A 54150-nucleotide genomic window follows, 5' to 3' on the forward strand; every position below is an offset into this window, starting at 1 on the left:
CATGCCCAAAATGGTGAACTTCGCGCGACCCCGGATTATGAAGGAGGCGCTGAATAATGCCAGTGAAAGATTATCAAAAAATTCTCGTGGGTGTGGATGACTCAGAAGATGCCTTGGCTGCTTTTCGCTATGCCATTCATCGGGCGCTTGCTGATGATGCGGCGTTGATCATCACCAGTATTTTAGAATCAGATGATTATTCTGTGTTTGAAGCCATGGATAAAGATTATGTGCATGGCGAAGCGGCGGCGTTAGAAGAACATATTCAAGATTATCGCCGCTTAGCGTTACGTGCAGGGATCAAATCAGTCACGGCGGTGATCGCAGAAGGCGACCCTGGTGAAACCATCGTCAAAACGCTGATCCCTAAGTATCAACCAGACTTATTGGTGGTCGGCGCTGAAGCCAAGCGCGGCCTCAAACGGCATTTCGGCTCGCAAGCAGCCTACATGGCCAAATATGCCCCGATTTCTGTGTTAGTGGTGCGGGAGTAACGTTTTACCACCGATAAAGGAAGTGAGCGGATGACCCAACACAATCATCAACGCCGCGAGCAGATCTTGACCACCGCCCAGGAATTGTTTGCAGCACAAGGTTTTGCCAATACCACTACACGTCAGTTGAATCAAACGGTGGGGATCGCTGACGGCTTATTGTATTATTATTTTCCTCAAGGTAAACAAGCCTTGCTTGATACGATCGTCACCCATGGCATCAGTGAGCACTTGTTGGCGCTACGGTTGCCTTTGCAAGACGTTGACACCTTGGCTGGGCTTGAGCAGGCGATGCGGCGATTTTTTGAAGCCGTTTGGGCAGTATTTTCTCAACCTCAAGGCAATCAAGTCTTTGTGATCACAGTACGCGAGCGGCATTTGTTATCTGAGCAAGCCAGTGCGTGGCTAGATCGTTCAGCCATGAAATTCGTCCAAACGCTCAGTGCCCAATTGGCCACGATGTCTTGGTTGACCTTGAGTGTGCCAGAAGCGACCCAGCTGGCGTCGATTTGTATCGATCTACTGCGCAACTCATTGGCAGTTGATCTCTTGTATGCCGATCGTCCCGCTGTCAGTGAAGCCACCAAGCAGCGAGTAGCGGCAGAACTCCATTATTTATTGCAACATTTAAATTGATCATCAAAAACCACCTTTTGCGTCATACGGGTGGTTTTTAGATTGCCCTAAACAAAGCTATCCATTGGATTTGATGCCTGAAAACTTGCATTCTACCCGTATTTAAGGTATACCTAAATTAGAGCGACAAGTTTTTTGAAAGGAGTCATGATTTTGAAATTAGACTTTGAAACGATTCGGTCCATGCCACAGCGCAATACGTTGATGAAGCTATATCGTGGGGCTTTGGCTTATTTTCGTGAAAATGGGGCGCCGATGCCGACGCATGCCACCATTGAAACAGATCTACACCGAGTGCCTGAAGGCGTTGATCCTAGTGCGCTACATTATCGCTTGATCTCAGACGGCAACAAGCCGGTGGCGGCTATGGCGTTGGTCGTTGGATATCCGCAAGCCAATACGCTTTATTTGCGGCGGTTGATCTTACCCGAAGCTTTGCGCGGTCAAGGCTATGAACAAGCGATCTTAAATGTGATCGTCGCCAAGTATCAAGGGCAAATGACGGATCTGCAAACCATGATCGTCAACGCGACGCCTGAGCGTTTGAAGTTCTGGCAAGATCTAGGCTTTCGTGTCATCAATGATGCGCAAGTCGCCTTGGCTTCTGGCGATATTCAACATCAAACCACCTTACAGTTTTCGCTTCCCAGTGCCGTGAAAACAGACGCTGATCATCGGCAACCGGCGCTGGTTTAAGCGCTTGGCCAAAAAGGTGACGTCGCCATGCAACAAAATCCCGGTTTATCGCATACAAATAGGCACTGATCCAACGCTTGGTTGAAAAAGTGCCTACTAACCCAATTTAGGTGCCTTCAAATTCGTTTGTGAAGTGTGACGGTGAGTGATTCAAAGTCACACGTTGTCATGCCCGTGGGCACTCGAACAGCCACAGTCCAAAATTCACTGTGGGTAAAACGGTGGCGCAGGTGGATCCCGGGTTTTGCACAATCCGACGCGTCGTGATGAGGTTGTTGCGACGAAAATCAGGGAGCCCTCGGACGAAACTGGGCGACAGTTGTCTCGATGTTCCACTTTGATCAGTCGCGAAACGCTCAAACACGGCGGGCCGCTTCTGTGACTCACTTTTGTCGAAGTGATAGCTGACAATTTTCTTCGGTACCCCAGCGACTTTTTGCCCACGGAATGCGCATCCCCACGCTTCGACGCCATGGGGATGTTTGCTGCCACAAAGCGCAGACGATGTACCTAACCGCGCGGCTTTGCTTAGTGCTGTTGCCAACAAAAGCAAGTCCCTGGAACTTACTTTTTGTTGGTGAATGAAGCATAACACCTTTGATCTGAGAATGCAAGCGCTTTTTTAAAACACGAAAAACAGCGGTCTATCGCCATTTGGCGATAAACCGCTGCTTGTTTCGTGGCGCTTATTTGCTGAGCTTGGAAGCTGCAGCTTTGTCGATCATGATGGTCACATCTGGGTGGTTTTGCAAAGCAGATGCTGGCACATCTTCAGTTGGTTGGCCTTCAACCATCTTTTTGACGGCGTCAGCTTTGTTTTCACCAAAGGCCAACAACAAGATCTTCTTGCTCTTCATGATGGAGCCGATGCCCATGGAGTAAGCGTAAGTTGGCACGTCTTCTTCTTTGTCGAAGAAGCGGGCGTTGGCGTCGATAGTGGATTGGGTCAAATGCACTTTTTGCGTGCCGCCGTTGAAGTCAGAACCTGGTTCGTTGAAGCCGATGTGGCCGTTTTGACCTAAGCCTAACAATTGGATATCGATCGGATGATCAGCGATCACTTTGTCATAGCGCTTGGTTTCAGCTTCGGCGTCTTGGTTCAAGCCGTCTGGGACAAAAGTTTCTTTGAAAGGTTTCAAGTTGAATAAATGTTCGTTCATAAAGTAACGGTAGCTTTGGTCGTTAGTTGGGGCTAAGCCAACATATTCGTCCAAGTTTACGGATGTGATATTGGAGAAGTCGAGATCACTGTCAGTCATGTGCTTGTACAAAGGAATTGGGGTGCTACCAGTTGCCAGCCCTAAGGTTTTGGCACCGTTAGCTAACCCTGCTTTGATAAATTCAAATGCTGCTTCACTTGCTTGGTCTTTGTTGTCGAATACTTTGACGTCCATGAAAAATTCCTCCCTCTCTTGGTCTAGTCCAATATAACATCGGTCTAGGCCACTGTCAACTACTTTTCCCCACACTCTATATATACGCAAAAAAACCGCAAAATATCTTTGCGGTCAAAAAATTTGTTCAGTTAGGACTCAGCCAACTGGGTAAAATACGGTGTGATAAAGTCGCGGATATGCGTGGCATAAGCTTCAGGGTCGACCCAATAGCTTTCTGCGTGGATCGCATCAGGCACCAGCCATAATGCTTTGGGACCGGCACTGGCTCTGTAGTTTTCTTCGCCCATCCATGTGGGCACGTAAACGTCTTTTTGGCCATGGATCACCAGCAGCGGCCGGGTGTTGCGGCGCAATGCCGCTTGCACGTCAACGCGAGAGATGGTGAAACCTAAGCGGCGATAGTTGATGAAGCTGGCTAAAGGCACCAGTGGCTTTTTGGGCATGTGAAAGAGTTTTTTCATGAGATACGTCAATTCATCATCTAATGAGGTGTAGCCACAGTCTTCAACAATGGCTTTGACTTGTTTGGGCAAGGTCGCTTCGCCAGCGACTAAGCTGACCGTGGCGCCACCCATCGAAGTGCCAAATAGCAACAATTCGCAGTCTTGGCCTAAATGTTTGATGATCTGTTGCAACCACTGCAAATAATCCAAGCGGTCCAGCCAACCAAAAGAGATATAAGTCCCATCTGATTGGCCGTGCCCGCGATCATCTGGCAACAACACAGAAAAGCCCATGTCGTAAAACATATGCGCATAATTGGCCATGGTGATGCCAGTGCCTTTGTAGCCGTGGCCGATGATCACCGCTTTATTGGAATTGGGATGCGCCAGCCACAACGCCGACAAGTGTTGATTATCTGGGGTATCCAAATGCCAAACGTCAGGGCGCTGATCGGCGACCCAATCGACATGATAATAGTAGTCATTGGCATATTTTTGCATGGCGTCAGACGCGTCAGGCACATAGTTGATCCGCTTGAAGGCGTAAGTATAAAGCTTTTCTGCAGCGGCAAAGGTGCCAGCCGTGAGCAACATTGGCAAAGTGCCAGCGACGAGGTAACGTTTTTTCATTGCGATCAGTCCTTTGGCTCTGGTGAGTCGGTTAAATAGAGTGTGCGCAAGTCGGCTAAGTCGCCAGCCGATAAGCGTAATTGTTCAGTGAGATAGTGGTCCCAGCCGCCATATTGGTTGGCGATCAAATCGCGGATCGCGTCGTAGTTACTGGTTTCAGCTTGATGGGCGTTCATTTGGTTGACGAATTGGTTAGCGCCATGACGCAGATCAGCGTGGGCCATTTCGTCTGGCGCTTCTAAGACCAAGTTGGTCAACAAGTAGTCTTCGCGGATGGTCGCTTCAGGAACACCCAGTGCGCCTTCGATCATCATCGCCGCCACGCCGGTGCGATCTTTGCCAGCGGTACAGTGAAATACGATCGACTCGTCAGGATGATCATTGGATAACAAAATGTCAAACAGTTGTTCATAAGCACCGTTGGCATGGCTATCGGTCAACATTTGGCAATAAGTGTTGGCCATTTGATCCATGATCGATTCACCGCGGAGCTTCTTTTTGAAACGCTTGAACAAGCCTTGTTTTTGTTGATCGACAAAAGGGTATACCGATAATTGTTGGTATGAAATACTGCGTGGGATCCGATCAGGGCGAGTTTGCACTTCGTTATCTGAGCGCAGATCGATATCAAAGATCACACCGTAGTCTTCAAGCATTTGGCCAGCACCGGTTTTTAAGTGACCTAAAGAGCCGGAACGCAATAATTTGTGCCACTTGAGATATTGGCCAGACTCAGTGGCATAACCGCCGAGTTCGCGCAGATTGATACTGCCTGGGATGGGTAAAATTCGGGTGGGTGACATTTTTCAGGCCTCCATTCAACTTAAGCTTAGTATACCCTATTTTCAGGCGGCGCAAAGTTGCGTATAATGAAGTTAACTATAGGCTTACGGAGGAAATCATGGCGGGACTGAAACTTTTCACACTGAACGGAAACAAACCACTCGCACAAAAAATTGCAACAGAGTTAGGACTGCCACTGTCACCGGCATCAGTAAAGCATTTCGCTGATGGGGAGATCCAAATCGACCTCGATGATTCTGTACGTGGCGCCGATGTGTATGTGATCCAACCGGTGTCTGATCCAGTCAACGAGAATTTCATGGAACTGATGATCATGGTCGATGCCTTGCGTCGGGCTTCGGCACATCACATCAACGTGGTCGTGCCATATTACGGCTATGCGCGCGCGGATCGTAAAGCCCGCTCACGCGAACCGATCACCGCGAAGTTAGTGGCGAACTTACTGCAAATGGATGGCATCAGCCGCATTGTGGCTGTCGACTTGCACGCTGATCAATTGCAAGGGTTCTTCGATGTCCCAGTGGATCATTTGAAGACCGTAGCGCTTTTTGGCCGCTACTTCCGAAACTTAGATCTCGGCGAAAATGCTGTCGTGGTGGCACCAGATCATTCCGGCACCAAACATGCGCGAGAACTGGCGGAACTGTTAGGGTTGCCGATCGCCATTGTGGACAAGCGTGAAGCCAAAGCTGGCGTGATCGGGGATGTTAAAGACAAGCATGCCATTGTGATCGACGATATGATCGATACAGGTACTCGCGTTGCCGATTCTGTCAGCGCCTTACAAGAAGCCGGGGCCTTAGATATTTATGCCGCCGCCACTCATGCGGTGTTATCTTCAGGCGCTGCGACGCGTATTGGCAAGTTGCCTTTGAAGCAGATCGTCTTGACTGACACCATTGAGTTGCCAGCAGAAAAACGGTTGCCAAACATGCAGATCTTATCCGTTGGCCCAATGATCGGCCAAGCCATCGAATTGATCGCCACCAATCAGTCGATCCATCCGCTATTCGACCTCGATTAATGAAGTCCAAAATCCGCCAGCTGGCGGATTTTTTTGTCGGGAAAGCTTGCGTGACGCGGTTTGAAGTGATATAGTATTTAAGTCGTGAAGCGATAGCACCGATATGGGTGGTTAGCTCAGCTGGCAGAGCAACGGACTCTTAATCCGTGGGTCCAGGGTTCGATCCCCTGACCACCCAGAAAGCACCAACTCGTACCTCATCAGTTTTAGCTGATGAGGTATTTTTTTATTCCAGTATAGAAATGGAGGTGTGGATAAGTGGCAAAGGAACATGATGTAATTGAGCCGAAAGACGTTGAGGTCAGCTTGTTTAATGCTGAGAATCAACAAATCTGGAAAGTATGAATGCGAAATCAATTAAAGAAAAAGTTTCAAAAGAAGAACGAGCGTTGATTGCTGTTCAATCAGTGATCAGCGTATTTTTCCAATCAGACATACTAAACAAGTGCTGGCCGTTTCTCAAATCAATGGGGAACGGTTATTTTTTTGTCGGCTCGCAGTGTATATTGGCTAAATCCCTGATATACAGGCTTTTTGCCGCTGATCAGCCGCATCTGCAGATACGCAAAAGCGCTTTGGACATCATGGTGCCTGCTTTATTCTAAAGACGTGTGAGTACTAAGAAATGATGTCAAAAGAAATTGATCGGAGGACATATTCATGAAGAACACACATATTTCAAAAGGCGCAGCCAATACTCTGGTAGGGACTGCAGCGGCGATCACGGCGATCGCTGGTGCCGGCTTGGTCGGTGCGAATCAAGTTCACGCTGCAAGTGCTGATCCTGCCACAATAACCGATACGCAAAAAGACACTACTGCGGCTAAGCAGACGCCAGTAACTACCGTGCAAAACAAAGTCAATGCCGCACAAAGTGACGTTGATGCCGCAAAAGCCGCCGAAAAGTCGCCTCAAAGTGATTACAACAAAGCGACTGCAACTCAAGCCGCTGCTCAAAAATCCGCTGATGCCGCGGCTAAAGCCACCGTTGACGCCCAAACAACAGTTGATAGCGATCAAAAAGCCGTTGATACGGCTCAAACTAATGTCACGACCGCTAAAAAGACTGCTGATGGTGCCACGGACGCCGCTAAAGCTGATGCCGCCAAGAATGTTGAAACGGCCACTAGTGACGTGAACGCGGCGCAAACCGGCGTTAATGACGCGCAGAAGACTGTTGACAACGACACCAAGGACGTTAACGCGAAGCAGTCGGACGTTGATGCCGCTCAAACCAAGGCGACTGATGCGCAAACCGACGTAAACGACGCGCAAAGTGCCGTTGATGCTACCAACACATCAATGGACACAGCTGGCGCTAAGGCTGCCGTTGACAAGGCCCAAACTGATGTGAATACCGCTCAGATTAACGTCAACAACGCCGCACAAGCTAAGTCCGATGCCGAAGCTGCCAAGACTAAGGCTGATGGTGACGTAAATAATGCCAAAGATGCACTCGACAAAGCAACCACGGCAAACACTGTCGCTACCACCAATTTGAGTAGTACAGCGGCTGACGTTGACACGGCTCAAACTAACTTGAACGACGCCCAGTCACAAGTTGACGCCGCTCAGTCTGCACTTGATAAGGTGAATGCTTCCAGTACTGTATCGACTGACCTGAAAGCCCAAGGCATCACCGTAACGGTTTCCGCAGCTGCTAAAGCCGCCGCCCAAGCAGCTGCAAAGCAACTGAAGACTGGCGACACCAGCAAGCTTTCAGCTGAATTAAATACAATTAATAGTGGCATTACCGTAAAATACACGCCAACCGCATCCGACTGGTCAAATATTATCAGCGGTGTTAAACCTGACATGAATGGCGTCATTGGCTCTCCGCAATTTGGTGATGCCGTTGCCGCAGCGTCGGCAAATCAAAAGACGGAAATCGAAAACACGTTAATTAGCGTCTATAACGGTGTTCGCACGCAGTTGGGATTACCGGGTGTTGTCAACTACAACAATGTAACTGATGCTGATGACAATACAACCCAAATGACTGAAGACACGATCGATCTAGCCGGTGGTAGTCTACTGTTCAGTGCTTACTTCCCAGCTATCAAGGAAAGTAACGGTACCGTAAAATGGAATTGGAAAGACTATACCAACACCAAAGGCGCAGAAACCAAGTGGAGCATGGCGTTACTCAAGGACTCGTTGCTCAACTATGGGAGTCTTTCATCTAGTGGCATGATTTTGTCGTTGCAAGACTTGTTAGGCTTCCGTTCAACAAACGCATCGTCTAAACCACTTGCATACGCTGTATCTATTGATAACCTTGGAAACACTTCTGTTAGAGTTTACAAGGTCACCGATTCAAGTGCCATTTCCACAGGTTCGTCTACTGACACTTCTGCATTGAAGACTGCTTTAGCTAATGCCAAGTCAGTATTGGCTAACGATCAGTCCAAGTTGGATACTGCCAACGCCAACCATGATCAAGCTCAAACAACCGCTAACCAAGCTGTATCTGCCTTGACCGCGGCTAAGACAACATACAACAATGCGCTCAAGGCCCAAACCGCAGCTGTTAACAATGTCACTACGGCAACAACTAAGTTAAGCGACGCCCAGACTAAGTTGGACTTAGCAAACGCCGCATTAACTGACGCGCAAAACGCACTCACGGCTAGTCAACAAGACACTGCCACCAAACTTGCAGCGCTGAATGCGGCCAAGTCAGCGTTGGCAGATGCTCAGCAAAATAAGCTTAACGCTGACACCGATTTAACTAACGCCAAGTCGGCCCTGGCAGCGGCGCAAGCCCAACTTACCACGGATCAAGCCAAATTGGATACCGCAACAAAGACGTTAGCTGGCGCCCAAACTAAGCTGACATCAGCGCAATCGGCACAACAAGCGCTCACTGATGCTCCAGCCAAACTTGAAGCGGCTAAGCAAGCTTTGACTGACGCACAAGCTAAACTTAAAGATGCTCAGGCGGATCTTGAAACTGCCAAAGCTGCTCAAACGCAAGCTGAAGCGGTTTTATCTGACACTAAGGCGGATACCGCCAAGGCCAAGACAGCACTTGATGCCGCTAAAGCAGTGACTACCGCGGCCCAAGCCAAATTGGATGCGGCGAAGGCCGAATTGAAGTCTGCCCAAGTTGCAGAATCGTTGGCCAAACAAGTTGCTCGCCAACAACAGCGGATCGAAAGTGAAGCCGTCGCCAAGCAAAATGGCTACCATATCGATGGCAGTTCCGTTAAGGACAGCCAAGGCAAGCTTGTTGACGGCTGGCACGTCGCAAATGGCAAAATGGTCGATGGATTCGGTAATCTTATTGCAGATACCACCACGCCTAAGCAAAGCGCAAAGGTGGCCGCTGTTGGTTCACGCGTGGCGCGCCACGCATCAGCAAATGCCATGCCTCAAGCTGGAGAGGCCCATGAATCAGGTCTGAGTGCATTGGGGTTGGCCATTGTCGCGTTACTAGGTGGACTCGGCTTGGCAGAACGTAAACGCCGCGCCTAATAAACGCCAACAAAGTAAGGGACTGCGCAAACTACTCTAGAATAGCTGACGAAGTCCTTTTTGCTTAGATCGGAGTTTTTTCAAAATACTAGCAGTGGCAGATGATTCAGCATACCATTAACTTGGATCGACAAATAAGGGGATCATGATGGCAGATAAAGCAGAACTGAAAAAATTAGGCCAATTCTTTCACGATATTCGCACCAGCCGCGGCGTCACGCTAAAAGAAGCGGCTGGCAACTGGTCGCTATCGAACTTATCGCGGTTTGAACATGGCGAACAAGACCTCAGTACCGATAAAGCCGTGGAGCTGATGGCGCGTTTGGGGATCGAAAGCGATGATTTTTATAACTATTATGAATCGTGTCGGAAGAACTTTCCTAACATTATCCTAAATTATGCGCTTTCTTATGACCGCAAATTTGTTGAAGAGTGGCGACAAAGCTATCAAGAGGCCCATCCAATCCGCACGAAGATCACCGATTATGCTGAAGTGATGTTTGACGTGGCCATCCATTGGCACGACGCCGACTATGTGCTTTCTGTCGAGCAAGAGCAGATCTTAGCCGACCGGTTGGCGGTACCGGAACGGTTCACACCACTTGAAATGGACATTTTGAAGCTGATCGTCGGCCCAGCCAGTCATGAACTGCGGATGTTGCTAAAACAACGTGTTGAGCGGATGGCTCCAGCTTGGGCTTTGCGTCGCGATACGCGTTTGTTGGTCATTTGGTTAGGCGCGTTGATGGCGCATGATATGGACTTGGCGGATGAGCTACAAGCCCACTTGGCGCCGCTTTTTGAGCACGAAGAAACCTCTCCGTTGGTCACGCAATATTATTCTAACTGGCAATTTGGCGTGTTGGCCACTAAATGGCTGATCGCGCCGACGTTAAAGCATGAACAGGCGATCACCACACTTATTGATGACTTGCTGGCGATGGGCAACGGTGACGACGGTTTTTGGTTTAAAAATATGTTTGCCCGCATGCAAACTGGCACCGTTTATCATAATTTCGGTATCGTCGATCATCCCCGTTCGTTGGTCGTCAGCCATAACGTTGCTGAGGTGATCAAACACCAGCGCGAATATTTAGGCGTAGGCATTGCCGATATTGCTGTTGGCCAAGATCAAACTGCGCTGAGACGCTTTGAAGCTGGCGAAACGCAACTGGGCTTCGGCGCTTTGGTGGAGTTGATGGGCGAGTTGGCCATGATGCCTTCGCAAGTGTTAGCCTTTATCAATCAGTCGCCTGACCGCCCTCATGAAGGCATCGGGGTGTGGCCGGTATTTGTTCAGATGCCGAAGTTAAGCGTTGCAGCGGCGCGACAAAAGTGTCAGGAGTTTGCCCGCCAGATCCCTAACAAGCCTGCCAAAGTGTGGCGCATGCAACGCTTCATTTTGAATTCAACGGTGGCTGGTTTAGCCGATGACGCGCAAATGAACGCTGACGCCCAATTCGTCGCCGACAAGTTGATGCGTGCCAATGCTTGGTATCGCCTGGAATTGCTGAGCTTTCAAGCGGTGATCGATTGGTTGCCAACTGCGCAACTGCAATTGTTGTTTCACCATGGCCGCCGCTTGTTTGAAAAGAATGCCGCGATCTATGGCGTCACCACGTATTTCTTTGAAGGCTTAAGCAAGGCGTTGGTCCATGTTGTCAGCACTGAATCGCATGAAACCAGCCAGCAATTTGTTCAAGAGCTCAAGTGGACAGTCGGCAAAAACACCGAAACCCCTGGGGCGTGGTTGGCTACTGGCTCATGGTTAGTGGCTGACGCGATCACAGCACCAGCAACTGACAAAGACGCAAAAGTTCAAGAATATTTACGTCGTTCTGTCAGAGTGGGGCATGTTGAAGCCGTTACTGCACTGAAAAAAGCCTGGCAAGGGTTAGTGCCGACGGATTATTTTGACCTCAAAGCACACTAGATCACCTGCGCAGATCAACGAGACCTCAGCTTTGGCTGGGGTTTTTGCTTGGGCAAAAAGCGCACATTGAAAACTGGACTTGGCCAAAATAATTTTGATATCGGCGCAATTTCTCGTTGCGAGAATCAGGCGAGTCATGATATACTAATTGAGTTGTCAAAGGGCAATGCAGTTATGGGTGGTTAGCTCAGCTGGCAGAGCAACGGACTCTTAATCCGTGGGTCCAGGGTTCGATCCCCTGACCACCCAGAATAGTAACCGTCACTTCTTTTGGAAGTGGCGGTTTTTGTTTGCCTACAAGCGTCAATTGTCCAGCAAGTTTCGACAAGGTATAATTGAACGCGAAAGAGGTGTGAAGATGCCGACGTTGACGACTAAACAGATCCTCGCCCAAACGCTGAAGACGATGATGCAAACCACCAGCCTTGATCACATCACCATCGATAAATTAGCGGAAGCGGCGCATATCAACCGCAACACGTTTTATTATCATTTTGACGATATTCATTCGCTGCTAGATTGGGTGTATCAACAAGATGTGATCGTGGCGCTACGGCGCGAAAGCTCTATCGACCATTGGCAAGAAGCTTATCAGCTGATGTTGACGTATATCGCCACCAACCGCCAGTTTTGCCAAAACACTTTCCGCTCGCTAAGTCGTTCGACGCTGGATGACGTGCTTTACTATTATGCTGGCGAAATGGTCACTGGCGTCGTTGACAGTATCGATCCTTTGACGCCGCCACGCTTGCGAGAAGCGATCAAGAATTTCTATGGTCACGCGATCGCCGCGCAAGTCACGCAATGGCTGGAAAATGACCTGCAAGAATCGCAAGCTTCAATGATCCACAAAGCGTCGGTGATGTTAGACGGCACTTTTGCCCATATTATTAAGCAAGGGGAAAAGGATCGCTTCTACGGGAGTCGATAAGCTTTGAGCAATACCAAAAGCCTTCACGATTTTTCGTCGTGAAGGCAAGGATTTAAGTGCCATCAACTAGCGGTTTTAGTAGGGTGATAAGCTGTTTTCAATTAATTTTCATTTTATCTAAGGCATAAGAAATCGATCTGACCTGACTGAAAATCGCGTTAACGCGTCTGATTTTCGAGTTTGCACCGCCTTGCGGATCAGAAAAATTTTTTTTGAAGGAGATTGTTTCATGGGAAACACTGAGGCTTCGTTTGGTCCATATTTCCATCAGTTTCGGCGTGAACGTCGCATTCCTTTGGCCGCAGCTTTACCTGGGGGGATTTCGGCGTTATCTCGATTTGAACAAGGTCATTCTCAGCTGGGAATCGAGCGCCAACATGAAGTGATGACGCGCATCGGGATGATGTATAGCGATTTAGACGAACATTTCGATATGATCTCTTCGCCATTTACCAAAGCGGCAGAGGCAATCGTGGCAGAGCGTTATGCACCTCGCGTTTCGCGGATCACGGCTATTATTCAAGATTATGTTGCGGCGGTTGGTGAGCCAAGTGGCAACCTGATGTCGTTGAATCAGGTTGTTTTTCAGGTGATTGGTGAAACAGTTGCGGCGCATCGCCAGATCCAATTGGCGCAAGCGACGCAACAAGAGATCCAGACTTTACTTGAACATAATCCGCATTGGCTCAACTATGATTATTTACTGCTACGTTTAGCCTTGGCCCACATGGATAGTTCACGAATCGTGACATGTGTGGCATTAGCTGAACAGCGTGTGAATGCAGGTCCGTCGCATTATCAAAGCGAATATGCGCAAGTCGTGCAACAAGCAGTTTTGGTGTTGCTGTGTCGCCAAGCATGGGATCAGGCACAAGGCTTGGCGGATCAACTCGCTCAAATCAAACCAAGCGTCTATTGGGTCCAAGACACGTTTATCAAGAATTTGTTGCGCGAAGTGTTGACTAATTTGGCTGATCCGTCAAAACTGCACCGGGCTGTGACTTCACTAGTTGACGCACTTGACGCGATGGGGTTAACAGATATGCAAGCTTACGCCAAGGACGTTTTACAACAAATGCAAGGGAAACCAGGGATCTTGGTATGAAAAATCAAATCGGACCGTTTTTTAAACAGATTCGCAAAGCGCGTGGGGTGACATTAGCAGAAGTTGCGCAAGGTCGATCCGTTGCGGTCATTTCACGTTATGAACATGGCGAACTTGATTTAACTGAAAGTCTGGTCGGGGTCAATTCGCTGGTACTAGGGCTGGAATATAACGATTTGATGCATTATCAGCTCGTTGCCGAAGTTGATCGTGAAGCATGGACATACCTGAATGCGGAAAGTTGGGATCAGCAAAAAGTCGAAGCGCTACTTGCCGTGATGCAAGATCGTGCCGAGTCCGGTCCAACTAACCGTTACTTGAATATGGTGATCACAGTATTAAATGAGCTGCTTTTTGTGCATGAACAACAGGCGCGACAATTCCGCTCAAAAGCCATTTCGACATTAACGCAATATCTCAAAGGGTTGTCTGAATTTAGTCGGATCGATGGCATCATTTTGCAAGCGTCCATGGAGTTTATTCCCGCTTCTGTATGTGCAGGGTGGCTTGATCAAGGCTATCATGCGGCCCTTAAGCAAACTGATGCCATGTCTATCGATCAGATCCAGCGCTTGATCGCCTTTATTGCCGATATCGCCAGTCGTGCTGGGGTGGATAATGACTTAGAACTGATGGGCCAAATGGTGGATCGAATTGCCCAATTGATCCAGTTGATCCCAGAAAATGGCGTCTCGTGGTACAACTTTCGCAGCGTTGAAGGCTTGTACCGATTGAAATTAAACGACACCTTGGAAAATCGCCAACATTTAGTGGCAGTGGTCAACGCAACGCAGGTCTTATTGCCTGCAGGTTATTATGAATTGCTCAAACAATATGCCCTTGATCAAAACTGGCTAAGGGTTGAAGATTTTGCGAATGCGGCAAGCAGATGAAAAAGGCGGCACCTCGATTGTGAGGCGCCGCTTTTTTGTGAATCGGAAGTGCTTTGGCCAAATTCAAGCGGTCAAGAAAAGACTCAACACAATGAGATTAGCGATTGCGGTCAGTAGCGGGCCGACCGTTTTGAACAGGCTGATTTTCAGTCCGATAATGCCGTCGAATAATTGAACGGCGCTCATGGTGATGGCTAATGCGACCAAGTAGCCTGGATCATGAATGACGATCAAGCCACAAGCGGCCACTGCCAGGGCTAAACTTCTGGAAAGCGCGTATTTGGCATTGATCAAAGCCGGCCCGTTGGTGTGGCGCGATTGCGCGTAAGCTTGAATCGCAAAACCAAGGCTAACTGCAGCGCTGATCGCAGTGATGATGGCACAAAGTATGTACATGATGATTCCTCCAGCTGATGTGACCTGGTTTCAGTGTAACATGTTGAAAGCCGATCTGACATTGAGGAGGCAATGACGTGTGCTCACGGTCAGCAGATGATCATTGAAGTCGGTGGGGACCTGAAGAGTAGTGCACTTTTTTGCAGATTCGCATTGTAAGCCTTGACATTATTAGCGCCTGCGCGCAAAATATGTGATAATCAGTATCTAATATTTCGATAAAAGAGATCGGCCGATCGCTTCGAGATGTTCACTCAAATCAGTTTTTGCACATGTGCAAAAGCCTGAGTGGCCCTCGAATTACCATGGATGTTGTGGTAACGGCCGGTCTTTTCGTTTGCCGTTTTTTTGAGGGAGTACTGAATGATATAAAGTAATGTTTGAAATCATGATAAAAATTTGGGGGATCAAGCGGGGCTTCTGTGCTCGTATTTGAGTGAGGAAGCATAATCTGTATTCAAATGTTCACTTTTAGGAGGAGATCTTTTTATGTCCAAGAATTTTACGGTTAAGAAGACGCTTTACACATCAATGACAGCCATTGCGCTGTTAGGCGCCGGCGCTGCCACGACTGGGGTAGCTTTGATGAGTCAAGGTGCTACACAAACTGTTCACGCTGACACTGCACCAGCTCAAGATCCTGATTCCCAAAATACCTTTGACGATGCTGAATTGGATGCAGCAAATAAGAATAATCACTTCGATCTTGAGCAATCATTGAAAGATGGCACAAGTGCACTTGCGCCTGACTTTGAAGAATCTGATTTAAAAAAGGACGGTGTTGATGACGCTGCGACAGATGAATCTGATCCAGACCTTGGCCCAGCGGTAGACCCAAGTGATCCCGGTACTGATGGTACAGTAATCATTGACGAAGATGGCAATGCAACGGCTGTGGATGATGATGCTGGCGCTTCTACCGACACGCCAGTTCAAGAAAACACAGACACTTCAACGCCAGCACAAGACACAACAGAAACGCCAGACAACCAAGGTAGTACGGATACCACTTCTGATAATACACCGCCAATAGTTGAAAACGACGCTGACGAGACTTTTGTCACTCCAGAAGGGTATCAATTCGCGATGAGTGCAGCTTCTAATCGACCAACCTTCATTACTGGCACTCATTCTCCTGAGTTGAATCCAGGTCAAACAGGGGACTTCTTTAATTTATATGATGCCATCATAAATGCCCATGACGCAGGGCCTTCAACGGGATGGACAAGTGCAATGGTGGCGGCGCTTCAGGAACCATATACGAATGCGGAACGAGTATTTGCCATGAGGGATGCGCCACAGACCCAAATCGATGCCGTAACAGATGCGCTGAATTCAGCGGTAGCTGCGCTTGATGCACCAGCTAAAGTCGATAAGACGGACTTGAATGATACGTTGTCCCGCGCGGCGAGTTATCAATCCAAGGAATATGTCGACGCAACTTTCCAAACCTTACAAAATGCGATCAAAGCCGCCCAAGCCATTAATTCAGACACTCATGCGACCCAAGCCCAAGTTGACGCCGCAAGCCAAGCCGTTCAAGATGCGATCAAAGGTTTAAAGTCTGTCCCCGATCAAGTCATTTCCGATCCTGGCGCAACCACTGACCCAGATGACAGCTCATCCACGACTGGAGAAGACGGCAAAGACAAAGGTGCCACTGCTAAAGATGATGGGACTTCGATTCCAAATTTTGAAGAAATTGACTTAAAGAAAGATCCAAATCAATTTGATCAAAATGGGGATGGTTCTGATTCGACCTCAACTGGAGACACCCCAGCTAAGCAAGATGATTCACAAAAGCCAACCAGTGCTGCCAAGGCCGCACCTAAGGCCAAGACATCGCCTAAAGCCAAAACTGACACCAAGCATAACGATCAGAACACTTTCCCAAAGACTGGTGAAGTGGCAACAAACTTTGATCTGTTTGGCACGGTCGTCATTGCGTTAAGTGCTTTATTGGGTATTACTTATAAGAAGCAACGCAACTAAGTTTATAGCGACATCAAAATCCCCGCCACGATCGCATTCGTGACGGGGATTTCTTGTGGTTTTTAGTTTTTACAACAGGTGTTCCAGTCCTACGACTAAGGTATCGAGTTGTTGGACTTTGCTGATGGCAACGGCGACACCAGACATAAAGGATTCGCGGTCGAAGGAATCTTGGCGAATCGTCAATGCTTCACCAGGCGCGCCGAACAAAACTTGTTCATGGGCCACATAACCTGGCAAGCGCACAGCATGAACTGGGACGCCATCGATTTTTTCGCCGTGAGCTGGGTCGTCAGTGGTTGGCCGCGGTTGAGCGGTGCGGGCTTTGGCAATCATTTCTGCGGTGGCTCGAGCGGTACCAGAAGGGGCGTCGAGTTTGTCTTCATGGTGCATTTCGATCACTTCAGCGTCTGGAAAATATTTGGCCGCTTGGGCGGCGAATTGCATCAATAAAACGGCTGAAATGCCAAAGTTTGGCGCGATCAAACCGCCGACATGAGCGGCTTTGGCTAAAGCGATGACGTGTTGTTGGTCAGCGGCGCTCATGCCGCTGGTGCCAACAACTGGATGGATCCCATGCGCGATGGCGGCTTCGATGTTTTGAGCGACTGCTTTTGGGGTAGTAAAGTCGACCCAAACATCGGCGACACCAGTTTCAATGTCATCATAGGCATGCCAAACTTTGACGTCAGGATCCAAGCCATATTTGGCTGGGTCAAGATCTAACACCACTGGATTGAAAATGGCAGTGAGTTTGAAATCGTCATGTTTTTTCAGCATATTGACGACTTTTTGACCCATGGCACCAGGAAAACCCGCAACTAAAACGTTGATCATGAATTAAACCTCCTGCAAAGTCTGCACGCCTAAGCGTTCAGCCAATTGTTGTGCTTGTGCATCCGATAATGGCAACAGTGGCAAGCGTGGCGCCCCAACAGCAAAGCCTGTCGCATTCAGCGCGGCTTTGGTTGGCGCTGGGGATGGCCAAGCGAACAAGGCGGCCATTTTTGGTAATAAGTCGCGTTGCAAGGTGGCTACGGTTGGCAAGTCGCCGGCTTGTAGTGCCGTTAACGCTTGGGCCATTTCGTCACAATATAAGTGGCTGGCCACTGAGATCACGCCTGCGCCGCCAAGGGTTTGGACGTCAATGAATTGGGCGTCTTCGCCAGTCCACACGTGAAAATCAGCTGGTGTGGCGTCAACGATCGCCGCAAAAGTGTTTAAATCACCGCATTGCTTGATGCCTTGAATGTTGGGATGTTGGGCGAGCTTGGCGACAGTGGCCACTTGCATATCCACGCCAGTGCGGCCAGGAATATTATAGATCACTACCGGCTTAGTTGCCGCATCAGCGATCGCGGTAAAGTGGGCGATCATGCCGTCTTGGTTTGGCTTGTTGTAATAAGGCACCACGACCAACAATCCGTCGACATTATTAATAGAAGAAACTTGTTGGGCCAACGCCACGGAAGCTTTCGTGTTGTTGGAGCCGACATTGGCGATGACTGCCGCGCGGTCGCCGACGATTTCGGCAAACCGGGTGAACAAGGTGATTTTTTCCTCAGCGGTCAACGTCGGCCCTTCACCAGTGGTGCCGCCGATCACAAAGCCGTCAGAGCCTTGCGCGATCAAGTGGTTGGTCAACTTTTCCAAAACAGTATAATCAATGTCGTCATTATCATTAAACGGTGTGACGATCGCCGTGATCAAATGTGCGTTTAACATAGGATTGCCTTCTTTCACTCACTCATGCGATGCGTCAAAAAACCGCAGATCGCTTGCACCCCTGGGGCCAACGCCGCTTCATCCGGACTTAACTCAGCTGAGTGAAGCTCATGGGTGTCATTGACGCCAAGCCAAAACATGGTGCCAGGAATTTTATTTAATAAGTAGCCAAAATCTTCGCCAGTCATCACGCCTGGCGTTTCAATAAAGTTCACGTCAGGCGCAGATTGCATGTAAGCCATGAAGTCGCGGGTCAATTCTGGGTTATTTTCTACCGGATAATAGCCGCCTTGATTCAATTCCAAGTTGACTTCACAATCAAAACTTTCCGCCACGCCTTTTGCAACTTGTTTGAGCCGGCCTTGCAAATAGCTGATCGCTTTTTGCGTGAAGCCACGCAAGGTGCCTTCGATGCGAGCATGATCCGCGATCACGTTGCGGATCGTGCCGGCTTGCAACTTGCCTAAAGTGATCACGGCTGAATCAGTTGGGGCGATATTGCGCGAGACGATGGTTTGCACTTGGGTGATGAAATAGGCAGCAGCCACCACCGCGTCGTTGGCATTTTGCGGAAACGCCGCATGCCCGCCGCGCCCGATAATATCGACATTGATTTCAGTGGTGCCGGCAAATAAGGTGCCAGGGTTGGTGCCGATCGCGCCTGCTGGCAAGTCTGGGCGATCATGCAAACCGTAGAATTCATCCACATGCCATTCATTTTCAAACACGCCGAGATCATAGGCGCGCTTGCCGCCGTATTCGGCTTCTTCAGCTGGTTGGAAGAAGAAGATCAAATCATCTTTAGGCTGCTTTTCGGCAAAATGCGCCAACACGCCAAGGGCCACGGTCATATGCATATCATGGCCACATGCATGGGCGACGCCAGGATGCTTGGAGCTAAACGCCAAGCCAGTATTTTCAGTGACTGGCAACGCGTCGATGTCAGCGCGATAGCCAATGGTGCGCTTGGGGTCAAAGCCGGCAACTTTGACTAACAAAGCCGTGGGCAGTTGTGGCACTTCGCGAATGGTCAGCCAAGTTTGCGGCAAGTTGTTGACGACTTTTAATAGGTAGGCGTGGGTTTGCGTTTCATGCAACGCCAGTTCTGGGATCTGATGTAAGTCGCGGCGAATTTGGATTAAATCGACCATGGCTTACAGCTTCCGCAAAGCGTCAACTAACGCCGTTTTGTCACGGGTCTGGTCGTTGGCGACTTTGATCACTTTGGCTGGGACCCCAGCTACAACGGCATTTTCCGGCACGTCTTCGATCACCACGGCACCAGCGGCGACCACTGCGCCTGCGCCGATTTGGATGCCTTCAAGGACGACGGCGTTGGCGCCGATCATGACGTTATCGCCGACGCGAACTGGTTCGGCACTGGCGGGTTCGATGACCCCAGCCAACACGGTACCGGCGCCGATATGGCAATGCTTGCCGACAAATGCGCGGCCACCTAATACGGCGCCCATATCGATCATGGAGCCTTCGCCGATTTCTGCGCCGATGTTGATAATGGCGCCCATCATGATCACCGCGTTATCGCCGATGGCCACTTGGTCGCGAATGATCGCGCCAGGTTCGATGCGGGCGTTAAAGTTGCGCACATCAAGCATTGGTACCCCAGTGTTGCGACCTTGCGCTTCCACCACTTGATCTGAGATCTTATCAGCATTGGCTTCTAAGACCGGTTGGATCTCAGCCCAGTCGCCGATCACCGTACCAGTGTGCTTGCAAGTGAAGTTATGCACGGATGCTGGGAAGGTCAAATCGGCGAGGTCGCCTTTGAGATAAACTTTGACTGGGGTCGTTTTCTTGGAATTGGCAATGGTGTTGATGACAGTTTGGGTATCTAAAGTTGGCATGGAAAAATTCCTTTCTTATTTAAACAGCTGAGTTGAGTTTAACGCGGCAAACTTAGTCGTAGCTTAAATCGTTTTGCGTCAGGTCAGCATAGCTTTGCCGGCGCACGACGAGTTTGGCTTGGCCATTTTCGGCAAAAACCACTGCCGGAATGGGATTGCGGTTATAATTTGACGCCATGGAGTAGCCGTAAGCCCCGCAGCTTTTAACGGCTAAGACGTCGCCTGCTTGTAATTGTGGCAAGTGGGCGTGGTCGATCAAAATGTCGCCAGATTCACAATACTTGCCGACTAAATGGACATCTTGTGTCGGTGTGGCGTTCGGGTCGTCGGCTTTGACCGCTTCATATTTGGCTTGGTATAGCGCTGGGCGTAAGTTGTCGCCCATGCCACCGTCAACGGCGATGTAAGGCCGCAAGCCTGGGACGGTTTTGCTGGAGCCTACGGTGTACAACTGGTAGCCGGCAGGGCCGACGATCGAGCGGCCCGGTTCGATCCAAACCGCTGGCAAAGCGAAAGGTAAGTTCTGCGCACGCAAGGTTTTGAGGATCGCTTCGACGAAATCTTCGGCTGGGATCGGGTCATCATCTTGGGTATAAGCGATGCCAAAGCCGCCGCCGACATTCAACACTGATGGGGTGTAGTTGAGTTGTTCGTGCCAGTCTTTCAAAATGCTGGCGAGCTTTTGGGTGGCGCCGATAAAGCCAGCGACATCAAAAATTTGGCTACCGATATGGGCGTGAATGCCTAATAAGTTGAATTGCGCGTTGGCTAAAGCTAACTTGGCCGCTTCAAGCGCTTGTCCAGAATCGACATCAAAGCCAAATTTGGAATCAGTTTGCCCAGTGGAGATATACGCGTGGGTGTGAGCGGAGATCCCAGGGGTCACCCGCAACAGGATGTCTTGGGTGCGCGTTGGCGTTTGGGCTAACAAGTCGCCTAGCAGGTCCAATTCATGGAAATTGTCGACGACGATAGTGCCAACGCCTAACGCTAAAGCTTCTGTAAGTTCTTTTTCAGATTTGTTATTGCCATGAAATGAAACATCTGCCATGGGAAAGCCAGCTTGTTGGGCGGTATACAATTCGCCGCCAGATACCACATCGACATGGCACGCTTCTTGCTTGGCGACTTGATACATGGCGATGGTAGCAAAAGCTTTTGACGCATAGCTGACGGCGTAGTTGAAGTGCTCAGCTTCAAAAACGCGTTTGAATGCACGGATCTGTTGGCGAATCGCGCTGACGTCATAAACATATAGCGGCGTTTGAAATTGCTTGGCAAGTTGTAAGCTGTCGACGCCACCGATCAACAAGTGGCCGGCATCATTTGTGGGATCTGACATAATGTTCTCCTTTGGCGAGATAAAAAAATAAGGCCCAGTTTTGGCATCTACCAAAACAAGGGTCTCATTCACTGGAGTCGATTGTTTGGATAGCGCCCCGTCGATTGTTCGACGACAGTGTAGCCGCTTTTCGCGTCTACCCCAACGACTAACGCATCCACTGCGCCAGCGTTTCGGCGACCGCCCCTTTTGCCTGAAGTCATTGCAGCGTGGACTGCTCGATCAGGTGACTCATGTAGGTCGCAACCTCTATCTCATTTATCATGAGTCTATAATAAATCCGGCGTGGCGTCAAATTTAATTTGTGAAAGTTTTTTGTACTAATAATGCCAGAAAATTGCGCATTTAATTCAAAATCTCGTGCTAGGCTTAGCTCAAAATATGTGTTAGACTTCATCACAAATCACCAAGTTCACATTGTTTTATCATGAAAGGGCGTTTAAACATGCGCGTAGTAAAATTTGGCGGCTCCAGTTTAGCCGATAGCAAACAATTCGAAAAAGTCGTGGCGATCATGCAAGCAGACCCGGCGCGTCAAGTCGTAGTCACCTCCGCACCTGGTAAACGCGAGCATGGCGACATCAAAGTCACGGACTTGTTGATCCGCTACTGTGAAGCGGTGCAAGCGCATGCTGATTTCGCCGACACTGTCGCTGAGATCGTCAGCCGCTATGCCGAAATCGCCACGCATTACCAATTAGCGCCAAGCGTGATGGCCCATATCCAAAGCGAACTTGAATCGTTGGCCACGGAACAATTTCCTGATGCTGATTATCAAATGGCAGCCTTTAAAGCGCATGGCGAAAAGCTCAACGGTTACTTGTTGACGGCGGTGTTGAATGCCAGTGGTAGCCAAGCCTTTTACGGCGAGCCAAAAACCATCGGCTTAGTGGTGTTAGACGAACCCAATGACGCTGAAGTCCAGGCGCAAACATACGCTAATTTGGCCAAGTTCGATCGCCAAGCCGGAATTTTGGTGGTACCAGGGTTTTACGGGTATACTGAAGCCGGTCGCATCGCCACCTTTTCTCGCGGCGGGTCAGACATCACCGGGGCGATTTTAAGTCGCGGGTTCAATGCGGATCTGTATGAGAACTTCACTGATGTCGACGGGGTATTTGCCGCGGATCCGCGCGTGGTGAAAAACCCAGCCCCGATCGCCAAAATGACTTATCGGGAAATGCGGGAACTGTCATACGGCGGCTTTGGGGTGTTTCATGATGAAGCGATCTTGCCAGCGATCGACGGGCAGATCCCGATCAACTTGAAAAACACCAACCACCCAACGCATGCCGGCACCATGATCGTCCCAGAAGCGGGATTCACCCCGCAGCATGCAGTGACTGGTATCGTGTCATCAGATCATTTCTCGGCGATCTACTTGCATCGTTACTTGTTAAACAAAGAAGTCGGCTTCACCTTGAAGCTCTTGCAGATCTTTTATGCCCATGGCATCAATTATGAACATATGCCCAGTGGGATCGATGATTTAACGATCATTTTCGATAATCGCCAATTGACGCCGCAACTGCGCACGACCTTATGCCAAGAGATCCAAGCCAAAATGCATCCCGATGTCTTGCAATGGATCGATGATTACGCCATCACCATGGTAGTCGGCGAAGGGATGGCCAAACGCATCGGGTTGATCCAACGGGTCTTGACGCCTTTGGTAATGGCCAATGTCCATGTCACCATGATCAACGAGGGGGCCAGTCAGATCTCTTTGATGTTAGGCACCTCTAAAACCCAAGCCAACACCGCAGTGCAAGCGATCTATAACGCCTTTTTCATTCCCGTCAATCAACAAATGGAGGAATAAGCATGGCTCAATTATTCAAAGTCCACGGCTCGATGAATCAATTCTTCTTGCTGGACCAAACCCAATTTGAAACGCCGCTGCCAGCCAACACGTTGGTCGAATTGACCAAAACCATCACTGCTAAAGACGGGTTGCTTAACGGCGCTGACGGCTTGTTGGTGGTATCTGCAGACGACCACGCCGCTGGGCGGATGACCGTGATCAATGCTGATGGGACTTACGCCAAAATGTGTGGCAACGGCTTGCGTACTGTTTCGCGGTATTTGGCTGAAAAAACCGGCCAAAGCGACTTTGTGGTCCAAACTGCCGAATCCGCTTTGCGCGTGCATCAAAGTGCCGACTTGGCCAAAGGCGTACCAGCTTTTGGCGTGGAGATCTCACCAGTTAGCTTTAAAGCGGCCGACTTGCCTTTTGCCCAGCTTGGCCATGATGAGATCATCGATCAAGTGTTACCTGAAATTCACCCTAGCTTTAAGTTCACTGCCATTGCCGTGCCGAACCCACATTTGATCGCATTTGTTTCTGAAGCAGAGTTGAATGGCATGGCGATCGGAGAGATCGGCAAGCGCTTGAATGCACCCAACCCTTATTTCCCAGAAGGTGTCAATGTCACCTTTGCTGCCATCATGGGACCGCAAACCATTTTTGCACGAACTTATGAACGTGGCGTAGGCTTCACCAACGCTTGTGGGACAGGGATGTCAGCGACGACTTTGGCGCTGGTGTTGACTCATCCAGACGTCGCCCAACTGGATCAATTGATCACCGTGTATAATCCTGGCGGTAAGGTCCAAACCAATGTCCATCGTGAAAATGGGCAATATTGGATCGAATTGATCGGCAATGCCACAGTGACACATGAGATCCAGATCCCAGACGCCAGTTTACAAGCAGGCAATTTTGCTAAGGCGACGACGCGTGAAACTGGCGAGCAAGCTGATTATGAACGCTTCGTTGCCGGGTTGCCGGTGCATGGCTTAGTGAAGACAATTTAAATTTTTGGAGGAACGAAATATTATGAGTGGCTATCATGTAGCAGTCGTTGGTGCAACCGGTGCCGTGGGGACACGGATGTTGAAGATGGTGGCGCAATCGCCACTACCGATCGCAAGTGTCAAAGCCTTGGCGTCCAAGCGTTCTGCTGGCAAAAAGTTGGCATACGGCGATGGCGAATTAACCGTTGAAGAATTGACTGATGATTCATTTGCCGGTATCGATATTGCGCTGTTTTCTGCTGGCGGGTCGGTGTCCAAGCGTTTTGCGCCGAGTGCCGTTAAAGCTGGCGCGATCGTGGTGGATAACACCAGCGCTTTTCGGATGGAACCAGACATTCCGCTGGTGGTACCAGAAGTTAACCCAGAAGCGTTGCGGACGCATCATGGCATCATTGCCAACCCGAACTGTTCCACGATCCAAATGGTGGTAGCGTTGGAGCCGATCCGCAAGGCATTTGGCCTCAAGCGCATCATGGTGTCGACTTATCAAGCGGTCGGTGGCGCTGGCCAGCGCGCGTTGAATGAATTGGCTGCAGAATCTCAAGCATATTTAGACGGGGATGTCACTAAAGTTACCCCAGAGATCTTGCCAACTGCAGGCGATAAGAAGCATTACCAAATGGCCTTTAACTTATTGCCGCAAATCGACGTGTTTGAAGACGATGCTTACACCCATGAAGAATGGAAAATGATCCATGAAACCAAAAAGATCATGCAAGGCGACATGGACGACCCTGACTTAAAAGTCACCGCCACTTGTGTCCGCGTGCCAGTACCGGTATCTCATGGTGAAGAAGTGTACTTTGAAGTTGAAGATCAAAATGTCACCGCAGATCAGATCCGTGAAGTCTTAACTGGCGCGCCTGGCGTGATCGTTCAAGATGACCCCGCTCATCAGATCTACCCACAACCAGCCATTGCTGAAGGCACCCGCGAAGTTTACGTCGGTCGCATTCGTGAAGATGCTGAAAATCCTGGCTTTTTCCACTTGTGGAATGTGTCTGACAACTTGTTGAAAGGCGCCGCTTGGAACTCCATGCAAATCGCCGAAACCATGGATGCCATGGGTTTGATCCAACCAAAATAAGCATTTTTCGATCAGCCATCTTTGCGGATGGCTTTTTGTATGGCAAGCGAGCTTGGTAAATTGGATGACAGGACAACTTTTGAAGCGCTACCAGGCTTTCACTTGGTGACTGTGGTAAAATGACTTAAGAATTGGTTAATCCAGATCACGTTTTCGAAAGGCAGTTTGTGCGCATGAAGAATTTTCTCGCTAAGGTCAAATTTCCAGCATTTCTGGAAGACATCCGCTTGCGCTATACCGCAGGGGTGATGGTGGTGTTGGCCGTTTTAGTGGTGATCGTTGCCAGCTTTATCAAGCCCGCTTTGGCGTTATTGATGTTACTGTTTTTGCTGGGTTTGGTGGCGTCAGTGTTTTATGGATTGGTGACGATCTCCAACAATACCAATAAATATATTTCCAACTTGGCTTATCGCATCAAGCGTGGGGAACAAGAAGCCTTGATCAAAATGCCAGTGGGGATCTTGTTGTATGACAAAGACCTCACTGTCGAATGGGCCAACCCTTACTTACAACAATATTTTGATGACAACGACTTATTAGGCCAAAAACTCGGCGATATTGACGCTGAATTAGGCAAATTAGTGGCTGATAACCTTGATACCAATGAGTTACAAACCATTCGCTGGGCCGATCATGATTTTGAAATGATCATTCAAAAGTCCATCGGCGTGGTTTATTTGATGGACATCACCCGCTATGCCAAAATCGAAGCCCGCGCGGAGAATGAACGCGTGGTGATCGGGCAGATCTTTTTGGATAACTATGATGAGATCACCCAAACTTTGGATGATCAAACAGTCACTAACTTGAATTCTTATGTCACCAACCAGTTGTCAGATTGGGCCAGTGACTACCACATGTTCGTCAAGCGCATTGCCAACGACCGCTTTTTGCTGGTGGCTTATGTCCAAGCATTGCAAGAAGTAGAAGCGGATAAGTTCAAGATCTTGGATACCATCCGTGTTGAAACTTCCAAGCAGAACTATCCACTGACGTTATCTGTCGGGATCGCGTATGGCGATTCGGACTTGGCGCGTTTGGCCATCACCTCACAATCCAACTTGGATCTGGCGTTAGGCCGCGGTGGCGACCAAGTGGTGGTCAGAGCCAAAGGCGAACAAGCCCGCTTTTATGGCGGCAAAACCAACCCGATGGCCAAGCGGACCCGCGTTCGGGCGCGGATGATCTCACAAGCTTTGCAAGAATTGTTCAAACAAACCGACAAGATCTTTGTGGTCGGCCATCAACAACCTGATATGGATGCCGTTGGCGCGGCTTTAGGCATTCGGCGCATTGCACAAATGAATGGCAAAGAGTGTTACGTGGTGATCAATCCAGAACAACTCCATTCTGATGTGGAGCGGTTGATGGGCCGCGTGGGCCAAGATCCTGAAATCGCCAATGCCATCGTGACCCCAGAAGCGGCGCTGGCGCAAGCCACCAGCCAAAGCTTATTGGTGATGGTGGATCACTCCAAGCCGTCGATCACGACTGCCCCGCAATTATATGATCGCTTAGCGGCACGCACTGTGATCATCGACCACCATCGTCGCGGTGAAGAATTCCCAGAAAATCCGATGCTGGTATATATCGAACCTTATGCCAGCTCGACTTGTGAGTTGATCACAGAAATGTTTGAGTATCAACCAACTAATACCAGCGGCGTGTCCAAGCTTGAAGCCACGGCGATGTTAGCTGGGATCACGGTTGACACCAAGTCGTTTTCACTGCGGACTGGGACGCGGACGTTTGATGCGGCATCATATCTGCGCTCAGTTGGCGCAGATGGGTTGTTGGCGCAGAACTTATTGAAAGAATCCGTCGACAGCTACATTCAAAAGAATCACTTGATCGATAGCGTTGAAATGATCAGTGACAATATGGCATTATGTACAGGTGAAGAAAGCACGCCTTATGACCCTGTGATCGCAGCGCAAGCAGCGGATACTTTGTTGTCGTTAAGTGGCATTGATGCCAGCTTCGTGATCACTAGACGCCCAGATTCACGCGTCGGCATTTCCGCGCGGAGTCTTGGCGATATCAACGTCCAAGTGATCATGGAACAACTTGGTGGTGGCGGTCATTTGTCTAATGCGGCCACGCAAATCGAAGGCGAATCTGTGGCCCAAACCAAAGCCAAGCTGATCGACACGATCAAAACTGTCGAAGCGCAAGAATAAGCGTGCTAAAAGGAGGAACCAATCATGAAAGTTATTTTTACTCAAGATGTTCGTGGTAAAGGCAACCGCGGCGAAGTCAAAGAAGTACCAGATGGCTATGCCCAGAACTTTTTGATCAAAAACGGCAAAGCCAAACCGGCCACCCCTCAAGCTATGAGCGCTTTACGCGGTCAACAACGCTTGGAAGAGAAAAAAGAAGCTGAACATAAAGCAGAAGCCGAAAGCATCAAAGCGCTGTTAGAAGACGATAAGCATATCGTTGAGATCCAATCCAAAGCCGGCGAAGATTCTCGCTTGTTTGGTTCGATCCCGTCCAAGCAGATCGCTCAAGCATTGGATAAGCAATACCAGATCAAAGTCGACAAGCGCAAAATGGACTTGCCAGAGCCGATCAAGACGCTCGGCTACCGTAATGTGAAGATCAGCTTGTATCCTGGTGTGGATGCCACCATCCGCGTACACATCACCCCACAAAACTAACAGGCTGCGTTGCAAAACGCGACTAAATAGGCTGCGTTACAACGCGGTTTTAGCCCAACTCACAAGCGCCTTTGTGCCATGTATTCGTTTGAATGCGCGGTGCAAAGGCGTTTTTATATCTGAACGTGACGTGACAATTCGTGACTGTACCTTGATCCTTGAGCCGAATATTGTTTTAACAAGGCGTCTTTTTGGCCGCTGACTTCGGCGAGTTGTCTGGTTGCGCCACAAGGTTTTCTAACGTAAACTGGATGGGATGAATCGATTCGTTTAATAAGGAGCGCGCGTATTGGATAATCAGCCACAGATCCGGCGGACACCGCCGTTTAACAAAGAAGCTGAAGAAGCCGTTTTAGGTGGGATCTTTTTAAATCCCAAAAAATATATCGATGCTGCCGATTACATCACGGCAGACGATTTTTATATGCGCGCCCATCGCTTGATTTTTGCGGCGATGACCGCATTGAATGATCGCGAATCAGTGATCGACTTGGTTACGGTGCAAGATTATTTAGACAGCCACAACCAGCTGGAAGACGCAGGCGGCATCGCGGCAGTGGTGGAATTAGCCGACGCTGTTCCAAGCGCGTCAAGCATCGTGTATTATGCCAAGATCGTCGCTGAAAAGGCGCAACTGCGCCGTTTGATCGATACGGCAGAAAGTATTGCCGAACGTGGCTATAATGACCAAGCTGACGTGCCAGCGCTTTTGGAAACCGCGTCTGATGAAATGCTGCAAGTCGCCGATACCACTAACCGTTCTGGTTTTCGGCCGATCAAAGACATTTTGAACCAAGCGATGACTGACATCGACAAACTCTACCAGAATGATTCTGATGTCACTGGTTTGCCGACTGGGTTCAAAGATCTGGATAAGATCACCACTGGGTTGCATGAAGGTGAATTGGTGATCATCGGTGCGCGGCCGGCAATGGGGAAAACCGCTTTTGTGTTGAACATCATGCAAAATGTCGGCACCAAAACCAACAAAACGGTTGCCATGTTTTCTTTGGAAATGGGCGCCGAACAGCTGATCAACCGGATGCTGTGTTCAGAAGGGTCCATCGATGCCAACCACTTGCGTACTGGGCAACTGAACGAAGAAGAATGGCAGAACTTAATGGTGGCCATGGGTAGTTTGAGCCAAGCCAGCATTTATATCGATGATACCCCAGGCGTGCGCATGGCGCAGATCCGCTCGCAATGCATGAAGCTGGCCCAAGAACAAGATCTAGGGTTGGTGATCGTCGATTATTTGCAGCTGATTGAAGGCTCTGGCCAAGAAAACCGCCAACAAGAAGTGTCTGCCGTGTCGCGGGGCTTGAAAAAGCTGGCCAAAGAACTGGGTTGCCCAGTGATCGCCTTGTCACAATTAGGGCGTGGCGTGGAACAGCGCCAAGATAAGCGCCCAGTGCTATCGGATATTCGTGAATCTGGTTCTATCGAACAAGATGCCGATATCGTCGCCTTTTTATATCGTGATGATTATTATCGCGATGGCGGCGAAGGTGATAGTGGCGATGACGATGACAACAGCGGCGAAGACACTGACAGCAATGTTGGCGAAGTTGAAGTGATCATTGAAAAGAACCGTTCTGGGGCGCGTGGTACCGTGAAGTTGTTATTTGTGAAATCTTATAACAAGTTCAGCACCATCGCTTATCAACCAGCACCGTAATTTCCCGGGAAATATATTGAAAGGTGGCGAGCCACATTTGGATGCCATATTAATGAGTTTGATGACTGCGCTGAACGAAGGGTTGATGATCAACGTTTATCAGCGCGATACCGATGATTTTTATACCGGTTATGTTCGAGCACTAGGCAATAATGCGGTGATTTTAGCCACATATAATGACGCTGGGATCGATGACGGGTCAGTGTGGCTGAATTTTGCAGCAATCGCGCAAGTCGAATTTGCCGGCGTCGATCTTGACGACATGCAATTTCGCATCAGCGTCGCCGAATCAGAACATTTTCTGTCGTTATCCGGTCAAGAAAAGCCGTTGAAATTCGACACCACCTCTGACTTGTTAGGCCAGTTGGTCACCCAAGTCAAAGCCAGCAAGCAAGTGGTGATGGTGATCTTAGCGGATGACGACGCGTATTTAGAAGGCCAAGTGCTCAGCGTGGCCGACGATCATTTCCAGTTCAACGTGTTTAACAAGTTCAACTTCACAGACAAGCGGGAAATGACGATCGATTATTCTGACGTGTTGGTGGTGGAATTTCAAGGTCTCGATTTGCGCCAAGAAACGGCTTTGGTCAGCCAGCGTGAGTCGCTACACCATGTGAAGTCAGCGCTGATCCCCAATGACGGCCAACTTGGCGAGATCTTCGCTGACGCGATGGGGACTGGCCAAATGCTGGCGGTAATGCCAAAAGGTGCCGAAGATCAGTTCTTTGTTGGCACGGTGAAAGCTTTGAACGCTGATACCGTGGTGTTGAGCTTAAAAGACATGGCGGCACAATTCGGCGGGTATGTGGCGATCCGGCTGCCGGCGATCCAAAGCATCACCACTGCCAGCGACTACTTACAAACGGTGAAATTTTATGAACAGTGGGACATTGATCACCACTTCACCCAACAGCCAGTATTGAATGCTGATCGTGAATTTGATTCTTCAGATGATCTGATCCCTGGCTTAGTCGCGTCTGCGGCGGCATTTTCGCGGGTGATCCGTATTCGCGTGGCGGATATGGACGAACATTTACTCGGCTATCCGGCGCAGTTGACGGCCACTGGTTTTATGATGAATTTGGTGAATGAAGAGGCCGGCCAACAAGTGCCGGTGCGGTTTGACGCGGTGTTGGAATTAGCTTTTGGCCATATTTATGCCTACTTGCAAGGAGCCTTGGACCACCGTGAGTGATTCGGTAATTTAATCGATAATAGCGACCCGGACAAATTTTGTTCGGGTTTTTACTTACAATTAAAAAAATGCTAATAGAATATTCGGGTTTTGGCTTGTATCCCGTGCGCAGACTTGGTAGAATAGCCAATGGCAGTTAGTCATACTCAAAGGAGCGAGCACACATGGGAACAGTAGTTGTTGTAGGCACACAATGGGGCGATGAAGGCAAAGGGAAGATCACCGATTTTCTCAGCCAAGGCGCCAAGATCATCAGCCGCTATCAAGGCGGTGACAATGCGGGGCACACGATTCACTCCAAAGGCCAAGTGTACAAATTACGCCTGATCCCTAGTGGCATTTTGTATCCGCATCAGTTGTCCGTCATTGGTAACGGCGTGGTGGTCAATCCTAAGAGCCTGGTCGAAGAATTGGCTTATTTGAAGGCCAAAGGCGTCGACGGCAAAAACTTGCGCATTTCCGATCGCGCGCATGTGATCTTGCCTTACCATATCGCCTTGGATACCTTACAAGAAGCCGCTAAAGGCGACAACAAAATCGGTACCACCAACCGTGGCATCGGCCCAGCTTATATGGACAAAGCCAGCCGGGTGGGCATTCGCATTGCCGATCTTTTAGACAAAGAGATCTTTGCGCAACGCCTGAAAGCAAACTTGGATGAAAAAAATCAGGAATTCACCAAGTTATACGGCGCCGAACCGATGAAATTCGATGATATTTTTGAAGAATATTACGGTTATGGCCAACAGATCAAACAATATGTCACCGATACGTCTGTGGTGTTGAACGATGCCATTGATGCGGGTGAAAATGTGTTGTTTGAAGGCGCGCAAGGCGTGATGTTGGATATCGACCAAGGCACTTATCCTTTTGTCACCAGCTCAAACCCTGCCGGTGGCGTGACCATCGGGGCCGGCGTTGGCGCTTCGAAGATCGATCGCGTGGTCGGTGTCGCCAAAGCTTACACCTCTCGTGTCGGCGATGGCCCATTCCCAACTGAACTAAATGACGAAGATGGCAACTTCATTCGCGAAGCTGGCCACGAATACGGCACCGTCACTGGCCGGCCGCGGCGTGTGGGTTGGTTTGACGCTGTGGTGGTCCGCCATTCTCGCCGCGTGGCTGGGGTCACGGATCTGTGCTTGAACTCCATTGACGTGTTGACAGGTTTGAAAACCGTGAAGATCTGCACGGCTTACGAACGCAACGGCGAAACGATCTATCACTATCCCGCCTCTTTGAAGCAATTGGCCGAATGCAAGCCGGTTTACGAAGAAATGCCTGGTTGGGATGAAGACATCACCGGTGCCAAAACGCTGGCAGATCTCCCAGAAGCGGCACGCAACTATGTCAAGCGCATCGCTGAGTTGATCAACGTGGACTTGTTGACGTTCTCAGTGGGCCCAGATCGTGACCAAACCAATATTTTGGAAAACATTTGGGACAAGTTCTAATGTAAAAATCGCCTCACCTTGTCGAAAATCTCGGCTAGGTGAGGCGATTTTGATTTTATTGGCAATGTTTTGGGGTTTTAGGTAAAACCAGTCCGAGTAAGCTGATCATCACCAAGATGCTGATGATCGCAAGCAACATATCCATACAGACCTCCTGTTTGTAGGTGACAGGGCTTTTAATTGTTCTGAAGGTACTTTTTTCTTGGCTGTGGTACACTAATGGTCTAAGGAGTGGTGACGATGCTGGAATATGATGCGATCAAAGCGCAATTTGAAGTGGGTCAAAAAATCAATTTTGATCTGATCTTGCAACAGGTGATCAAGACTTGGGATCATCGGCCTAAAATCATGTTGCACTCTTGTTGTGCGCCTTGTTCCACTTATACGTTGGAATATCTCACCCAACACGCTGATGTGACGGTGTATTACGATAATCCCAACATCCACCCGCGGATGGAATATGAACGCCGCAAGCTGGTCCAACAGCGCTTCATCTCTGATTTCAACGAAGCCACTGGCAATCATGTGCAGTTCATGGCGTCAGATTACAAACCTAGCGAATGGCTGGCAGTCACCAAGTCGCTGAAAGACGAGCCAGAAGGTGGCGCGCGCTGTCATGTGTGCTACCAATTCCGTTTGGATCGCGTCGCCAAGAAAGCCCAAGAGCTGGGATTTGACTACTTTGGCAGTGCCTTGACCATTTCGCCACACAAAGATGCACAAGTGATCAATGAAGAAGGCTTGGAGATCCAGCATTTTTACAATGTTTCCTATTTGCCTAGTGACTTTAAAAAACGCGGCGGTTATGCGCGCTCAGTGCAAATGTCTGAAGACTACAATGTGTATCGTCAGTGCTATTGCGGTTGCTTGTTTGCCGCCAAGCAACAAGGCGTCGACTTGGCGCAAGTCAATCGTGAAGCCACGGCATTTGTCAAAGCCCATCAACATGAAAACTTCGACCATATTCAATTTCACATTGAACAGCCTGCTAATGCCTGAATCAAAATCGGACCACGACATCATTGAATGTCACGAAATGAATCCGACAATTACCGAGATGTACGCGCCATAAAGCAACGCATTTGAGTAGAAGAGTCCTGCCAAGCAAATCCTAAATTCGGGATTTACTCGGCAGGACTCTTCCACTCTATGCTAAAAACGCTTTATGGCTCAGCCGCGATTTTTGCGTTACGCGGCAAATTGGTTTTGCACATATTCATGGTAAAGCGCGTGCGTTTTCAAGAGTTGGTCATGTGGGCCGTGACCGGAAACATGGCCGTTTTCGATAAAGTAGATCTCGTCGGCATCCACGATCGTTGATAAGCGATGCGCGATCACTAACGTCGTGCGGCCTTTCATCAGTTGGGCGAGGGCTTTTTGCACCATCATTTCTGATTCTGAATCCAAGCTGGCAGTGGCTTCATCTAGCATCAACAGCTTCGGATCGCGTAAAAAGGCGCGTGCGATCGCCAAACGTTGCCGCTGACCACCAGAGACTTTAATCCCGCGTTCGCCAACTTGGGTATCCAAGCCTTTGGACATTTGGTGCACGAATTCATCTGCGTAAGCCAACTTTAACACCGCCCATAATTGGTCGTCGCTGTAATGGTCACTTAAGCCATACGTTAAGTTATAGCGGATCGTGCCAGCCATGATCGCCGCGTCTTGAGACACCAAGCCGATTTGATCGCGCCAATGGGTCAAATTCACCGCTTGCGCATTTTGATGACCGATCAACACTTGACCAGCGTCTGGTTGATAATAGCGCTCCAGCAAGCTGAACACAGTTGATTTGCCGCCACCAGAAGGGCCGACGAACGCCACCACTGAGTTCGGTTTGGCTTCAAAACTGAGATCTTGCAATACCTTTTCCCCGGCCTCATAAGCAAAATCAACATGTTGCATGGCAATGGTTTGACCCTCTAACGGGATGTCCGCGCCAGTGCGTTGATCTTCAACCGGTTGTGCTAGCAGTTCTTGAATGCGTTCTGTGGCGCCGCTGGTTTTGGCCAAGGTGGTGAAGAATTGTCCTAGCGCCATCACTGGGCCAAGCATTTGAAACAAATACATCAAAAACCCCAACATGGTCCCGATCGTCATCGACCCAGCTAACACGCGATGCGCGCCATAAGCCAAGACGCCTAAGATCACGGCCATCATGGCGCCAGTCATCAACGGGCCGGCGATGGAATCATAGATTGCTTCTTTTAACCCGATACGATAGAGCTGATCGATTTGTTGGCTGCCGGCTTGGTTTTCTTGATTTTCGGCGTTAGATGATTTCACCAAGCGCACTTCACTTAAGATCTCGCCGGCTTCACCATTGAAGTCTGCCAAGGCGTCTTGGCGCGCACGGCCGATTTTGCGCGACTGCCTAGCGACAGGCATCATCACGATCATCACTAAAGGCACGGCGATGAACATGATCGCCGTCATCCGCCAATCCATGACCAGCATCAACACCAACGCCCCGATCAGCTGCAATAAGCTGGTCATTAAATTCGGCAAGGTGTTGGCTAATAACTGTTTGACTTGGCTGGAATCATTGACTAAGCGCGAGGACAACACGCCGGATTTTTTCGTGTCGAAATAGCTAACTGGTAAATGCAGCAGCTTATCCCATAACTGGCGCCGCAGCTTGGCCACGACATCTTCGCCAAAAAAGCCTAAAATCGTGCCAGATCCAGCTGAGATCAAGGCACTGATCAAAAACACCCCGACGACCGCGACCATCAGCCCCACATTGAGGTGTTGGCCCAGCTGGTTGATCAAATTTTTGGCAAATTGCGGCACGATCAAATTCCCAGCAGTGGCGATCATGCCTAAACCGATGCCAACGCCCAGCTGCCAATATTTGGGGTGAATGATTTTGATCAACGTCAAAAAGGCCCGCCGATCAAAAGCTTTTGCGTGTGGTTTCATTCATGCCTCCGATCAAACCATGCGCCACCAAAAGGCTGCCCGGAAAAGCGGTCAAATTGATGGTGCCAGCGGTGGGCTTGTTGCATCAAGTCGCGCCAGTCTTCACTAGATTCGTCTAAACCCGCTATCAGCTTTTGCAGCAGTTGCCGCAATTGTGCTTGTTCTAAATCAGATAAGGTGGCAAAGCAGGTTTGGGAGAAATCATTTTGTAATTGGCTGGCGCCTTTGAGAAAAGCGCGCCCGTCATCAGTCAAAAAGATCTTGCTGACGCGCTTGTCGTCAGCGTCAGCTAAGCGTTCGACAAATTTGGCGTCAAGGAGCTTCTTGACTAACGCCGACACGGAACTTGGCCGAATGTCGAGCTCCACGGCGATCTCAGTGTTCGTCAAGCCATCATGTTCGTTTAATAAACGTAACAGGCGCACTTGGCCACGGTGAGCTTGACCATGCGCATCACGGGCATAGCGCGTGCGTAAGGCAGCAGACACAAAGGTGCGATTTTCCAGTAAGCGGCCAAATAAAGCCAATAGTGCTTGGGTATCTTCAGTCATTTTAGACCTCCAAGTTAGTTAGGTTACCTTTTTTGAAACTAACGATCAACGTTGCTCAGTATAGTTAGTTAGGATTTGTTTGTCAACACTAACTAATTATCTTTGGGGACAAGTATCAAAATGAGGTCATTTCGCAAATATATATAGCGAGGGGGTGGTGCGGGCAATTTTGTTACTGGATCCAGTTAAGCAAGGAGGAACAAGGATGAAGAATCGTAATTGGTTTTTCGCATTGATTTTGGGAGTGTTAGCCAGCGGCGCGCCGGTGGCAGTAGGAGCAGAAGACTTTGCAGGCCCTGGGAATGCCGACAAGAATTTGACCACAGTCACCGATGGTTTTGAATTAGCAGATGATGGCAGTGTCGTGCAGGCAAATTCTACGGCAGAATTTGATTTGACACCTGGCACCTTGGCCTTGATCGCCGTGCCAAATATTTACTTTAAATCCGGTTCAGTTGCCAGCTTGATCACAGGCGCGCATACGCTCGACATGGATATGGACACGGCGACTGCTACTAATAATACCGATCATGATGGGAATAACGCACGAACCATCCAGGTGCTCGATTATCGTGGCAACAATGCTGGCTGGCGCTTATCTGGCAGCCTTGGGGACTTTACTTCTGGAAGCACAAAGGTTACCGCTACCAGCATTACCCTAGCTGGGACGACGAGCGGTGATAATACCACTGCTATTGCGCTATCTGGCGCTAACTTCGGTGGTGGACATGTGGCTTCTTTGTTGATAGCGCCTAAAGGTGAAGGTGCCGGGAACACAGAAGTTAAGGTGACTTCTGGGGCTTTGGCTTTGGCAAAAGATACCAAAGCCGTTGCTGGAACGTACCAAGCCACGGTCAACTGGCAGCTGATCGCCCAGCCAACACCAGCCGCTGATCCGATGGCAGCTGCGACAAGTGAATGAAGTCTTGGCAACGAGTGAGCATCTTGGCGCTTAGTGCGATGATGCCTAGCCAAGTCGTGCTTGCCGCTGACCCCTTGCCGGCAACCGTGGTCGATGGGGCGGCCACTGCTATCAGTACAGCGCAAGTGAACGTGATGGGGGAAAGCTTGGCGTTATTGCAGGTGCCAGACCTGCAGTTTGAATCTTTGAATGTGGGTGACTTGATCGATCATCGCGTCACGCTTGCGTTGGCTTCTGGGGCAGTCACCAAAGATGGCCAAGGACCAGGTTTTGACGGGGATGACCAAAAACAGATCGTCGTGGAAGACTTTCGTGGCACCAATAGCGGCTGGCAGTTGTTGGTGAAGTTAGACGCTTTCCAGCTCGCTGGGACGTCAACGACTTTAACGCCGCAGTCGGCACAATTTGCGGCAAGTAACGCGACTGGGACCAATGCGACGGGAATCGCTTTGGCCAATGTTGATTTTGCCGGCATGGAGGCGTCGGTGGTAACGGCGCCGATCGATCGTGGGAGTGGCACCACCACCTTGGCGATCACCGCAGCGACGTTGACCTTACCACAAACCGGCAATGTGTTGGCAGGCGACTATCGCGCGGCATTGGATTGGCTTTTGCTTAGTGCTCCGCAACCTTGAATAAACGCCAGTGGGTGACCCTGGCGTACATAGGAGGTGGCTTATGAAAAAATGGTGGTGTTTTTGTTGGTTATTGTTACTATTTTGGCCTGGCCATATCGCACATGCACAAGGCGCAGGTTTTACCCTTACGCCGCAAATGACTGCCGCACAAGTCGGCGGCGATCTGGGGTGGTTCAACTTATTGGTCAAACCTGGCGGCCAAGAGAAATTGCCTGTGGTGGTCGCCAATCAATCTGATCAAACCAAAACGATCCGTTTGCAATTAACGGATGCCTACACCCAAAGCAACGGGCAGATCGGATATGATCCTAACAAGCAACCTCGCATCAACGCTCAAACCAGTGTCACCGCGATCGGCTCCAAGCCAGTGACTATCGACTTAGCGCCGCATACTGGCAAAACGGTGACTTTTACGGTGACACCGCCAGCTTTTGTTGGCGAAGTATTAGGAGCGATCTATGCCCAAGACCAAACGCCAAACCCGCAATCTAGCAGTAGCGGCTTTGCCATCACCAACCAGTTTGCCATGGTCGTCGCTGTGGCGCTACAAACCAGTGAAACTAAAATCGCGCCGCAGCTGACTTTGGCAAGCGTTTCATCCAATGCCAAACAGATCACCGCGCATGTGCAAAATCCCAAACCCACGCTTTTTGGCAAAATCACGTTGAAATCAACGGTCAGTTTGCAAGGCAAAACTGTGCTCACGCAAACGGATCACGACTACGCGATGGCGCCAAACAGCGATCTGGCCTATCAATTATTGCCGAAAAAAACGCTTCTCCCAGGCAAATATCGCCTAGTGATCGATGCAACTGCCGGCAAAACCAAGTGGCATTTGACCAAAACCTTCACGATCAAGCAAGCGCTGACGCCAGAAACGCCGCCAAAAACCACGACACCAAAGCCCAATTACCTTTGGCTGTTTGGGTTAGCACTGCTGGTGGCGTTATTGATCGGTATTTTGATCGGGAAAAAACGCGGAGGTGATCGACATGCCTAAGTGGCTGGTGAGTTTGGTGATCACCACTGGGTTATTGGCCAGCACTGGCGGGCAAAGTATCGCCCAATTTGAATTGCGACCGGAAATGCCAGCAACGCAAGGCAATCAGCCTAATACCAGCTCATCTGCAAGTTCTCAGTCGCCAACTGCTAGTGGCACCAAAACGACGGCGGCTAATCAACGTTTTCCACAAGTTGGGGAGGGGAGCACTGCGAGTACTTTTGACATTTTCTGGATAGCTGGGATCAGTGGGATTTGGATCTGGCAAGGAGGGCGCCGACATGCGCATTAGAACTTGGGGGATGCTTGCATTATTCACTTGTTTGGGACTTTGGACCTGTCCCCTTCACCCAAGTCACGCCGCCACCCCAAGCGTCATCCCACCAACCGGCTTTCAAGACGGGTTTCATCAGATCTCACCGACCACTGGCGTTAGCACTTATTTCAAGATCCAACCCACTTGGTATCGAATGAGCAATGTGGGAGCGCCAGTGACTGGCTGGACCATCGTGCGTGCCGGTGAAGACATGCAATTGCGCGCGTCAGTGGCCAAAACGGGTTGGGATTTCATTCGTACGGCGTCGTTAAGTATCAATGTTCAAAAAGCCACAGGCGCAGTCGACAACTTCTCTGGTGATTGGAGTGCCGACCCGGCGATACTGGCCCAGGCGGCTGAATATGGGCTGGTGTATCAAACCGGCAAGTACCCTAGTGGCGCAGTCAATAATGATGATATTCGCTATGAAATGAAGATCCCACAAGTTACCCAACCGACTTGGTATACCTTACAGATCAATGTCAATTTAACCTTTTTAGGAGATCCGTTGCGGACGGTCTCGTCAAATTTAGCGCGCATTTTAGTCGTTCCGACCAACTATGCACCGACGCTGACGCCAAGCGAATCAGTCTTATTTAAAGGCCAAAGTACTAATCTGGCAGTCGATGGGTTAGATAATTCGATCGTACCCAATTATCAATTCACCTCAAACCCGGCACTAACGACGCAACTATCAGGTAATGGCTTGCAAGTGACAGCCAATGGTCAAGTTTCCAGCACCCCGATTCAAGCACAGATCCAGTTTGCCCCGATGTTTGGCGGGGATGCACCGATCAACGTGGTATCCAGTCCAGCGATCGTAGATACCGCCAATCTCGCAGATGTAACGGTGACTGAAAATCAGCCAGCCACGTTTAATTTGCAGTTACCACCAGGGTTGACCGCCACCAATACGCGCTGGTATGTGGGTGGGGTGTTGCAACCAACCAGCGCCAACGGCAGTTTGGGGATCCCGTCTACCAAAATCGGCGCTGATGTGTATGCCATCAGTGACTTCAAGCGCGGCGATACGATAGTTGCACAAAATGTGCGCAGCAACACCGCTAAACTCAATGTGACGCAAGGATTCAATTTTGAATTCTATGATATGGATTTTAATGCGCCATTTTTGTTTACCAGCGGTGGTCCGCAGTCACCAAAAGCGCCGACGACCAGCCTTAAAGCGACCGTGTTGGCGCTACCGGCAAGCGCCAGTGCGATCGTGTGGCATGCGTATCAACCTGGCACCCAAACCCCGTCTGATTTAGTCAAGATCAGCGCTGATGGCACAGTGACTGCCGGACCTGACGCCGGAACAGTGGATATTGAAGTTAACTTCACCACTGCCGGCGGCCCACAAGTGACTGGGCGGCGGTTGACTATCATCAAGCTGGCAGATGGTTCAGCCAACGCCTTTGATCACGCACTGTTTCAAGCCCCGGCTTTGCCAGCGGGCCAACTGGTCAATGCCGCGTGGTATTTTGCGGATACAGCAGGGCAATTGCCGGATCAGCCGGCAGTTTCCAGTTCCGCGCTAACCGCATCAGGGCCAGTGGTGACCAGCGCTGACAATGATCGCCACTATCAAGTGGTGATGCAAGTCGACGCTGATGGGCAAACCTATACGCTGAATTCAAATGTCGCCAACTTCGCGGTGATCCCACCTGCAGGATTGGCATTACAAGCAGTGCCGAGTTTTTATTTTGCTAACGATGCGGCTGGGGTGATCACGTCGCCGACAGTTTCAGCGTTGATCTCAGGTAGTACCCAGTTGCCATCAGTGAATGGCCCGCAACCGTTGATCGTATCTGATCGCCGCGATGAGGCCGGCCCTTGGCAATTACAAGTACAAATGCCAGATTTTCAGGCCACGGCGACGCAAACCCCGCTAGGTGCCAATGGTGGCTCAGTGGTGATGGCGTTTCAAGGCGCTCAAGCACCAGCGCGTTTGCCAGTGACGATCGGGGCGACGGCCACGACGATCGCCGATATCCAAGCACCGCTGGCGATTTGGGAGACCACGGCGACGTTGAATTTACCACCGATCCCAGCGCCTTTGGCTGGCAGTTTTGCAGCGCCAATTCAGTGGACGCTAGCTGCGGCACCGACGCCAGCAGCGCCATGAAAGGAAGTGAGCAACATGTGGTGGCTGATCGGAGGGCCAAGTGTGTTGGTGTTGTTCGTTTGGGGGTATTGGCATCGCCAGCAAGGTCAACGCGAATGGCAAACTTTGAAGCGCAATGCGCAAAGTGACCCGTTGAAAAAAGGGCGCTGGTGGCGTGCGATCATGTTGCGGCTGTTTGGACACAAATAAAAAAACCGACCTGCATGTCTGCAGGCCGGTTTCGTGATAAGCTGCGGCAACCTTCTGAACGCTTGCGCGCCGGTCGCTTACACTTATCGTGGTTTGGCACCGCAAGTAGTATCGCATGCCGAAAAATTTTTGTCAAACAAAAACCCTTAAGGCCACGCCTTAAGGGTTCAGAGTTACTAGTTGTTCATGCCTTGTGCATATAACTCGAGCTTGCCGTTGACGATACTTTCGACCAAGTCGCCGTAAGCCACGCCTTCAGCTTCGGCTTCTTGTGGTAACAAGGAAAGTGGGGTCATGCCAGGCAAGTTGTTGGCTTCGATCACCCAAACGGCATCATTGTCATCCACGAAGAAGTCCACGCGGCCATAGTTTTGCATGCCTAGCGCATCCATGGTTTGTACCGCCACGCGCTTCATTTCGTCATGGACGGCATCCGACAAGTCTTCTGGTGGGGTGACGAAAGTGGTGTGGCCTTCGATAAATTTATGTTCGAAGTCATACCAGCCGTCATGCACTTTGATCTCAATGGCTGGGAACGCATGCCCATTGACCACGCCTAAGGAGAATTCACGGCCTTTGATAAATTCTTCAATGATCGCAGAATTATCAAAACGGAACACATCTTCCAAACCAGATTCTAGTTCTGCGGCGTCATGGGCAATGTGCGTGCCGACAGAAGAGCCACCAGACGTTGGCTTTAACACGACTGGGTAAGCGAAAGGCAAGCGGTGGCCTTTGGCGCCTTGGTCGCGGGTGATCTCAACAAAAGCCGCAGTTTTGATCCCTTGATATAACATGATCTCTTTGCTGTAGACTTTGTTCATGGTGATCCCAGAAGCGGTGCTGCCGCTGCCAGTATATTTGATATTGTTCAAGTCGAGCACGGCTTGAACTTTACCATTTTCACCATCGCCACCATGTAAGCCGATCACCACGATATCCGCGGCTTTACAAATGGCCAAAACATTTGGACCAAACAACTGAGTGGTGCCGTCAGTGCGCAGCTTGTTGATGACGTCGTCGGTCAATACGGCGTCTGAGATCAATAAGTTGTCACTGGTGTTGGCTGTTTCAAAAGCAGTCTCTGGGTCGCGGCCTTGTAAGTCGAACCCTAAAAATAAATCAATGAATGTGGCTTGGTGGCCTTTTTCACGCAAAGCGTTGGTCAGGCGGTAGCCACTAGAGATAGAGACGTTTCGCTCGGTGCTACGACCGCCAGCTAAAACGACAATCTTCATAGGAATGATCCCTCCGTAAGTTTATAGAACCCTAAGTGTACCACAAAAGCCTAAAATCTCGATAGGAACGTAACCGTTTTCATCAATTCTTAACCTTTTTCTCTCATGGCACTTTCATGCAAAAGTCGTGAAATTTCGTTATGCTGAAAATTATTAAGCCAATAAGGAGGGCACACAGCTTGAAAATCATCGCTTACGGCGCACGCGTCGACGAAATCGACTATTTAAACCAATGGGGACAAACCTCAGGACATGAGTTGACGATCCGCACAGAATTATTGACCGAAGACACGATCCATTATGCCCAAGGGTACGATGGGATCAACTGTTTACAAACCACGCCATATTCTGCCGCCATGTTCGAAAAAATGGGCGAATACGGTATTAAATTTCTGACGATCCGCAATGTTGGCACAGATAATATCGATTTTGACGCGGCGAAAAAAGCTGGTGTCCGCATCGCCAACACGCCAGCTTATTCGCCAAACGCCATTGCCGAGTTTGCCGTGACCATGACGTTGAACTTGTTGCGGCGTTTAGGCGAAGTTGAAGCGGCTTTGAAAGCTGATGATTACGGCAAGTCCACCACGTTCATCGGCCGTGAGCTCGCCCAACAAACCGTGGGCGTGATCGGCGCTGGTCGTATCGGCCAAGCGGCGATCCGCTTATTCAAAGGTTTTGGCGCCAAAGTGTTAGCCTATGATCCGCATCCGGTGCACACGGATCTGGAATGTGAATATGTTGATCTGCCAACGTTATATGCGCAAAGTGACGTGATCGATCTGCATATTCCTGGCATCGCCGCCAATGATCATTTGATCGACGCTGACGCGATCGCCCAAATGAAGCCAGATGCGGTGATCATTAATACCGCCCGTGGCAATCTCATCGATACCAAAGCGTTGCTGGCTGCTTTAGAAGCAGGCAAGCTTGGTGGCGCTGGCATCGACACATTCGAGAATGAATCTTCGGCGTTGGTCAACTTTGATCGTACTGGTCATTTCCATGATCCATTGTGGGACGTGTTGTTGCAACGCGATGATGTGTTGTTGGCGCCGCATATTGCGTATTACACCCAAACTGCGGTGCATAATATGGTGTTTTATTCCTTAGGGTACTTGATCGAATTCTTAACGACTGGCGCCACTGAAACGGAAGTTACGCGTTAAACACGAATATTAAATGAATTAATTACCAAAACAAACGTATTTTTACTTGAACTTCTTTGCTGGATGCGGTAAGCTTTAATCATCCTAAAGACGAACAAAGGAGCTATCATGGAAAATTTCTTTCAACTACGTGCGAACAATACCAAAGTTGGCACTGAAATTATGGCGGGATTAACGACATTCTTCGCGATGTCGTACATTTTATTCGTCAACCCACAGATCTTGTCACTGACAGGGATGCCTTCACAAGGTGTGTTCTTGGCGACGATCATTGCTTCAGCAGTTGGGACGTTGGTCATGGGCCTATTTGCCAATGTGCCATATGCTTTGGCACCAGGCATGGGGCTGAATGCCTTCTTCACGTATACCGTGGTGTTTGCATTAGGCTTCAAGTGGCAACAAGCGTTAGCGTTAGTCTTCATTTGTGGGATGATCAATATTTTGATCACCGTCACGAAAGTTCGGAAAATGATCATCATGGCGATCCCAGAAGTGATGCAACATGCCATCGGCGGTGGGATCGGGATCTTCGTTGGTTACATCGGTTTGAAGAATGCCGGCTTCTTGCAATTCACTTCTGATTCTTCCAACATTTTAAGCATCAACAATGCCGCTTATAACGCTGCGACGACGCACTTCAAAGGTGGCGTTACCGGCGTCGTGACTGGCGGCGGCATCGTACCAGCGTTGGTGAACTTCACCCAATCAGGCGCGATGTTGGCGTTGATCGGGTTGTTATTAATGACGATCTTGGTCGTCAAAAAAGTTCCTGGCGCCGTTTTGATCGGAATCGTGGTCACCACGTTGATCGGGATCCCCATGGGCGTTACCAACTTATCATTCTCCAGTGCCAACAGCTTTTCCAACTCGTTCACACAATTAGGCACGACTTTCGGCGCAGCGTTTGGCGCCAACGGCATGGGCAGCTTGTTTACTAGCCCAACGCAAACAGTCGTGTCGATCATGACGATCTTCGCCTTTAGCTTCTCAGATACGTTCGATACGTTAGGTACCTTCATTGGGACTGGCCGGCGCACTGGGATCTTCTCTGACGCCGATGAAAAAGCCATGGAAAATGGCCATGGGTTCTCCAGCAAAATGGACAAAGCCTTGTTCGCCGATTCCATTGCCACTTCGATCGGGGCGATTTTCGGGACGTCTAACACCACGACTTATGTGGAATCCGCTGCCGGCATCGGCGCTGGTGGTCGTACCGGCTTAACGGCGGTGACCACTGCGGTATGCTTCTTGATCTCTGCGGTGTTTGCGCCGATCATTTCGGTGGTGCCAACGCAAGCCGTTGCGCCAGCATTGATCTTAGTTGGGGTCATGATGGTTTCCAGCTTGAAGGAAATCGACTGGTCCAACCTTGAAGAAGCGGTACCGGCATTCATGGCCTCAGTCGTCATGGGGTTGATCTACAACATTTCTTACGGCATCGCCGCAGGGTTTATCTTCTATTGCTTGGTCAAGCTGATCACTGGCAAGGCCAAAGAGATCCATCCGATCTTGGCGATCGTATCGATCGGGTTTATCATCAACTTCATTGTGTTAGCTGTTTTATAAATCGTGATCTTCTCGCAGCCTGGCCAACGCCAGGCTGTTTTTGTGTCCGAGTGAAAAACCGAAAACTAAAGCAAATGGGCAGACAATCACCAAAATCGCAAAAAATTCCGAACGAAAACGGTTGCAAATTGTGAAAATCAAACATTTCTGGGAAGTGCCTAGGTAAAACCCGAACATTAAAAATATTCTAATGGAAAATAGCCGCTTTTTATCTTGATTATCCAAGCAAAGGCGTGTAGGCTAAAACTTAACATTTTAATTTAAGGAGCCTATCATGGACCAGTTTTTCCAACTAGAAGCGAACCATACGACCAAGCGCCGTGAAATTATTGCGGGGTTGACGACATTTTTTGCCATGTCATACATTTTGTTCGTTGCCCCAGATACCTTATCGTTGACTGGTATGCCATCGCAGGCGGTGTTTTTAGCCACCATTATTGCCAGTGCGACTGGGACGTTGATCATGGGCTTGTTTGCCAATGTGCCTTACGCGTTGGCACCAGGCTTAGGGCTCAATGCATTCTTTACATATACTGTGGTGTTTGCATTAGGCTTTAGCTGGCAAGAGGCTTTGGCGCTGGTGTTTTTATGCGGGATGATCAATATTTTGATCACCGTCACCAAGATCCGGAAGTTGATCATTGTCGCGATCCCAGAAGTGATGCAACATGCCATTGGCGGTGGGATCGGGGTGTTCGTGGCGTATATCGGCTTGAAGAACTCCGGCTTTTTGCAATTTACCTCTGATGCGTCCAGTATTTTAAGTGTGAATGGCGGCGCGGCGACTGCCCACACCTTTAAAAACGGCATCGACTCGGTGGTTTCTGGCGGCGGGATCGTGCCGGCTTTGGTGAACTTCACCCAACCTGGCGCGTTAGTGGCGCTGATCGGCTTGTTGCTAATGGCAGTCTTAGTGGTCAAAAAAGTCCCTGGTGCGGTATTGATCGGCATCGTCGCCACGACGTTGATCGGGATCCCATTTGGGGTGACGAACTTACATATTTCTGGGGCCAACACCTTAGGCCATGCCATCAGCCAGTTAGGCACGACTTTCGGCGCAGCATTTTCTAGCAAAGGCTTTGGCAGCTTATTTACCGATGCCCACCATATCTTGCTGTCGATCATGACGATCTTCGCCTTTAGTTTCTCCGATATTTTCGATACGTTAGGCACGTTCATCGGCACTGGGCGGCGCACTGGGATCTTTACCAGCGCAGACATGCAGGCGATGGAAAAAGGCCACGGCTTCTCCAGCAAAATGGACAAAGCGCTGTTTTCTGACGCGATCGCCACTGGGGTCGGCTCGATTTTTGGCACGTCAAACATCACCGTGTTTGTTGAATCCGCTGCTGGCATCGGTGCTGGTGGTCGCACTGGGTTAACGGCAGTAGTCGTGGCGATCTGCTTTGGCTTATCCAGTTTGTTGTCACCTTTGATCGCCATTGTGCCAAGCCAAGCCGTTGCGCCAGCGTTGGTCATGGTCGGGGTCATGATGATGTCCAGCTTCAAAGAAATCGATTGGTCCAATCTTGAAGATGCGATCCCAGCGTTTATGGCCTCGATCGTCATGGGTTTGATCTACAACATTTCTTATGGCATCGCGGCTGGGTTTATCTTCTATTGCTTGATCAAGTTGATCACCGGCAAAGCCAAAGAAGTGCATCCGGTGTTATGGGTCGTGACTGCCGGGTTTGTCTTAGATTTCGTGTTTATGGCATTGATGTAGACAGGCAAAAAGTCCTTTGGAAAATTTTTCCAAAGGACTTTTTATTTGGATTTAAAAGCGGTACGCCGGGTCATCTGCGACAGTGTCACGGTTAAGGGTCATGGCCAGCAACGCCACTTTTTGACCAGATGCCAGCTTGCGGGTGTGCGGATAAGGCTGGCTTTGGAAGTGATTGGCGGATAACCACTGCAACAAGTCGGCATTTTCTGGCACGATCATGGTCAATTGCGCCAAGCCGAGTTCAAAAAACGAAAAGCCGACCACGCGCGGAATGATCTCTTGATACAAGGCGTCGGCGTTTTTGGCATCGGCGACTTCTAAGCGCATTTGTGCGCGGGTGAAGTCAGCGTCGAATTGCCACAAGCAAATACTGCCGACAAATTTTTGAGTGGCGCGATCGGTAATGCCATATAACAAAGCTTTATTTTTCATGACCAAGCGCATAGACTGGTTGATATAATGCGCCGTCGCCGGAATATCCAAGTCGGTTTTGCGACCGGATAATTCCGCTTGAGTGGCGTTAGCGCGCAGTTCATGCACGGCTTTTAAGTTGGCATTGGTCAGCCAATCTAAGGTGTAATGCGCCGATAACAATGGATGGTATTTTTCAAAACTGATCATAGCTACTCCTATAACGGATCGTTGAAATTCTTGCGATAGTAGTCGACATCGATCACTTTGTATTTGCCATTGGTAAAACGCGCAATGATCTCACCGTTTTTGGCGCGTAATGGTGAAGCGTCTGGCAAGCGCAAGGTGATCCCGGCTTCACTTTGGCGGACATTGGCTGCGTCTGGGCCAAAGAAAGTTTGCAAGACCTCAGGGTCAAGGTCAGGGCGGATCGGCAAAAAGTGTGACATTTTAGCAATGGAAAAGGCTGAAAATGGGCCTTGCGGAAATTCAGACAGTTGAGATACAGACATATAAGAGGCCACCTTTCGTGAAATCGCTACAATCTTTAGCTTCATGGTATCACAGCCAAGGGAGTCGGCATAGTGCCGAAAATATGTGAAATGGTTTACGAAATTCGAGCCTGGGTCTTTAAAGATAACGTTTTCATGTTATAGTAGACTCATGTTCAAATTTTTGATATTTGAATAAGCGTAGCCTTTTTTAGGGCTGCGCCAGGGAATAGAAGGTGGCAGATTGAGTAGTCTTTTTGATACACAGCGGTTTTCGCCGCTGGCCAGCCGTATGCGACCGCAAACGATTGATGAAGTGGTCGGACAGCAGCATCTGCTTGGCAAAGACCGCGTGCTACGGCAGCTGATTTTAGCCGATCATGTGGCGTCGATGATTTTTTGGGGGCCGCCTGGTGTTGGTAAAACCACGCTGGCGCGGATCATTGCCAAGCAAACCAAAGCCGAATTCGTCACGTTTTCGGCAGTGACTAGCGGCATCACTGAGATCAAAAAGGTGATGCAAGACGCTGAAGCCAATCAAGCGTTAGGTCAACGGACCATCGTGTTTGTTGATGAAATTCACCGTTTTAACAAAGCCCAACAAGACGCGTTTTTGCCTTATGTGGAACGCGGCAGTATCACCTTGATCGGCGCGACGACTGAAAACCCGTCATTTGAAGTCAATGCCGCGTTGTTGAGCCGCTTGCGGGTGTTTGTTTTGCACGCGCTGACGGCAGACGATTTGGTCACGTTATTGAAACGTGCGCTTAGCGATCCGCGCGGCTACGGGTCTTCTGAAGTTGAGATCGACGACAAGGTATTACGCCAAATCGCGGATTTCGCCAATGGGGATGCGCGCATTGCGCTAAACACCTTGGAAATGGCAGTGACTAACGCCCAAACTGAAGACAACGCGCATATTCAAGTGGCGGCAGATGCGGTGGCGCAACTGTTGACCAAAAAGCAGCTGCTTTACGACAAAAACGGTGAAGAACACTACAACTTGATTTCAGCGCTACATAAATCGATGCGCAATTCTGACGTAGACGCGGCGCTTTATTGGCTGGCGCGAATGCTTGAAGGCGGCGAAGATCCCCTTTATGTGGCCAGACGCTTGGTGCGTTTTGCTTCAGAAGATGTCGGGATGGCCGATAGCCGTGCCGTAGAGATCTGCGTGTCGGTATTTCAAGCTTGCCAGTTTTTGGGCATGCCAGAATGTGCGGTGCACTTGGCACATGCGGTGGTGTATTTAAGCTTAGCGCCAAAATCCAACGCGGTTTATACCGCCTATGAAGCGGCTAAAGCTGATGCGCTGAATGATCGCGACGAGCCAGTACCGCTGCAGATCCGCAATGGGGTCACGGATCTCATGAAAGATCTCGGCTATGGCAAAGACTATCAATACGCTCATGACACCAAAGACAAGCTCACCGACATGCAAACCATGCCAGACAACTTGGTAGGCCACCACTATTACCATCCTGGCACGGCTGGATCAGAAGCCAAAGTCGCCGCCAGACTTGCCCAGATCGCCGCGTGGCATGCGGCACACCATCCCCAAAAATAATACGCGCTTGCGCGTCAATATGCGCGACCCACAAGCTGGTCGTGATTCAAGGAGTGAATGAAATGGTTAAAATTTTAGCAGTAAACGCTGGTAGCTCAACGTTAAAATGGAAATTATTTGAAATGCCCGCGGAAAACGAACTCGCAGAAGGGTTAGTCGATCGCTTAGGCCAACCAAAAGGTAACATCAAAGTGAAATATGGCGATCATCAAGTTTATCGCGATGACAAACCCGTCGCCAACTTTGGCGAAGCAGTGGCATCAGTGATGGAGAATTTGAAGTCATTGGGGCTAGTCAAAGAATTACATGAGATCGTTGGGATCGGTCACCGGGTCGTTGCCGGTGGCGAACAATTTACTGAATCAACGGTCGTCGATGATGACGTGTTGTTACAGATCCAAAACCTGCGCGATTATGCCCCGTTGCATAACCCAGTTGAAGCCCAATACATCGACGTTTTCCGCAAAATGATGCCATGGGCCACTGAAGTTGCGGTGTTTGATACTGCCTTTCACCAAACCATGTCACCAGAAAACTTCTTATACTCGATCCCTTACAAGTACTACAAAGAATACGGCGCCCGCAAATATGGCGCCCATGGGACTTCAGTGCGTTATGTTTCCAAGCGCACGGCTGAATTTTTAGGCAAAGATGTCAAAGACCTCAAAACCGTGGTGATGCATTTAGGCTCTGGTTCGTCGATCACTGCGGTACAAGGTGGCAAGTCTGTTGACACGTCGATGGGCTTCACGCCGTTAGCTGGGATCACCATGAGTACGCGTTCTGGGGATATCGACTTTTCATTGGTGGCTTATTTGATGAAGAAGCTCGACATCGGCTTGGATGAAATGTTGCACATTTTGAACCATGATTCTGGGGTGTTAGGGATCTCTGAATTGTCGCAAGATCAACGCGATTTAAAGGAAGTTGAATTTGAAAACCCGCAAGCCAAGCTCGCGTTGAATATTTACGCCAACCGCGCCGCCAAATATGTCGCCGGCTATGCGTCAGTGATGGATGGCATCGATGTGTTGGTCTTCACCGGCGGCGTTGGCGAAAATTCAGACGAAATGCGCGGCCAGATCATCGACAAATTGCACTTCTTAGGCGCCGGGATCGATGATGCAGTGAACAAAGCCTCTCATGGCGTGGAAGTGGATCTGTCTTCTAAAGATGCCAAGATCAAGACTTTGTTGATCCCAACCAACGAAGAATTAATGATCGTCCGCGACGTGTTCGAACGGCTATAAACAGGCTGTGACGTCAAGCGCTCTTAGCCCACAATACAGGCGCCTTGGGACCCCGATTCGCTTTTTGAATCGAGGTCTCAAGGCGTTTGTATTGCTGGGCGTTGCTTTGTGGAACGCAACTAAAACAAGGCTGTGATGTCAAGCGGTTTTAGCCCCAACGCAACCAAAAATGGGAAGTCCCCAAAATTCCTGAAGCCTAATCGATACCGCACTAGTCGACTAAAGACTGGTGCGGTATTCTTATGCTGGAGGATAAACGATGAAACTCTTATTGATTGGCCGGCCTGGTGCCGGGAAGTCAACACTGGCTTCTGCCATTGCACAACAAACCGGCTGGCCCATCCTGGCTTTAGACCAGCTGTGGCATGCCGACGATTATAGCGCCCAAGCCAAACAGCGCTTCATTGCCCAGCAACAAGCTTTCATGGCAGCGCATGAGGATTGGCTGATCGATGGCAATTATGCCAGCACATTAAAGCAACGCGTGCCGCAAGCAGACGTAATTGTGTGGGTGCGCTGCAATGCGTTAGTCGCGTTGGTGCGGATATTGCGCCGCTCATGGCGCTTTGCCAAAGACCCAAGCAGCCGCCCAGAAATGCCAGCAAACTTTGTTGAGCACTGGAATCGCGAATATGTGCAGTTCTTGTGGTATGTGCTGCGCTTCTCTCAAGTCGAGAAGCGGTGTTTGCAGCCGGTGCTGGCGCAGTTGCGAGAAACGCAGCGTTTGGTCATCGTGCGCACGCGCAAGCAGAAAAAGCAGTTGCTGGCGACACTTTCAAGATAATGAAGGACTGATATAAATAGATTTCCCATTTTTTTACCTGAAAACTAACAAAAACATCGGCCTGCAATGCAAGTCGATGCTTTTTGTAACTATTGTGCAGACTGCTCGGCTTGCTTCATCATGACGCGATCCGAGACTTTCAAAAACGGAATGTAAACCAAGATATTAATGATCAACAGTTGCACGATCACCGCCCGCCAGTCGCCGGCAGTGGCTAAGAAGCCATTGATCAAAGGCGGGGTCGTCCAAGGTACCATGACACAAACCCGATTCATAAAGCCCATCACGGTTGCCGCATAGGCGATCAAGATCCCGATGACTGGATTAAGCACGAAGGGGATCATCATCGGTAAGTTGAACACGATCGGGAAGCCAAAGATCACGGGTTCGTTGATGTTAAAGATCCCAGGAACGATGGCTAAAGCAGCGATATCTTTATTGGATTTGAGTTTGGAGAAAAAGAAGATCGCGATCAATAAGGCAATGGTGGAACCAGTCCCGCCCATCATCCCAAAGGTATCGCGGAAGGTGTTGGACATGATGTAAGGGATCGGTTTGTGCGCCGCAAAGGCTGCGGTGTTTTTAGCCATGTTCACTAACAACACTGGATCCAACAAGGTGCCGTTGATGACGGCTTGGTGAATACCTAAGGTGTATAAGAAGTTCCCAGTGGAGTAAATGATCAACATCCCAGGCAAGCTGGTATTCAAGCGCCGCAATGGTTCTTGAATAATGGTGGTGATCAAAGCGATCAAGTTGGTGTTGCCCCAAACGATCAATAATGCCGAGAATAAAGCAAACAAACTTAATGTCAATGTCGCTGGGATCAAAGCGTTGAATGATTGCGAAACCGCCGGTGGCACTTGGTCGCCAAGGTTGATCTGCAAACGTTTGATGTTGCCTAAACGAATGAAGACTTCAGTCGCCAATAAGCCGATAATGATGCCGGCAAACATGCCGGTGGTCCCAAGGTTGGTAAAACTCAACGCCCCAGTGACATCAACGGCTTTTTTGGCGCCGGTGGGGATCAAGGAAATGGTAACTGGCATCATCATCACTAAGCTGGCTAACGCGATGATCGCTGCCATGATCGGGTTTTGATAATTGCGGTTGCGCGCCAAAATGAAGCCGACGACTGGTGCTAACATCAACCCGGCAATGTTTAACGTCCCATTGGCGATCAAGCTGCCCCAAACTTGCAAATGGGCCAAGGTGTCGCCACTGGCAATTTTTGGAAAGACGACGTTGTTGATCAACGTGCCGATCCCAGCCAAAATGAACAGCGGCATGATCATGGCAAAAGCGTCACGCAATGAGCGCAAGTGCACTTGATTGCCGAAGCGTCCGGCGACTTCGGAGAACTTATCAAGAAATCTCTGGCTCTTGGATTGAGTCATTATTTTCACTCCTATCTATTGAATGTTTTCGAGATTTTCACCGTTACTACGGAAAACTTGTTGAAACCAAGCAAAGCTGGCTTTAGGGATCCGGCGCAAGTCTTTGTTATCGTGATTGGTGTGGTTGACGTAAACGGCGCCATAACGTTTATCAACGTCGCCTTTTGAGCTGGGGATGTCGATCAACCCCCAAGCCAAATACCCGATCACTGGCACGCCAAGCGATACGGCGGCTTTGAGTTGCTGCAAATGTGCGCGATGATAGCTGATGCGATAGTCGTCTTGGATCGGATGTTGGCCGTCCCAGACTTCGCGCACGCCGATCCCATTTTCGATCGGGAAAACCGGCAAGCCGGTGTAATTCCAAAGCTTTGCCAAAACATTTTTGAAACCGACCGCATCGATTTGCCAACCCCATTCCGTGGCTTTGAGGTTGGGATTTTCGATGCTGGCTTGTTCCATCCACCAATTCACCGCTGATCCAGGTTGGATCTTGGTGTGATCGATGGCTTGGGAGGCATAATAACTAAACGCAATAAAATCGCTGCGGATGGTGGCAAGTTCTTCAAGATCACCTGGTTGAATGATGTCATCCAAATGCTGAGTGGTCATGAAGTGCAACACTTCCGGTGAATAATGGCCAAAAGCAAAAATATCCAAATAACTGTTGTTCAAAAATTCATTGATCTGTCGCGTGGCTTCCACATCTTCAGGCTGTGCTGTGGCAGGATACACTTGCGCGTAAGCTAACATTCCGCCGAGTTTGAGCTTGGGATAATGGGCGCGGACAAACGCGTTGATGCGCGCATGCGCCAACAAAGTATGATGGCTCATGGTATACAAGGTGCGCAGGTCTTTCGGCGCGGATAAATTACCGCCACTTTCAAGACCGGGTTGATAAGTAAACCTGGATTATTCATAGAATTTCAAAAAAGCAGCGCAATCCCACGATTCACACGGGACTGCGCTGCTTTGGTGTTTCACCCATTGGGTGCGCCTATATGCTAAGGTTGAGTCAACGAAAACCATCACGAAAGCGAGGCTTCACACCATCTCAACTTTAACCAGCTTATCCCTGCAATGCAATACCAATGTGACTGTGACCGCCGACGGCGGTCAACTTTCAAATGACGCCGGGCTCGTTTTGTTCCAAGAGTTTCTTCATCGTATCAACTTTAGGCAACTTGCCAATCAGTGCCTCAAGTTACCAGACC

At 49.6% G+C, this 54150-nt stretch carries 49 protein-coding genes, 2 tRNA genes and 1 riboswitch (1 of these 52 running past the window's edge); of the genes, 35 read left to right on the plus strand and 16 right to left on the minus strand.

The window, feature by feature from the left end:
• From ACKTSG_RS02180 to ACKTSG_RS02195, 4 genes are all read left to right on the plus strand, one after another.
• A protein-coding gene (locus tag ACKTSG_RS02180) for an Nramp family divalent metal transporter (RefSeq protein WP_407891509.1) crosses the window boundary here: on the plus strand, nucleotides 1–57 show its end. The gene continues 1554 nt to the left of window position 1, outside the view; the window shows 57 of its 1611 coding nt (coding positions 1555–1611); the start codon falls outside the window, past its left edge; it ends in the stop codon at nucleotides 55–57.
• A complete protein-coding gene (locus ACKTSG_RS02185; RefSeq protein ID WP_407891511.1) occupies nucleotides 57–494 on the plus strand; it encodes a universal stress protein in 438 nt (145 codons plus the stop codon). The genes ACKTSG_RS02180 and ACKTSG_RS02185 overlap by 1 nt, the downstream gene beginning before the upstream one ends.
• A gap of 30 nt (nucleotides 495–524) precedes the next feature.
• Nucleotides 525–1130 (plus strand): TetR/AcrR family transcriptional regulator, encoded by a 606-nt coding sequence (locus ACKTSG_RS02190; RefSeq protein ID WP_407891513.1) that lies wholly within the window; start codon nucleotides 525–527, stop codon nucleotides 1128–1130.
• A gap of 153 nt (nucleotides 1131–1283) precedes the next feature.
• Complete coding sequence (locus tag ACKTSG_RS02195; RefSeq protein ID WP_407891515.1) at nucleotides 1284–1826, plus strand: GNAT family N-acetyltransferase; 543 nt, start codon at nucleotides 1284–1286, stop codon at nucleotides 1824–1826.
• 686 nt (nucleotides 1827–2512) lie between these two features.
• On the opposite strand, the gene ACKTSG_RS02200 is transcribed toward ACKTSG_RS02195, so the two are convergent.
• From ACKTSG_RS02200 to ACKTSG_RS02210, 3 genes are all read right to left on the minus strand, one after another.
• Nucleotides 2513–3220, minus strand: a complete 708-nt coding sequence (locus ACKTSG_RS02200; RefSeq protein WP_407891517.1) for a glucosamine-6-phosphate deaminase — start codon at nucleotides 3218–3220, stop codon at nucleotides 2513–2515.
• Nucleotides 3221–3351: 131 nt separating this feature from the next.
• Nucleotides 3352–4296 carry an alpha/beta hydrolase gene (locus ACKTSG_RS02205; RefSeq protein WP_407891519.1) on the minus strand — a complete coding sequence of 315 codons (945 nt, stop codon included), beginning with the start codon at nucleotides 4294–4296 and terminating at the stop codon, nucleotides 3352–3354.
• Nucleotides 4297–4301: 5 nt separating this feature from the next.
• The gene (locus tag ACKTSG_RS02210) at nucleotides 4302–5099 is read right to left on the minus strand and encodes a tyrosine-protein phosphatase (RefSeq protein WP_407891521.1); all 798 of its coding nucleotides are present in this window, start codon (nucleotides 5097–5099) and stop codon (nucleotides 4302–4304) included.
• A 98-nt stretch (nucleotides 5100–5197) separates the two neighbouring features.
• Here ACKTSG_RS02210 and ACKTSG_RS02215 point away from each other — a divergent pair, with 98 nt between their 5' ends.
• The 9 genes from ACKTSG_RS02215 (at nucleotide 5198) to ACKTSG_RS02255 (ending at nucleotide 14463) form a co-directional block, all read left to right on the plus strand.
• Nucleotides 5198–6124, plus strand: a complete 927-nt coding sequence (locus ACKTSG_RS02215) for a ribose-phosphate diphosphokinase (RefSeq protein WP_407891523.1) — start codon at nucleotides 5198–5200, stop codon at nucleotides 6122–6124.
• Between the two features lie 105 nt (nucleotides 6125–6229).
• Nucleotides 6230–6302, plus strand: a tRNA-Lys gene (locus ACKTSG_RS02220).
• Between the two features lie 163 nt (nucleotides 6303–6465).
• A complete protein-coding gene (locus ACKTSG_RS02225; protein ID WP_407891524.1) occupies nucleotides 6466–6729 on the plus strand; it encodes a hypothetical protein in 264 nt (87 codons plus the stop codon).
• Nucleotides 6730–6784: 55 nt separating this feature from the next.
• The gene (locus ACKTSG_RS02230) at nucleotides 6785–9601 is read left to right on the plus strand and encodes a hypothetical protein (RefSeq protein WP_407891526.1); all 2817 of its coding nucleotides are present in this window, start codon (nucleotides 6785–6787) and stop codon (nucleotides 9599–9601) included.
• A 148-nt stretch (nucleotides 9602–9749) separates the two neighbouring features.
• Nucleotides 9750–11534 (plus strand): helix-turn-helix domain-containing protein, encoded by a 1785-nt coding sequence (locus ACKTSG_RS02235; protein ID WP_407891528.1) that lies wholly within the window; start codon nucleotides 9750–9752, stop codon nucleotides 11532–11534.
• A 176-nt stretch (nucleotides 11535–11710) separates the two neighbouring features.
• Nucleotides 11711–11783: transfer RNA gene (locus ACKTSG_RS02240), tRNA-Lys, on the plus strand.
• Between the two features lie 109 nt (nucleotides 11784–11892).
• Nucleotides 11893–12465: a TetR/AcrR family transcriptional regulator gene (locus ACKTSG_RS02245; protein ID WP_407891530.1), complete on the plus strand. Its 573-nt coding sequence runs from the start codon at nucleotides 11893–11895 to the stop codon at nucleotides 12463–12465.
• A gap of 229 nt (nucleotides 12466–12694) precedes the next feature.
• The gene (locus ACKTSG_RS02250; protein ID WP_407891532.1) at nucleotides 12695–13570 is read left to right on the plus strand and encodes a hypothetical protein; all 876 of its coding nucleotides are present in this window, start codon (nucleotides 12695–12697) and stop codon (nucleotides 13568–13570) included.
• Complete coding sequence (locus ACKTSG_RS02255; protein WP_407891534.1) at nucleotides 13567–14463, plus strand: helix-turn-helix domain-containing protein; 897 nt, start codon at nucleotides 13567–13569, stop codon at nucleotides 14461–14463. Before ACKTSG_RS02250 ends, ACKTSG_RS02255 begins: the two co-directional genes overlap by 4 nt.
• 63 nt (nucleotides 14464–14526) lie before the next feature.
• Here ACKTSG_RS02255 and ACKTSG_RS02260 read toward each other — a convergent pair whose 3' ends face one another.
• Complete coding sequence (locus tag ACKTSG_RS02260; protein ID WP_407891536.1) at nucleotides 14527–14859, minus strand: hypothetical protein; 333 nt, start codon at nucleotides 14857–14859, stop codon at nucleotides 14527–14529.
• Between the two features lie 489 nt (nucleotides 14860–15348).
• Between ACKTSG_RS02260 and ACKTSG_RS02265 the strand changes: the two genes are divergently transcribed.
• Complete coding sequence (locus tag ACKTSG_RS02265; protein ID WP_407891538.1) at nucleotides 15349–16851, plus strand: hypothetical protein; 1503 nt, start codon at nucleotides 15349–15351, stop codon at nucleotides 16849–16851.
• A gap of 69 nt (nucleotides 16852–16920) precedes the next feature.
• Here the strand turns inward: ACKTSG_RS02265 and dapB are convergent, their stop codons facing one another.
• From dapB to lysA, 5 genes are read right to left on the minus strand one after another with little or no spacing between them, the layout of a single operon-like run.
• Entirely contained in the window at nucleotides 16921–17688 is a 768-nt protein-coding gene (gene dapB, locus ACKTSG_RS02270; protein ID WP_407891540.1) for a 4-hydroxy-tetrahydrodipicolinate reductase, read from the minus strand.
• A 3-nt stretch (nucleotides 17689–17691) separates the two neighbouring features.
• Complete coding sequence (gene dapA, locus ACKTSG_RS02275; RefSeq protein WP_407891542.1) at nucleotides 17692–18576, minus strand: 4-hydroxy-tetrahydrodipicolinate synthase; 885 nt, start codon at nucleotides 18574–18576, stop codon at nucleotides 17692–17694.
• A 14-nt stretch (nucleotides 18577–18590) separates the two neighbouring features.
• On the minus strand, nucleotides 18591–19727 hold the full coding sequence (locus ACKTSG_RS02280; RefSeq protein ID WP_407891544.1) for an N-acetyldiaminopimelate deacetylase: 1137 nt from the start codon (nucleotides 19725–19727) through the stop codon (nucleotides 18591–18593).
• A gap of 3 nt (nucleotides 19728–19730) precedes the next feature.
• Nucleotides 19731–20441 (minus strand): 2,3,4,5-tetrahydropyridine-2,6-dicarboxylate N-acetyltransferase, encoded by a 711-nt coding sequence (gene dapD / locus ACKTSG_RS02285; protein ID WP_407891546.1) that lies wholly within the window; start codon nucleotides 20439–20441, stop codon nucleotides 19731–19733.
• Nucleotides 20442–20493: 52 nt separating this feature from the next.
• A complete protein-coding gene (gene lysA / locus ACKTSG_RS02290) occupies nucleotides 20494–21783 on the minus strand; it encodes a diaminopimelate decarboxylase (protein ID WP_407891548.1) in 1290 nt (429 codons plus the stop codon).
• A gap of 82 nt (nucleotides 21784–21865) precedes the next feature.
• Nucleotides 21866–22043, minus strand: a riboswitch (Lysine riboswitch).
• 185 nt (nucleotides 22044–22228) lie between these two features.
• Between lysA and ACKTSG_RS02295 the strand changes: the two genes are divergently transcribed.
• From ACKTSG_RS02295 to ACKTSG_RS02335, 9 genes are all read left to right on the plus strand, one after another.
• Nucleotides 22229–23605, plus strand: coding sequence for an aspartate kinase (locus ACKTSG_RS02295; RefSeq protein WP_407891550.1), 1377 nt, complete (start codon nucleotides 22229–22231; stop codon nucleotides 23603–23605).
• A gap of 2 nt (nucleotides 23606–23607) precedes the next feature.
• On the plus strand, nucleotides 23608–24600 hold the full coding sequence (dapF, locus tag ACKTSG_RS02300; RefSeq protein ID WP_407891552.1) for a diaminopimelate epimerase: 993 nt from the start codon (nucleotides 23608–23610) through the stop codon (nucleotides 24598–24600).
• Between the two features lie 22 nt (nucleotides 24601–24622).
• Nucleotides 24623–25687, plus strand: coding sequence for an aspartate-semialdehyde dehydrogenase (locus ACKTSG_RS02305; RefSeq protein WP_407891554.1), 1065 nt, complete (start codon nucleotides 24623–24625; stop codon nucleotides 25685–25687).
• A gap of 173 nt (nucleotides 25688–25860) precedes the next feature.
• Nucleotides 25861–27867, plus strand: a complete 2007-nt coding sequence (locus ACKTSG_RS02310) for a DHH family phosphoesterase (RefSeq protein WP_407891556.1) — start codon at nucleotides 25861–25863, stop codon at nucleotides 27865–27867.
• 24 nt (nucleotides 27868–27891) lie between these two features.
• Nucleotides 27892–28347, plus strand: coding sequence for a 50S ribosomal protein L9 (gene rplI / locus ACKTSG_RS02315; protein ID WP_407891558.1), 456 nt, complete (start codon nucleotides 27892–27894; stop codon nucleotides 28345–28347).
• Nucleotides 28348–28636: 289 nt separating this feature from the next.
• Nucleotides 28637–30025, plus strand: coding sequence for a replicative DNA helicase (gene dnaB, locus ACKTSG_RS02320; protein ID WP_407891560.1), 1389 nt, complete (start codon nucleotides 28637–28639; stop codon nucleotides 30023–30025).
• A 37-nt stretch (nucleotides 30026–30062) separates the two neighbouring features.
• Entirely contained in the window at nucleotides 30063–31220 is a 1158-nt protein-coding gene (locus ACKTSG_RS02325; RefSeq protein ID WP_407891562.1) for a hypothetical protein, read from the plus strand.
• A 164-nt stretch (nucleotides 31221–31384) separates the two neighbouring features.
• Nucleotides 31385–32674 (plus strand): adenylosuccinate synthase, encoded by a 1290-nt coding sequence (locus ACKTSG_RS02330; protein WP_407891564.1) that lies wholly within the window; start codon nucleotides 31385–31387, stop codon nucleotides 32672–32674.
• Between the two features lie 240 nt (nucleotides 32675–32914).
• Nucleotides 32915–33673, plus strand: a complete 759-nt coding sequence (locus tag ACKTSG_RS02335; RefSeq protein WP_407891566.1) for an epoxyqueuosine reductase QueH — start codon at nucleotides 32915–32917, stop codon at nucleotides 33671–33673.
• Nucleotides 33674–33862: 189 nt separating this feature from the next.
• Here ACKTSG_RS02335 and ACKTSG_RS02340 read toward each other — a convergent pair whose 3' ends face one another.
• Together ACKTSG_RS02340 and ACKTSG_RS02345 are read right to left on the minus strand one after the other, a co-directional pair.
• Nucleotides 33863–35596 carry an ABC transporter ATP-binding protein gene (locus ACKTSG_RS02340; RefSeq protein WP_407891568.1) on the minus strand — a complete coding sequence of 578 codons (1734 nt, stop codon included), beginning with the start codon at nucleotides 35594–35596 and terminating at the stop codon, nucleotides 33863–33865.
• A complete protein-coding gene (locus tag ACKTSG_RS02345; protein ID WP_407891570.1) occupies nucleotides 35593–36147 on the minus strand; it encodes a MarR family winged helix-turn-helix transcriptional regulator in 555 nt (184 codons plus the stop codon). Before ACKTSG_RS02345 ends, ACKTSG_RS02340 begins: the two co-directional genes overlap by 4 nt.
• Nucleotides 36148–36352: 205 nt before the next feature.
• Here ACKTSG_RS02345 and ACKTSG_RS02350 point away from each other — a divergent pair, with 205 nt between their 5' ends.
• From ACKTSG_RS02350 to ACKTSG_RS02375, 6 genes are read left to right on the plus strand one after another with little or no spacing between them, the layout of a single operon-like run.
• Entirely contained in the window at nucleotides 36353–37069 is a 717-nt protein-coding gene (locus ACKTSG_RS02350; protein ID WP_407891572.1) for a WxL domain-containing protein, read from the plus strand.
• Nucleotides 37070–37092: 23 nt separating this feature from the next.
• Nucleotides 37093–37704, plus strand: coding sequence for a WxL domain-containing protein (locus ACKTSG_RS02355; RefSeq protein WP_407891574.1), 612 nt, complete (start codon nucleotides 37093–37095; stop codon nucleotides 37702–37704).
• A gap of 43 nt (nucleotides 37705–37747) precedes the next feature.
• Nucleotides 37748–38707 carry a DUF3324 domain-containing protein gene (locus tag ACKTSG_RS02360; protein ID WP_407891576.1) on the plus strand — a complete coding sequence of 320 codons (960 nt, stop codon included), beginning with the start codon at nucleotides 37748–37750 and terminating at the stop codon, nucleotides 38705–38707.
• Complete coding sequence (locus ACKTSG_RS02365; RefSeq protein ID WP_407891578.1) at nucleotides 38700–38999, plus strand: hypothetical protein; 300 nt, start codon at nucleotides 38700–38702, stop codon at nucleotides 38997–38999. The genes ACKTSG_RS02360 and ACKTSG_RS02365 overlap by 8 nt, the downstream gene beginning before the upstream one ends.
• Nucleotides 38989–41148, plus strand: coding sequence for a hypothetical protein (locus ACKTSG_RS02370; protein WP_407891580.1), 2160 nt, complete (start codon nucleotides 38989–38991; stop codon nucleotides 41146–41148). Before ACKTSG_RS02365 ends, ACKTSG_RS02370 begins: the two co-directional genes overlap by 11 nt.
• Nucleotides 41149–41163: 15 nt before the next feature.
• On the plus strand, nucleotides 41164–41337 hold the full coding sequence (locus ACKTSG_RS02375; RefSeq protein WP_407891581.1) for a hypothetical protein: 174 nt from the start codon (nucleotides 41164–41166) through the stop codon (nucleotides 41335–41337).
• Between the two features lie 176 nt (nucleotides 41338–41513).
• On the opposite strand, the gene ACKTSG_RS02380 is transcribed toward ACKTSG_RS02375, so the two are convergent.
• Entirely contained in the window at nucleotides 41514–42575 is a 1062-nt protein-coding gene (locus ACKTSG_RS02380) for a D-alanine--D-alanine ligase family protein (protein ID WP_407891583.1), read from the minus strand.
• Nucleotides 42576–42754: 179 nt separating this feature from the next.
• Between ACKTSG_RS02380 and ACKTSG_RS02385 the strand changes: the two genes are divergently transcribed.
• The 3 genes from ACKTSG_RS02385 (at nucleotide 42755) to ACKTSG_RS02395 (ending at nucleotide 47036) form a co-directional block, all read left to right on the plus strand.
• Nucleotides 42755–43744 (plus strand): D-2-hydroxyacid dehydrogenase, encoded by a 990-nt coding sequence (locus ACKTSG_RS02385; RefSeq protein WP_407891585.1) that lies wholly within the window; start codon nucleotides 42755–42757, stop codon nucleotides 43742–43744.
• Nucleotides 43745–43852: 108 nt separating this feature from the next.
• The gene (locus ACKTSG_RS02390) at nucleotides 43853–45310 is read left to right on the plus strand and encodes an NCS2 family permease (protein ID WP_407891587.1); all 1458 of its coding nucleotides are present in this window, start codon (nucleotides 43853–43855) and stop codon (nucleotides 45308–45310) included.
• A gap of 274 nt (nucleotides 45311–45584) precedes the next feature.
• The gene (locus ACKTSG_RS02395) at nucleotides 45585–47036 is read left to right on the plus strand and encodes an NCS2 family permease (protein WP_407891589.1); all 1452 of its coding nucleotides are present in this window, start codon (nucleotides 45585–45587) and stop codon (nucleotides 47034–47036) included.
• Between the two features lie 51 nt (nucleotides 47037–47087).
• Here the strand turns inward: ACKTSG_RS02395 and ACKTSG_RS02400 are convergent, their stop codons facing one another.
• On the minus strand, nucleotides 47088–47657 hold the full coding sequence (locus tag ACKTSG_RS02400) for an N-acetyltransferase (protein ID WP_407891591.1): 570 nt from the start codon (nucleotides 47655–47657) through the stop codon (nucleotides 47088–47090).
• An 8-nt stretch (nucleotides 47658–47665) separates the two neighbouring features.
• Entirely contained in the window at nucleotides 47666–47959 is a 294-nt protein-coding gene (locus tag ACKTSG_RS02405; RefSeq protein ID WP_407891593.1) for a hypothetical protein, read from the minus strand.
• A gap of 271 nt (nucleotides 47960–48230) precedes the next feature.
• Here ACKTSG_RS02405 and ACKTSG_RS02410 point away from each other — a divergent pair, with 271 nt between their 5' ends.
• The 3 genes from ACKTSG_RS02410 (at nucleotide 48231) to ACKTSG_RS02420 (ending at nucleotide 51539) form a co-directional block, all read left to right on the plus strand.
• A complete protein-coding gene (locus ACKTSG_RS02410) occupies nucleotides 48231–49505 on the plus strand; it encodes a replication-associated recombination protein A (RefSeq protein ID WP_407891604.1) in 1275 nt (424 codons plus the stop codon).
• Between the two features lie 62 nt (nucleotides 49506–49567).
• Nucleotides 49568–50755, plus strand: coding sequence for an acetate/propionate family kinase (locus ACKTSG_RS02415; RefSeq protein ID WP_407891595.1), 1188 nt, complete (start codon nucleotides 49568–49570; stop codon nucleotides 50753–50755).
• A gap of 259 nt (nucleotides 50756–51014) precedes the next feature.
• On the plus strand, nucleotides 51015–51539 hold the full coding sequence (locus tag ACKTSG_RS02420) for an AAA family ATPase (protein WP_407891597.1): 525 nt from the start codon (nucleotides 51015–51017) through the stop codon (nucleotides 51537–51539).
• An 89-nt stretch (nucleotides 51540–51628) separates the two neighbouring features.
• Here ACKTSG_RS02420 and ACKTSG_RS02425 read toward each other — a convergent pair whose 3' ends face one another.
• Together ACKTSG_RS02425 and ACKTSG_RS02430 are read right to left on the minus strand one after the other, a co-directional pair.
• Complete coding sequence (locus ACKTSG_RS02425) at nucleotides 51629–52936, minus strand: PTS sugar transporter subunit IIC (RefSeq protein ID WP_407891599.1); 1308 nt, start codon at nucleotides 52934–52936, stop codon at nucleotides 51629–51631.
• Nucleotides 52937–52951: 15 nt separating this feature from the next.
• Nucleotides 52952–53788: a glycoside hydrolase family 1 protein gene (locus ACKTSG_RS02430; RefSeq protein WP_407891606.1), complete on the minus strand. Its 837-nt coding sequence runs from the start codon at nucleotides 53786–53788 to the stop codon at nucleotides 52952–52954.
• Nucleotides 53789–54150: the final 362 nt, after the last annotated feature.

The organism is Lacticaseibacillus salsurae (assembly GCF_045862175.1).
Lineage (GTDB): Bacteria > Bacillota > Bacilli > Lactobacillales > Lactobacillaceae > Lacticaseibacillus > Lacticaseibacillus salsurae.

Excerpts from the sequence above, each read along its gene's own strand:
- ACKTSG_RS02395 (WP_407891589.1), top strand. The coding sequence starts at position 45,585 with ATGGACCAGTTTTTCCAACTAGAAGCGAACCATACGACCAAGCGCCGT.
- ACKTSG_RS02245 (WP_407891530.1), top strand. The coding sequence starts at position 11,893 with ATGCCGACGTTGACGACTAAACAGATCCTCGCCCAAACGCTGAAGACG.
- ACKTSG_RS02370 (WP_407891580.1), top strand. The coding sequence starts at position 38,989 with ATGCGCATTAGAACTTGGGGGATGCTTGCATTATTCACTTGTTTGGGA.
- ACKTSG_RS02185 (WP_407891511.1), top strand. The coding sequence starts at position 57 with ATGCCAGTGAAAGATTATCAAAAAATTCTCGTGGGTGTGGATGACTCA.
- ACKTSG_RS02235 (WP_407891528.1), top strand. The coding sequence starts at position 9,750 with ATGGCAGATAAAGCAGAACTGAAAAAATTAGGCCAATTCTTTCACGAT.
- ACKTSG_RS02400 (WP_407891591.1), bottom strand. The coding sequence starts at position 47,657 with ATGATCAGTTTTGAAAAATACCATCCATTGTTATCGGCGCATTACACC.
- ACKTSG_RS02420 (WP_407891597.1), top strand. The coding sequence starts at position 51,015 with ATGAAACTCTTATTGATTGGCCGGCCTGGTGCCGGGAAGTCAACACTG.
- lysA (WP_407891548.1), bottom strand. The coding sequence starts at position 21,783 with ATGTCAGATCCCACAAATGATGCCGGCCACTTGTTGATCGGTGGCGTC.
- ACKTSG_RS02250 (WP_407891532.1), top strand. The coding sequence starts at position 12,695 with ATGGGAAACACTGAGGCTTCGTTTGGTCCATATTTCCATCAGTTTCGG.
- dapF (WP_407891552.1), top strand. The coding sequence starts at position 23,608 with ATGGCTCAATTATTCAAAGTCCACGGCTCGATGAATCAATTCTTCTTG.
- ACKTSG_RS02345 (WP_407891570.1), bottom strand. The coding sequence starts at position 36,147 with ATGACTGAAGATACCCAAGCACTATTGGCTTTATTTGGCCGCTTACTG.
- ACKTSG_RS02310 (WP_407891556.1), top strand. The coding sequence starts at position 25,861 with ATGAAGAATTTTCTCGCTAAGGTCAAATTTCCAGCATTTCTGGAAGAC.
- ACKTSG_RS02255 (WP_407891534.1), top strand. The coding sequence starts at position 13,567 with ATGAAAAATCAAATCGGACCGTTTTTTAAACAGATTCGCAAAGCGCGT.
- ACKTSG_RS02225 (WP_407891524.1), top strand. The coding sequence starts at position 6,466 with ATGAATGCGAAATCAATTAAAGAAAAAGTTTCAAAAGAAGAACGAGCG.
- ACKTSG_RS02425 (WP_407891599.1), bottom strand. The coding sequence starts at position 52,936 with ATGACTCAATCCAAGAGCCAGAGATTTCTTGATAAGTTCTCCGAAGTC.
- ACKTSG_RS02210 (WP_407891521.1), bottom strand. The coding sequence starts at position 5,099 with ATGTCACCCACCCGAATTTTACCCATCCCAGGCAGTATCAATCTGCGC.
- ACKTSG_RS02265 (WP_407891538.1), top strand. The coding sequence starts at position 15,349 with ATGTCCAAGAATTTTACGGTTAAGAAGACGCTTTACACATCAATGACA.
- ACKTSG_RS02330 (WP_407891564.1), top strand. The coding sequence starts at position 31,385 with ATGGGAACAGTAGTTGTTGTAGGCACACAATGGGGCGATGAAGGCAAA.
- ACKTSG_RS02190 (WP_407891513.1), top strand. The coding sequence starts at position 525 with ATGACCCAACACAATCATCAACGCCGCGAGCAGATCTTGACCACCGCC.
- rplI (WP_407891558.1), top strand. The coding sequence starts at position 27,892 with ATGAAAGTTATTTTTACTCAAGATGTTCGTGGTAAAGGCAACCGCGGC.
- ACKTSG_RS02410 (WP_407891604.1), top strand. The coding sequence starts at position 48,231 with ATGCGACCGCAAACGATTGATGAAGTGGTCGGACAGCAGCATCTGCTT.
- ACKTSG_RS02350 (WP_407891572.1), top strand. The coding sequence starts at position 36,353 with ATGAAGAATCGTAATTGGTTTTTCGCATTGATTTTGGGAGTGTTAGCC.
- ACKTSG_RS02335 (WP_407891566.1), top strand. The coding sequence starts at position 32,915 with ATGCTGGAATATGATGCGATCAAAGCGCAATTTGAAGTGGGTCAAAAA.
- ACKTSG_RS02380 (WP_407891583.1), bottom strand. The coding sequence starts at position 42,575 with ATGAAGATTGTCGTTTTAGCTGGCGGTCGTAGCACCGAGCGAAACGTC.
- ACKTSG_RS02360 (WP_407891576.1), top strand. The coding sequence starts at position 37,748 with ATGAAAAAATGGTGGTGTTTTTGTTGGTTATTGTTACTATTTTGGCCT.
- ACKTSG_RS02415 (WP_407891595.1), top strand. The coding sequence starts at position 49,568 with ATGGTTAAAATTTTAGCAGTAAACGCTGGTAGCTCAACGTTAAAATGG.
- ACKTSG_RS02280 (WP_407891544.1), bottom strand. The coding sequence starts at position 19,727 with ATGGTCGATTTAATCCAAATTCGCCGCGACTTACATCAGATCCCAGAA.
- ACKTSG_RS02260 (WP_407891536.1), bottom strand. The coding sequence starts at position 14,859 with ATGTACATACTTTGTGCCATCATCACTGCGATCAGCGCTGCAGTTAGC.
- ACKTSG_RS02405 (WP_407891593.1), bottom strand. The coding sequence starts at position 47,959 with ATGTCTGTATCTCAACTGTCTGAATTTCCGCAAGGCCCATTTTCAGCC.
- ACKTSG_RS02340 (WP_407891568.1), bottom strand. The coding sequence starts at position 35,596 with ATGAAACCACACGCAAAAGCTTTTGATCGGCGGGCCTTTTTGACGTTG.
- dapA (WP_407891542.1), bottom strand. The coding sequence starts at position 18,576 with ATGTTAAACGCACATTTGATCACGGCGATCGTCACACCGTTTAATGAT.
- ACKTSG_RS02230 (WP_407891526.1), top strand. The coding sequence starts at position 6,785 with ATGAAGAACACACATATTTCAAAAGGCGCAGCCAATACTCTGGTAGGG.
- ACKTSG_RS02215 (WP_407891523.1), top strand. The coding sequence starts at position 5,198 with ATGGCGGGACTGAAACTTTTCACACTGAACGGAAACAAACCACTCGCA.
- dapD (WP_407891546.1), bottom strand. The coding sequence starts at position 20,441 with ATGCCAACTTTAGATACCCAAACTGTCATCAACACCATTGCCAATTCC.
- ACKTSG_RS02205 (WP_407891519.1), bottom strand. The coding sequence starts at position 4,296 with ATGAAAAAACGTTACCTCGTCGCTGGCACTTTGCCAATGTTGCTCACG.
- ACKTSG_RS02365 (WP_407891578.1), top strand. The coding sequence starts at position 38,700 with ATGCCTAAGTGGCTGGTGAGTTTGGTGATCACCACTGGGTTATTGGCC.
- ACKTSG_RS02390 (WP_407891587.1), top strand. The coding sequence starts at position 43,853 with ATGGAAAATTTCTTTCAACTACGTGCGAACAATACCAAAGTTGGCACT.
- dapB (WP_407891540.1), bottom strand. The coding sequence starts at position 17,688 with ATGATCAACGTTTTAGTTGCGGGTTTTCCTGGTGCCATGGGTCAAAAA.
- ACKTSG_RS02200 (WP_407891517.1), bottom strand. The coding sequence starts at position 3,220 with ATGGACGTCAAAGTATTCGACAACAAAGACCAAGCAAGTGAAGCAGCA.
- ACKTSG_RS02305 (WP_407891554.1), top strand. The coding sequence starts at position 24,623 with ATGAGTGGCTATCATGTAGCAGTCGTTGGTGCAACCGGTGCCGTGGGG.
- ACKTSG_RS02375 (WP_407891581.1), top strand. The coding sequence starts at position 41,164 with ATGTGGTGGCTGATCGGAGGGCCAAGTGTGTTGGTGTTGTTCGTTTGG.
- ACKTSG_RS02295 (WP_407891550.1), top strand. The coding sequence starts at position 22,229 with ATGCGCGTAGTAAAATTTGGCGGCTCCAGTTTAGCCGATAGCAAACAA.